The organism is Streptomyces sp. NPDC004111, assembly GCF_042874215.1.
In the GTDB taxonomy this organism is placed as follows: Bacteria; Actinomycetota; Actinomycetes; order Streptomycetales; family Streptomycetaceae; genus Streptomyces.
On the sequence record NZ_JBIAMU010000013.1, the window covers coordinates 114,394 to 170,445 of the forward strand.

At 73.1% G+C, this 56,052-nt stretch carries 51 protein-coding genes and 6 tRNA genes (2 of these 57 cut by a window edge); 39 read left to right on the forward strand and 18 right to left on the reverse strand.

The features are described from left to right. The 5 genes from ACFYVL_RS25035 to ACFYVL_RS25055 form a co-directional block, all read left to right on the forward strand. Positions 1 to 698: the 3' portion of a GNAT family N-acetyltransferase gene (locus ACFYVL_RS25035; RefSeq protein ID WP_389248420.1), read on the forward strand. It extends 1,486 nt beyond the left edge of the window; 698 of the gene's 2,184 nt are visible here — the last part of the coding sequence; its start codon lies beyond the left edge, outside the window; its stop codon occupies positions 696 to 698. 192 nt (positions 699 to 890) lie between these two features. Beyond that, positions 891 to 1,268 carry a nuclear transport factor 2 family protein gene (locus ACFYVL_RS25040; RefSeq protein ID WP_389248422.1) on the forward strand — a complete coding sequence of 126 codons (378 nt, stop codon included), beginning with the start codon at positions 891 to 893 and terminating at the stop codon, positions 1,266 to 1,268. 59 nt (positions 1,269 to 1,327) lie between these two features. Further along, entirely contained in the window at positions 1,328 to 2,326 is a 999-nt protein-coding gene (locus ACFYVL_RS25045) for a hypothetical protein (RefSeq protein WP_389248424.1), read from the forward strand. Positions 2,327 to 2,535: 209 nt separating this feature from the next. Continuing rightward, entirely contained in the window at positions 2,536 to 3,411 is an 876-nt protein-coding gene (locus ACFYVL_RS25050; protein WP_389248743.1) for a sigma-70 family RNA polymerase sigma factor, read from the forward strand. Between the two features lie 145 nt (positions 3,412 to 3,556). Further along, on the forward strand, positions 3,557 to 5,779 hold the full coding sequence (locus ACFYVL_RS25055) for an NADP-dependent isocitrate dehydrogenase (protein ID WP_389248426.1): 2,223 nt from the start codon (positions 3,557 to 3,559) through the stop codon (positions 5,777 to 5,779). A 130-nt stretch (positions 5,780 to 5,909) separates the two neighbouring features. Here the strand turns inward: ACFYVL_RS25055 and ACFYVL_RS25060 are convergent, their stop codons facing one another. Both ACFYVL_RS25060 and ACFYVL_RS25065 read right to left on the reverse strand, forming a co-directional pair. Next, the gene (locus ACFYVL_RS25060; RefSeq protein WP_389248428.1) at positions 5,910 to 6,677 is read right to left on the reverse strand and encodes a hypothetical protein; all 768 of its coding nucleotides are present in this window, start codon (positions 6,675 to 6,677) and stop codon (positions 5,910 to 5,912) included. Between the two features lie 143 nt (positions 6,678 to 6,820). Continuing rightward, positions 6,821 to 7,465 (reverse strand): MauE/DoxX family redox-associated membrane protein, encoded by a 645-nt coding sequence (locus ACFYVL_RS25065; RefSeq protein WP_389248430.1) that lies wholly within the window; start codon positions 7,463 to 7,465, stop codon positions 6,821 to 6,823. Positions 7,466 to 7,638: 173 nt separating this feature from the next. On the opposite strand from ACFYVL_RS25065, the gene ACFYVL_RS25070 reads away from it, so the two are divergent. The 6 genes from ACFYVL_RS25070 (at position 7,639) to ACFYVL_RS25095 (ending at position 13,505) form a co-directional block, all read left to right on the forward strand. Further along, positions 7,639 to 8,448 (forward strand): siderophore-interacting protein, encoded by an 810-nt coding sequence (locus ACFYVL_RS25070; RefSeq protein ID WP_389248432.1) that lies wholly within the window; start codon positions 7,639 to 7,641, stop codon positions 8,446 to 8,448. A 132-nt stretch (positions 8,449 to 8,580) separates the two neighbouring features. Continuing rightward, the gene (gene argC / locus ACFYVL_RS25075; RefSeq protein WP_389248434.1) at positions 8,581 to 9,609 is read left to right on the forward strand and encodes an N-acetyl-gamma-glutamyl-phosphate reductase; all 1,029 of its coding nucleotides are present in this window, start codon (positions 8,581 to 8,583) and stop codon (positions 9,607 to 9,609) included. Next, positions 9,606 to 10,757: a bifunctional glutamate N-acetyltransferase/amino-acid acetyltransferase ArgJ gene (argJ, locus tag ACFYVL_RS25080; protein WP_389248436.1), complete on the forward strand. Its 1,152-nt coding sequence runs from the start codon at positions 9,606 to 9,608 to the stop codon at positions 10,755 to 10,757. The genes argC and argJ overlap by 4 nt, the downstream gene beginning before the upstream one ends. Next, the gene (gene argB / locus ACFYVL_RS25085) at positions 10,754 to 11,746 is read left to right on the forward strand and encodes an acetylglutamate kinase (protein ID WP_389248438.1); all 993 of its coding nucleotides are present in this window, start codon (positions 10,754 to 10,756) and stop codon (positions 11,744 to 11,746) included. Before argJ ends, argB begins: the two co-directional genes overlap by 4 nt. Next, complete coding sequence (locus ACFYVL_RS25090; RefSeq protein ID WP_389248440.1) at positions 11,743 to 12,951, forward strand: acetylornithine transaminase; 1,209 nt, start codon at positions 11,743 to 11,745, stop codon at positions 12,949 to 12,951. The genes argB and ACFYVL_RS25090 overlap by 4 nt, the downstream gene beginning before the upstream one ends. Positions 12,952 to 12,956: 5 nt before the next feature. After that, the gene (locus ACFYVL_RS25095) at positions 12,957 to 13,505 is read left to right on the forward strand and encodes an arginine repressor (protein ID WP_389248745.1); all 549 of its coding nucleotides are present in this window, start codon (positions 12,957 to 12,959) and stop codon (positions 13,503 to 13,505) included. Between the two features lie 70 nt (positions 13,506 to 13,575). On the opposite strand, the gene ACFYVL_RS25100 is transcribed toward ACFYVL_RS25095, so the two are convergent. The 3 genes from ACFYVL_RS25100 to ACFYVL_RS25110 all read right to left on the reverse strand — a co-directional run bounded on the left by ACFYVL_RS25100 (position 13,576) and on the right by ACFYVL_RS25110 (position 16,930). After that, complete coding sequence (locus tag ACFYVL_RS25100; protein ID WP_389248442.1) at positions 13,576 to 14,637, reverse strand: bile acid:sodium symporter family protein; 1,062 nt, start codon at positions 14,635 to 14,637, stop codon at positions 13,576 to 13,578. Positions 14,638 to 14,730: 93 nt separating this feature from the next. Next, positions 14,731 to 15,441: a L,D-transpeptidase gene (locus ACFYVL_RS25105; protein ID WP_389248444.1), complete on the reverse strand. Its 711-nt coding sequence runs from the start codon at positions 15,439 to 15,441 to the stop codon at positions 14,731 to 14,733. Positions 15,442 to 15,568: 127 nt separating this feature from the next. Then, positions 15,569 to 16,930, reverse strand: a complete 1,362-nt coding sequence (locus ACFYVL_RS25110; RefSeq protein ID WP_389248446.1) for an NAD(P)/FAD-dependent oxidoreductase — start codon at positions 16,928 to 16,930, stop codon at positions 15,569 to 15,571. Positions 16,931 to 17,466: 536 nt separating this feature from the next. On the opposite strand from ACFYVL_RS25110, the gene argH reads away from it, so the two are divergent. From argH to ACFYVL_RS25125, 3 genes are all read left to right on the forward strand, one after another. Continuing rightward, positions 17,467 to 18,894 (forward strand): argininosuccinate lyase, encoded by a 1,428-nt coding sequence (gene argH / locus ACFYVL_RS25115; RefSeq protein ID WP_389248448.1) that lies wholly within the window; start codon positions 17,467 to 17,469, stop codon positions 18,892 to 18,894. 239 nt (positions 18,895 to 19,133) lie between these two features. Then, the gene (locus ACFYVL_RS25120) at positions 19,134 to 19,682 is read left to right on the forward strand and encodes a TetR/AcrR family transcriptional regulator (RefSeq protein ID WP_389248450.1); all 549 of its coding nucleotides are present in this window, start codon (positions 19,134 to 19,136) and stop codon (positions 19,680 to 19,682) included. Beyond that, positions 19,679 to 21,232, forward strand: a complete 1,554-nt coding sequence (locus ACFYVL_RS25125) for an MFS transporter (protein WP_389248452.1) — start codon at positions 19,679 to 19,681, stop codon at positions 21,230 to 21,232. The genes ACFYVL_RS25120 and ACFYVL_RS25125 overlap by 4 nt, the downstream gene beginning before the upstream one ends. 84 nt (positions 21,233 to 21,316) lie before the next feature. On the opposite strand, the gene ACFYVL_RS25130 is transcribed toward ACFYVL_RS25125, so the two are convergent. Further along, the gene (locus ACFYVL_RS25130) at positions 21,317 to 21,988 is read right to left on the reverse strand and encodes a lysophospholipid acyltransferase family protein (RefSeq protein WP_389248454.1); all 672 of its coding nucleotides are present in this window, start codon (positions 21,986 to 21,988) and stop codon (positions 21,317 to 21,319) included. Between the two features lie 202 nt (positions 21,989 to 22,190). Between ACFYVL_RS25130 and ACFYVL_RS25135 the strand changes: the two genes are divergently transcribed. From ACFYVL_RS25135 to ACFYVL_RS25145, 3 genes are all read left to right on the forward strand, one after another. Further along, positions 22,191 to 23,366: a glycerophosphodiester phosphodiesterase gene (locus ACFYVL_RS25135; protein ID WP_389248456.1), complete on the forward strand. Its 1,176-nt coding sequence runs from the start codon at positions 22,191 to 22,193 to the stop codon at positions 23,364 to 23,366. Positions 23,367 to 23,491: 125 nt separating this feature from the next. Next, complete coding sequence (locus tag ACFYVL_RS25140) at positions 23,492 to 24,007, forward strand: sigma-70 family RNA polymerase sigma factor (protein ID WP_389248458.1); 516 nt, start codon at positions 23,492 to 23,494, stop codon at positions 24,005 to 24,007. Between the two features lie 37 nt (positions 24,008 to 24,044). After that, entirely contained in the window at positions 24,045 to 24,545 is a 501-nt protein-coding gene (locus tag ACFYVL_RS25145; protein ID WP_389248460.1) for a GNAT family N-acetyltransferase, read from the forward strand. 513 nt (positions 24,546 to 25,058) lie between these two features. On the opposite strand, the gene ACFYVL_RS25150 is transcribed toward ACFYVL_RS25145, so the two are convergent. Continuing rightward, a complete protein-coding gene (locus ACFYVL_RS25150; protein WP_389248462.1) occupies positions 25,059 to 25,472 on the reverse strand; it encodes a hypothetical protein in 414 nt (137 codons plus the stop codon). Position 25,473: 1 nt separating this feature from the next. Further along, complete coding sequence (locus tag ACFYVL_RS25155; RefSeq protein ID WP_389248464.1) at positions 25,474 to 25,833, reverse strand: hypothetical protein; 360 nt, start codon at positions 25,831 to 25,833, stop codon at positions 25,474 to 25,476. Positions 25,834 to 26,437: 604 nt separating this feature from the next. Here ACFYVL_RS25155 and ACFYVL_RS25160 point away from each other — a divergent pair. From ACFYVL_RS25160 to ACFYVL_RS25195, 8 genes are all read left to right on the forward strand, one after another. Beyond that, on the forward strand, positions 26,438 to 27,520 hold the full coding sequence (locus ACFYVL_RS25160; protein WP_389248466.1) for a methionine ABC transporter ATP-binding protein: 1,083 nt from the start codon (positions 26,438 to 26,440) through the stop codon (positions 27,518 to 27,520). After that, positions 27,517 to 28,185 (forward strand): methionine ABC transporter permease, encoded by a 669-nt coding sequence (locus tag ACFYVL_RS25165; protein WP_389248468.1) that lies wholly within the window; start codon positions 27,517 to 27,519, stop codon positions 28,183 to 28,185. Before ACFYVL_RS25160 ends, ACFYVL_RS25165 begins: the two co-directional genes overlap by 4 nt. A gap of 72 nt (positions 28,186 to 28,257) precedes the next feature. Then, a complete protein-coding gene (locus ACFYVL_RS25170) occupies positions 28,258 to 29,115 on the forward strand; it encodes a MetQ/NlpA family ABC transporter substrate-binding protein (RefSeq protein ID WP_389248470.1) in 858 nt (285 codons plus the stop codon). Between the two features lie 226 nt (positions 29,116 to 29,341). Continuing rightward, on the forward strand, positions 29,342 to 29,992 hold the full coding sequence (locus ACFYVL_RS25175) for a GNAT family N-acetyltransferase (protein WP_389248472.1): 651 nt from the start codon (positions 29,342 to 29,344) through the stop codon (positions 29,990 to 29,992). Positions 29,993 to 30,120: 128 nt separating this feature from the next. Further along, positions 30,121 to 31,359, forward strand: a complete 1,239-nt coding sequence (cbiE, locus tag ACFYVL_RS25180) for a precorrin-6y C5,15-methyltransferase (decarboxylating) subunit CbiE (protein ID WP_389248474.1) — start codon at positions 30,121 to 30,123, stop codon at positions 31,357 to 31,359. Between the two features lie 531 nt (positions 31,360 to 31,890). After that, entirely contained in the window at positions 31,891 to 36,192 is a 4,302-nt protein-coding gene (cobT, locus tag ACFYVL_RS25185) for a nicotinate-nucleotide--dimethylbenzimidazole phosphoribosyltransferase (protein WP_389248476.1), read from the forward strand. An 871-nt stretch (positions 36,193 to 37,063) separates the two neighbouring features. Further along, a complete protein-coding gene (cobA, locus tag ACFYVL_RS25190) occupies positions 37,064 to 38,452 on the forward strand; it encodes a uroporphyrinogen-III C-methyltransferase (protein WP_389248478.1) in 1,389 nt (462 codons plus the stop codon). A 179-nt stretch (positions 38,453 to 38,631) separates the two neighbouring features. After that, entirely contained in the window at positions 38,632 to 39,477 is an 846-nt protein-coding gene (locus ACFYVL_RS25195; RefSeq protein ID WP_389248480.1) for a TrmH family RNA methyltransferase, read from the forward strand. A 319-nt stretch (positions 39,478 to 39,796) separates the two neighbouring features. On the opposite strand, the gene ACFYVL_RS25200 is transcribed toward ACFYVL_RS25195, so the two are convergent. Continuing rightward, a complete protein-coding gene (locus tag ACFYVL_RS25200; protein WP_389248482.1) occupies positions 39,797 to 41,122 on the reverse strand; it encodes a serine/threonine-protein kinase in 1,326 nt (441 codons plus the stop codon). Between the two features lie 231 nt (positions 41,123 to 41,353). Between ACFYVL_RS25200 and ACFYVL_RS25205 the strand changes: the two genes are divergently transcribed. The 6 genes from ACFYVL_RS25205 (at position 41,354) to ACFYVL_RS25230 (ending at position 45,926) form a co-directional block, all read left to right on the forward strand. Then, on the forward strand, positions 41,354 to 41,602 hold the full coding sequence (locus tag ACFYVL_RS25205) for a hypothetical protein (RefSeq protein WP_389248484.1): 249 nt from the start codon (positions 41,354 to 41,356) through the stop codon (positions 41,600 to 41,602). Positions 41,603 to 41,861: 259 nt separating this feature from the next. Then, entirely contained in the window at positions 41,862 to 42,083 is a 222-nt protein-coding gene (locus ACFYVL_RS25210) for a hypothetical protein (protein WP_389248486.1), read from the forward strand. A 673-nt stretch (positions 42,084 to 42,756) separates the two neighbouring features. After that, positions 42,757 to 43,800: a phosphotransferase family protein gene (locus ACFYVL_RS25215; protein ID WP_389248488.1), complete on the forward strand. Its 1,044-nt coding sequence runs from the start codon at positions 42,757 to 42,759 to the stop codon at positions 43,798 to 43,800. Positions 43,801 to 43,876: 76 nt separating this feature from the next. Next, complete coding sequence (locus ACFYVL_RS25220; RefSeq protein WP_389248490.1) at positions 43,877 to 44,173, forward strand: zf-TFIIB domain-containing protein; 297 nt, start codon at positions 43,877 to 43,879, stop codon at positions 44,171 to 44,173. Between the two features lie 270 nt (positions 44,174 to 44,443). Then, positions 44,444 to 45,823 (forward strand): OFA family MFS transporter, encoded by a 1,380-nt coding sequence (locus tag ACFYVL_RS25225; RefSeq protein WP_389248492.1) that lies wholly within the window; start codon positions 44,444 to 44,446, stop codon positions 45,821 to 45,823. After that, on the forward strand, positions 45,786 to 45,926 hold the full coding sequence (locus tag ACFYVL_RS25230; protein WP_389248494.1) for a hypothetical protein: 141 nt from the start codon (positions 45,786 to 45,788) through the stop codon (positions 45,924 to 45,926). Before ACFYVL_RS25225 ends, ACFYVL_RS25230 begins: the two co-directional genes overlap by 38 nt. Before the next feature lie 77 nt (positions 45,927 to 46,003). Here ACFYVL_RS25230 and ACFYVL_RS25235 read toward each other — a convergent pair. From ACFYVL_RS25235 to ACFYVL_RS25255, 5 genes are all read right to left on the reverse strand, one after another. Then, positions 46,004 to 46,075 (reverse strand) — tRNA-Val (locus tag ACFYVL_RS25235). 41 nt (positions 46,076 to 46,116) lie between these two features. After that, a tRNA-Val gene (locus ACFYVL_RS25240) sits at positions 46,117 to 46,188 on the reverse strand. A 47-nt stretch (positions 46,189 to 46,235) separates the two neighbouring features. After that, positions 46,236 to 46,307: transfer RNA gene (locus tag ACFYVL_RS25245), tRNA-Val, on the reverse strand. Position 46,308: 1 nt separating this feature from the next. Beyond that, a tRNA-Cys gene (locus ACFYVL_RS25250) sits at positions 46,309 to 46,382 on the reverse strand. A gap of 40 nt (positions 46,383 to 46,422) precedes the next feature. Continuing rightward, positions 46,423 to 46,495 (reverse strand) — tRNA-Gly (locus ACFYVL_RS25255). A gap of 203 nt (positions 46,496 to 46,698) precedes the next feature. Between ACFYVL_RS25255 and ACFYVL_RS25260 the strand changes: the two genes are divergently transcribed. The 3 genes from ACFYVL_RS25260 to ACFYVL_RS25270 are packed head-to-tail and all read left to right on the forward strand — an operon-like array spanning position 46,699 to position 49,463. Next, the gene (locus ACFYVL_RS25260; protein ID WP_389248496.1) at positions 46,699 to 47,763 is read left to right on the forward strand and encodes a chorismate-binding protein; all 1,065 of its coding nucleotides are present in this window, start codon (positions 46,699 to 46,701) and stop codon (positions 47,761 to 47,763) included. Then, positions 47,760 to 48,581, forward strand: a complete 822-nt coding sequence (locus ACFYVL_RS25265; protein WP_389248498.1) for an aminotransferase class IV — start codon at positions 47,760 to 47,762, stop codon at positions 48,579 to 48,581. The genes ACFYVL_RS25260 and ACFYVL_RS25265 overlap by 4 nt, the downstream gene beginning before the upstream one ends. Before the next feature lie 42 nt (positions 48,582 to 48,623). Next, complete coding sequence (locus ACFYVL_RS25270; RefSeq protein ID WP_389248500.1) at positions 48,624 to 49,463, forward strand: GNAT family N-acetyltransferase; 840 nt, start codon at positions 48,624 to 48,626, stop codon at positions 49,461 to 49,463. Here ACFYVL_RS25270 and ACFYVL_RS25275 read toward each other — a convergent pair. Beyond that, a complete protein-coding gene (locus tag ACFYVL_RS25275; RefSeq protein ID WP_389248502.1) occupies positions 49,460 to 49,993 on the reverse strand; it encodes a DsbA family protein in 534 nt (177 codons plus the stop codon). The genes ACFYVL_RS25270 and ACFYVL_RS25275 overlap by 4 nt on opposite strands. 158 nt (positions 49,994 to 50,151) lie before the next feature. Here ACFYVL_RS25275 and ACFYVL_RS25280 point away from each other — a divergent pair, with 158 nt between their 5' ends. After that, on the forward strand, positions 50,152 to 50,604 hold the full coding sequence (locus ACFYVL_RS25280; RefSeq protein WP_389248747.1) for a hypothetical protein: 453 nt from the start codon (positions 50,152 to 50,154) through the stop codon (positions 50,602 to 50,604). Between the two features lie 170 nt (positions 50,605 to 50,774). After that, positions 50,775 to 50,933 (forward strand): hypothetical protein, encoded by a 159-nt coding sequence (locus ACFYVL_RS25285; RefSeq protein ID WP_389248504.1) that lies wholly within the window; start codon positions 50,775 to 50,777, stop codon positions 50,931 to 50,933. A gap of 48 nt (positions 50,934 to 50,981) precedes the next feature. On the opposite strand, the gene ACFYVL_RS25290 is transcribed toward ACFYVL_RS25285, so the two are convergent. Continuing rightward, positions 50,982 to 51,539: a CGNR zinc finger domain-containing protein gene (locus ACFYVL_RS25290; RefSeq protein WP_389248506.1), complete on the reverse strand. Its 558-nt coding sequence runs from the start codon at positions 51,537 to 51,539 to the stop codon at positions 50,982 to 50,984. 204 nt (positions 51,540 to 51,743) lie between these two features. Continuing rightward, complete coding sequence (locus ACFYVL_RS25295) at positions 51,744 to 52,157, reverse strand: SsgA family sporulation/cell division regulator (protein WP_003959770.1); 414 nt, start codon at positions 52,155 to 52,157, stop codon at positions 51,744 to 51,746. 190 nt (positions 52,158 to 52,347) lie between these two features. Between ACFYVL_RS25295 and ACFYVL_RS25300 the strand changes: the two genes are divergently transcribed. After that, entirely contained in the window at positions 52,348 to 52,803 is a 456-nt protein-coding gene (locus tag ACFYVL_RS25300; protein ID WP_389248508.1) for a TIGR02611 family protein, read from the forward strand. 69 nt (positions 52,804 to 52,872) lie between these two features. Beyond that, positions 52,873 to 52,944, forward strand: a tRNA-Val gene (locus ACFYVL_RS25305). Positions 52,945 to 53,089: 145 nt separating this feature from the next. Here the strand turns inward: ACFYVL_RS25305 and ACFYVL_RS25310 are convergent. Next, positions 53,090 to 55,645: an SCO7613 C-terminal domain-containing membrane protein gene (locus ACFYVL_RS25310; RefSeq protein ID WP_389248510.1), complete on the reverse strand. Its 2,556-nt coding sequence runs from the start codon at positions 55,643 to 55,645 to the stop codon at positions 53,090 to 53,092. Positions 55,646 to 55,772: 127 nt separating this feature from the next. On the opposite strand from ACFYVL_RS25310, the gene ACFYVL_RS25315 reads away from it, so the two are divergent. Then, on the forward strand, positions 55,773 to 56,052 hold the 5' portion of the coding sequence (locus ACFYVL_RS25315; protein ID WP_389248512.1) for an SRPBCC family protein. The gene runs 176 nt beyond the window's last position; 280 of the gene's 456 nt are visible here — the first part of the coding sequence; it begins with the start codon at positions 55,773 to 55,775; its stop codon lies off the right edge, out of view.

A 56,052-nucleotide genomic window follows, 5' to 3' on the forward strand; every position in this document is an offset into this window, starting at 1 on the left:
GCTTCGGCGCCCGCCACCACGACGAGGTCCTCTACGGGCCGGTCGCCGACGGCACGACCCTGCCCGCCGACCCGCTCGCCGCGCACGCGTCCGCCCCCGTCGCCGGCATCGACCTGCTGGTCTGCCACACCACCGAGGAGTACTGGCTGATGGACGCCGTCGGCCAGAGCGTGAAGATCACCGACGAGGAGCAACTGGACTCCTTCCGGGCCGACTTCGGCCTGCCCCGGGCGCTCGTCGAGCGCTACCGCGAACGGCTGCCGGACGCTCCCCTCCAGGACCTCTACCTCGCCCTCATCGGCGACCTGTACTTCGCCGAGTACAGCAACCGCGTCGCCGACGCCCACGTCCGGGCCGGGGGCCGCACCTTCCACTCCCGCTTCGCCCGCCGCCGCACCGACGCCGACGGCCGGGTGACGGCACGCGCCTGGCACTGCGCGGACATCCCCTTCGCCTTCGGCAACCACCACGACCCCCGCCTCGCCTTCCTGATCGGCGGCCCGCCCGCCCCCGGGGACGACGGTCTTTCGGCCCAACTGGTGGGCGCCTGGGCGGCCTTCGCGGCCACCGGCGACCCGGGCTGGTCGCCGTACGACCCGGCCGACGAGGCGACGGTACGGATCTGGGGCGCACCGGCGGCGAGCGGGCCGCCGCGCGAGCTGTGGCGCGCGGTGGACTACGACCCGGAGGCGCGCTGACCGGCCGGAGGAGGAGGCGGGACGCGGCCGGGGGAGGAGCCGGGGCGCGGCCTGAGGCGCAGCAGGTGGCACGGGCGGAGCCGGGACGTGCGGCGTTACCCCTGAGGTAATCGACCCCGTGCCGCGGCTGGGAGACCGTAGGGGCGTGGACAGGGACCGCGCGGTGCGGGACCGCAGACGAGAGGGCAACCGATGACCACGCACGCGTACGAGACCGCCGTCCAGCGCTACTTCGCCGCCTGGAACACCACCACCGGCCCCGACGACCTGGCGAAGGCCGTCGCCGACGCCTTCACCGAGGACGCCACCTACACCGACCCGCTCGCCGACGTGCGGGGGCACGCGGGGCTGGTCGCGGCGATAGCCGGGGCACAGGCCCAGTTCCCCGGCTTCGAGTTCGCCCTCACCGGCACCCCGGACGGCCACCACGACCTGGTCCGCTTCACCTGGGACCTGGTCTCCCGGGCGGACGGCTCGGCGCCCGCGGCGGGCTTCGACGTGGTCACACTCGCCGAGGACGGCAGGATCGCCTCGGTCAAGGGCTTCCTGGACCGCCTGCCGGGAGCCTGAGAACGGCGAACCCATGGGGCCGGTGGGGCAGTCGGGGCCGGTGTCTATGGTTGCTACCCATGTGGCAAGGACAGCAGCCGTCGGGGGCCGGAGAGTACCCGCAGCACCAGCCGAACAATCCGTATCTGCAACCGTCACACCCGGGCCTGCCGAACCAGCCCACCCAGCAGGGCCCGTACGCCGCGCCGCCGGGCGGCAGCGGCGGCGGTGGCGCCAACGGCGGAAGCAACGGCGGCGGAAGCAACGGCGGTGGCGGCGGGCGGAGGACCACCACCGTCGTCGTCGCTGCCGCGGCCGTCGTGGTCGTCGCCTGCGCCGTCACCGTGGTCCTGGTGCACGGCGGCAAGGACGACGCCGCCAAGGACGACAAGGCGCTGTCCACACCGGCCGCCACCGGTGCGCGGTCCGCGCAGCCGGACGCCGCGCCCAGCACCGTACGGGAGAAGTCGGGCGACCCGAAGCCGCTGGTTCCGGGCTGGAAGACGGTGGTGAACCCCAAACTGGGCGTCGCCTTCGACGTACCGCCGCAGTGGGAACGCCGGTCGACGGACTGGGTCAGCTGGGCCGCCGAGAAGGACGACCCGGAGGACAAGCCCATCGTCGCCTTCGCCGCGCCCGGCGTGCTCAAGGAGAAGTGGTGCGTCCCCGCCGACGCCCCGGCGGACGGCAGCGGGGGAGCCCACGCGCTCGCCTCGGCGGGCTCGCGCGGCGAACGCACCGCGTCCAGCACCGACGAGGCGGCCCGCAACAACGCGAGCCAGTGGCTCTACGGCCTGTACACCCAGCCCGACCGGAGCAGGGCCAAGGCCGGTCCCGCCCAGCCGTTCACGACCAGCTCGGGGCTCAGGGGCAGCCTGGTGACGGCCGCTTCGGCCGGCGTGCCCAAGCGGGCCAAGTGCGACACCGACGGCAAGGTCACCGCCTTCGCCTTCCCGCGCCCCGACGGCGCCCTGGCGTCCTGGACCTTCGTCGGCGCGAAGGGGGTGCCGGACGAGGTGCCGGACGCGACCGTACGCAAGATCGCCGGGACGGTGCGGCTGGTGGGCACGGCCCCGTAGCCGCTCCCCGCCGCAGGGGTCCCGCGCGGTCCCGGCGGGCGCCGGGCACGGGCACGGGAGCCGCGCCGTCACATTCCGCGTCCGGGGATCGTCGTACGAGCGAGACCCACGACGAGGAGAGCGAGCCTGTGGTGCCGGAGCCAGTGCGAGACGAGCGGAGAAGCGACGTGGCGGGGGAGAACACGGCCGGGCCGAGCGCGGCGGACTTCATGGCGGCGCGGTTCGAGGAGAACCGGGACCGGTTGCGCGGGGTCGCCTACCGGATGCTGGGTTCCGCCAGCGAGGCGGAGGACGCGGTGCAGGAGGCCTGGCTGCGGCTCGGCCGCCAGGACGCCGGTTCCATCGACAACCTGCCCGGCTGGCTGACCACCGTCGTCGCCCGGGTCTGCCTCGACCAGCTGCGGTCGCGCACGTCGCGCCGAGAGGATCCGCTCGACCCGCTCGCCGACACGCACGTGCCCGACCCGGTCGTACGGCGCGAGGAGACCGACCCCGAGCAGCAGGCCGTGCTCGCGGACTCGGTGGGGCTGGCGCTGCTGGTGGTGCTGGAGACGCTGGGGCCCGCGGAACGGCTGGCGTTCGTCCTGCACGACATGTTCGCGGTGCCGTTCGAGGAGATCGCCCCGCTGGTGGACCGTACGCCCGCGGCGACGAGGCAGCTGGCGAGCCGGGCCCGCCGCCGGGTCCAGGGCACCGCGCCCGCGCCCGACACGGACGCGAACCGGCAGCGGAAGGTGGTCGGGGCGTTCCTGGCAGCGTCCCGGGGCGGCGACTTCGACGGGCTGCTGGCGCTGCTGGCCCCGGAGTGCGTGCTGCGCGCCGACGCGGGCCCGGGGATGCCGAAGGCGTCGCGGTTCGTGCGGGGGGCCCGGGAGGTGGTCTCCAACGCGCTCATGTTCGCGCAGTTCGCCCAGTACGCGCAGACGGCACAGGTCAACGGGGCACCGGGGCTGGTCACGGTCGTGGCGGGCCGGGCGCTGTCGGTCATGGACTTCACGGTGGTGGAGGGACGGATCGTGGAGATCAACATCCTGGCGGACCGGGAGAGGCTGGCGGGGCTGGATCTGGTGGGGACGGTGGACTGAGAGTGCGCGCAGTTCCCCTCCCCGGCCCCGGGAGGGGACAACCCGGCTGTCCGCACCCCCGCAAACCGCCCCCGTCACCACCCCACCCACCCGCACGAGATATCTTGACGTCAAGCAATGTTGCAGACGTGGAGCGGAGTACCCGGTGACTGACTCGACCATCATCTATACGCACACCGACGAGGCCCCGGCCCTCGCGACGTATTCGTTCCTGCCCGTCGTCGAGGCCTACGCCTCCACGGCCGGTGTCTCGGTCGAAAGCCGCGACATCTCGCTGGCCGGCCGCATCATCGCGAGCTTCCCCGAGCGCCTGAAGGAGGAGCAGCGTATCGATGACGCACTCGCCGAGCTCGGCGAGCTGGCCAAGACGCCCGGCGCCAACATCATCAAGCTGCCCAACATCTCGGCCTCGATCCCGCAGCTGAAGGCCGCGATCGCCGAGCTCCAGGGCCAGGGCTACGCCCTCCCGGACTACCCGGACGACCCGCAGACCGACGAGGACAAGGACGTCCGCGCCCGGTACGACAAGGTCAAGGGCAGCGCCGTCAACCCGGTCCTGCGCGAGGGCAACTCCGACCGCCGCGCCCCCGCCTCGGTCAAGAACTACGCCAAGGCCCACCCGCACCGCATGGGCAAGTGGACCCCGGAGTCCCGGACGAACGTCGCCACCATGGGCGCCGACGACTTCCGCTCCACCGAGAAGTCCGTCACCATCGCCGAGGCGGGCTCGCTCCGCATCGAGCTGGCCGGTGACGACGGCACCACCACCGTGCTGCGCGAGTCGGTCCCGGTCCTCGCCGGTGAGGTCGTCGACGCCTCCGTGATGCGCGTCGCCGCCCTGCGCGAGTTCTTCACCGCGCAGCTCGCCCGCGCCAAGTCCGAGGGCGTGCTCTTCTCCGTGCACCTCAAGGCCACCATGATGAAGGTCTCCGACCCGATCATCTTCGGCCACGTGGTCCGCGCCTTCTTCCCGAAGACCTTCGCCAAGTACGGCGAGGTGCTCATCGGCGCCGGTCTGACCCCGAACGACGGTCTCGGCGGCATCTACAAGGGCCTGGAGTCCCTCCCGCACTTCGGCGAGGAGATCAAGGCCTCCTTCGACGCCGAGCTCGCCGAGGGCCCGGCCCTCGCGATGGTCGACTCCGACAAGGGCATCTCCAACCTGCACGTGCCGTCCGACGTCATCGTCGACGCCTCGATGCCGGCCATGATCCGCACCTCCGGCCACATGTGGGGCCCGGACGGCAACGAGGCCGACACCCTCGCCGTCATCCCGGACTCCTCGTACGCCGGCATCTACCAGGTCGTCATCGACGACTGCCGCGCCCACGGTGCCTACGACCCGTCGACCATGGGCTCCGTGCCCAACGTCGGTCTGATGGCGCAGAAGGCCGAGGAGTACGGCAGCCACGACAAGACGTTCGAGATCGCCACCACCGGCACCGTCCGCGTCGTGGACGCCTCCGGCACCGCGCTCATCGAGCAGGCCGTCGGCGCCGGCGACATCTTCCGGATGTGCCAGACCAAGGACCTGCCGATCCAGGACTGGGTCAAGCTGGCCGTCACCCGCGCCCGCGCCACCGGCGTCCCGGCCGTGTTCTGGCTGGACGAGGAGCGCGCCCACGACGCGCAGCTCATCACCAAGGTCAAGAAGTACCTGGGCGACCACGACACCGACGGTCTGACCATCGAGATCATGGCCCCGGTCAAGGCCATCGCCTACTCCCTGGAGCGCATCCGCCGCGGCGAGGACACCATCTCCGTCACCGGCAACGTGCTGCGCGACTACCTCACGGACCTCTTCCCGATCCTGGAGCTGGGCACCAGCGCCAAGATGCTGTCCGTCGTCCCGCTGATGAACGGCGGCGGCCTCTTCGAGACCGGCGCCGGCGGCTCCGCCCCGAAGCACGTCCAGCAGCTCGTCAAGGAGAACTACCTCCGCTGGGACTCGCTCGGCGAGTTCCTCGCGCTGGCCGTCTCCTTCGAGCACCTCGCCACCTCCACGGGCAACGCGCGCGCCAAGGTGCTCGCCGACACCCTGGACCGCGCCACGGGCACCTTCCTCAACGAGGACAAGTCCCCGAGCCGCAAGCTCGGCGGCATCGACAACCGCGGCAGCCACTTCTACCTCGCCCTGTACTGGGCCCAGGAGCTGGCCGGGCAGAGCGACGACGCCAAGCTCGCCGAGGCCTTCGGCCCGGTCGCCGCGCGCCTCGCCGAGCAGGAGGAGACCATCGTCGCCGAGCTCATCGCGGTGCAGGGCTCCCCGGCCGAGATCGGTGGCTACTACCAGCCCGACCCGGCCAAGGCGTCCGCCGTCATGCGCCCGTCGAAGACGCTGAACGAGACGCTGTCGCTGCTCGGCTGAGCAACGCCCCCGCGTCACTGACGCAGCGTCACCAGCACTGCCCCGGCCGGTACTTCACCGGCCGGGGCAGTGCCGTTCCCGGGTGCGGGGGCACACGGACGCACGGACGTGGGGGCGCGTGTCCGGGCGGCTACGCGAGCAGCCCCCAGGCCGCCGCTCCCAGTACCGCCGCGCCGTACGCCCACACGCCGGCCGCCACCACCCGCTCCCGTACCTCCGCGCTCCACGCCGTGCCCTCGGCCATCAGCCACGCCAGCGCGGGCAGCACCAGGACCGCGTGCAGGCTCACCCCGTGCAGCGGCTTCAGCGGGGCCGTGGAGGCGTACGCGTCCAGCTGGTGCCCGGTCCTGGTCAGGATCACTCCGCGGGCGATCATCGCCGCCCCGGACGCCAGCCCCACCAGCAGGATCGCGAACCCCGCCCGCAGCGCGAGCGCCATCCCGGCGGGTCCGGCCGGCCGGTGCCGGAAGGCGGCCACCGCGAGCACCGTCAGCAGCACCACCAGCAGTCCGCCGCCCACGGCCAGCGACATCGACACCACGGAGTCGAAGGCGGACTCCATGTTGAGGTGCGAGGGCACGTGCCGCCACGCCTGGAGGGTGATCCCGCCGACCTCCAGCACGCAGTCCGCCGCGAACAGCCCGAGCACCACCGTCCGGGTCCGCCCGCCGATCCGCAGGTACGACGCCACCCATGCCACCGCGAGCAGCGTCACCCCGAAGGACAGCCCGAACGTCACCGGCTTGCGCCAGGACACCGGACCGGTCCAGGGCCCGCCGTCCACGGCGAAGACCGCCAGGTGCAGCAGGCCGGACGCGATCAGGAGCAGGCCGGTCACGAGGCAGTCGCGCTCGACGGGGCGCAGGGTGCGGGAGCCGGGGGCACGGGTCGTGGTCATGACGTACAGCCTCGGCGGAATCCGCCCGCGGGTCGTCGTACCCGAGGAGGCCGGTGCGCTGCTCCACGGGCAGTACGCGCTACGACCCGCCGGCGGGGCAGTGGCGCCGGGGCCCCGGCAGGCGGGCCGGCCGGCCGTGTCCGTCAGCGGCGGTCGGTGGCCCCGGCGGTCCGGCCGTCGTCGGGCACGGGCCGCTGCCCGGCGGTTCCGGGTTCGGCGGTCCCGGTCGCCCCGGTGTTCTCCGTGGCCCCGGCCGTCTCCGTCGTCCCGGTCCCCTTGGTGAAGAGCTCGGCCAGGTTGTCGGTGGACAGCACCAGCACCGCCCCGATCAGCCCGACGGCGACGGCCGCCAGCACGCCCGCCACGTGCGTCTGGCCCGGTCCGGCGGTCCGGCTCAGGAGCCCGGCCGCGACCACGGCCAGCAGTGCCGCGTTGCGCACCACGTGGCGGGGGCCGATCGGCGCCGTGGTGGAACCGAAGCAGTTGCAGGACTGGTCCTTGCCCCGCAGGAGCACGCCCGCGATCCCGGCGGTGAACCCCACCAGCAGCACTCCCGCCACGATCAGGCCTGCCACCCCGCCGGGCCACAGCACCAGCAGCAGCACCGAGGCGCACTCGCCCGCCACCACGCCCACCGCCACGGCGGGAGCGAGCGCGGCGGGAACCGCCATGTCACGGGTCGCGGTCACGAACGACCGGAACGACGCGGCCGACAGCAGCTTGCTCGCCGCGGAAGCCACGAACACGCATCCGATCAGTACGCGGCACGCCAGCATCACGTGTTCCACGGGCCCGCCTCATTTCCCCCGGGGTGTCCGGGCCGCCGCACTGTAACCTCGTGCGCCCCACGGGCAACAGGCGCAATTCCGTCAACAAGGCTTTCCGGGCGCTCCGTCGGGTACCTGCCGAGCTGGAGTGCTGTTAGGTTTGCCTAACCTAAGTTCGCGGGAGGGTGGGCGGGATGGCCAAGGACGGAAAGTACTGCAAGCCCGAGCGGCGGGAGTTCCTCGTCCCGAGCGTGGTCGCCCGCAAGCGGATCAGCCCGAACTTCGTCCGCGTCACCCTCGGCGGCGAGGCGCTGCGCCGCTTCGTGCCGATGGGCTACGACCAGTGGTTCCGCGTCTTCCTGTCCACGGCCGCGGGTGTGCTCCGGCTGCCGAAGCGGACCAATGGGCTCTGGGTCGCCGAGTACATGCTCATGTCCAAGGACACCCGTCCGATCGGCCGCAACTACACCGTGCGCCAGTACCGCGCCGAGGGCGAGTACGGCGAGGGCCCCGAACTCGACGTCGACTTCGTCCTCCACGAGGACGCCGACGGCGAACTCGGCCCCGCCTCCGCATGGGCCCGGGACGCGTCCCCCGGTGACGAGCTCGGCATCTTCGACGAGGGCATCACCTACCGGCCCCCCGCGGACACGCGATGGCGGCTGCTGGTCGGCGACGAGAGCGCGCTGCCCGCCGTCCTCGGGATCCTCGGCTCGCTCACCGACGACCTCCCCACCGAGGTGTTCGTCGAGCTGCCGCACCCCGAGGACGCCCAGCCCGTGCGGTCCCTCCCGGGCGCCACGGTGCGCTGGCTGACCAGGGAGCGGGGCGTCCCCGTCGGGGAGACGGCGCTCGCCGCGCTCCGCGCCGCCGACCTCCCGGCCGGGCCCGGCTACGCGTGGACCGCCGGCGCCCAGAAGCTCGCCACCGGTGTGCGCCGCCACCTGGTCGCCGACCGGGGCTTCGGCAAGGACGCCGTCACCTTCACCGGCTACTGGCGCTGACCCCCGCGCGACAGTGATCCGGCCGCCCCGGCCGCCCCGGCCGCGGCGGTCCGCCGACGCGTCCGCCGCGAAACTCTTTGCATAAAACTGCGTGCATACGTATAGTCATGCCATCGACGAGGAGGCATTTCGATGGTGGTACGGGCAGCAGTGGCCGGGGCGAGCGGATACGCGGGCGGTGAGCTCCTGCGCTTCCTGCTCGTGCACCCCGGCGTGGAGATCGGCGCCCTGACCGCGCACTCGCAGGCCGGACAGCCGCTCGGCAGCGTGCAGCCGCACCTCGCGCCGCTGGCCGGCCGGGTACTGGAGCCGACCACCGCCGAGGTGCTCGCCGGGCACGACGTGGTCTTCCTCGCGCTGCCGCACGGCCAGTCCGCCGCGGTCGCCGAGCAGCTCGGCGACGACGTGCTGGTGGTCGACCTCGGAGCCGACTTCCGGCTGACGGACGCCGCCGACTGGGAGAAGTTCTACGGCTCCCCGCACGCCGGCACCTGGCCCTACGGCCTGCCCGAACTGCCGGGCGCGCGCGCCGCGCTGGCCGGGTCCCGGCGCATCGCGGTGCCCGGCTGCTACCCGACGGCCGTCTCGCTCGGGCTGTTCCCGGCGTACGCGGCGGGCCTGGCGGAGCCGGAGGCGGTGATCGTCGCGGCGTCCGGCACCTCCGGCGCGGGCAAGGCCGCCAAGCCGCACCTGCTCGGTTCCGAGGTGATGGGCAACATGACCCCGTACGGCGTCGGCGGCGGCCACCGGCACACCCCGGAGATGATCCAGAACCTCAGCGCCGTCGCGGGGGAGCGGGTCACCGTCTCCTTCACCCCGACGCTCGCCCCGATGCCCCGCGGCATCCTCGCCACCAGCAGCGCGAAGGCCAGGCCCGGAGTGAGCGGGGACGACGTACGGGCCGCGTACGAGAAGGCGTACGCGGACGAGCCGTTCGTACGCCTCCTCCCCGAGGGGCAGTGGCCCGCCACCGCCGCCGTGTACGGCTCCAACGCCGTGCAGATCCAGGTCGCGTACGACGCCGCAGCCCGGCGCATCGTCGTCGTCAGCGCCATCGACAACCTCGCCAAGGGCACCGCCGGCGGCGCGGTGCAGAGCATGAACATCGCCCTCGGACTGCCAGAGTCCACGGGTCTCAACACGATCGGAGTCGCACCGTGAGCGTCACGGCAGCACAGGGATTCACGGCGGCGGGCATCGCCGCCGGGATCAAGGCGAACGGCAACCCGGATCTGGCCCTCGTGGTCAACACCGGGCCGCGCCGAGCCGCCGCGGGCGTCTTCACCACCAACCGCGTCAAGGCCGCCCCGGTCCGCTGGTCCGAGCAGGTGCTCAGGAGCGGGCAGATCGCCGCGGTCGTCCTCAACTCCGGCGGCGCCAACGCCTGTACCGGCCCCCAGGGCTTCCAGGACACCCACGCCACCGCCGAGAAGGTGGCCGAGGTGCTGGAGATCGGTGCGGGCGAGGTCGCGGTCGCGTCCACCGGCCTCATCGGCGTCACCCTCCCCATGGACAAGCTCCTCCCCGGGATCGACAAGGCCGCGGCCGAGCTGTCCGTGCACGGCGGCGAGAAGGCCGCCATCGCCATCAAGACCACCGACTCCGTGCACAAGACGTCCGTCTTCCAGGGCGAGGGCTGGACCGTCGGCGGCATGGCCAAGGGCGCGGGCATGCTCGCCCCCGGGCTCGCCACCATGCTCGTCGTGCTCACCACCGACGCCGACCTCGAAGCCCCCGTGCTCGACGCGGCGCTGCGCGACGCCACCCGGCAGACCTTCGACCGGGTCGACTCCGACGGCTGCATGTCCACCAACGACACCGTGCTGCTGCTCGCCTCCGGGGCGGCCGGAGTGGTCCCGGAGCACGCGGAGTTCGCGGCGGCCGTACGCACCGTCTGCGACGACCTCGCCCGGCAGCTCATCGGCGACGCCGAGGGCGCCAGCAAGGACATCCGGATCGAGGTGATCAACGCGGCCACCGAGGACGACGCCGTCGAGGTCGGCCGGTCCATCGCCCGCAACAACCTCCTCAAGTGCGCCCTGCACGGCGAGGACCCCAACTGGGGCCGGGTGCTCTCCGCCATCGGCACCACGAAGGCCGCCTTCGACCCCGACGAGCTGAACGTCGCCATCAACGACGTCTGGGTCTGCAAGAAGGGCTCCGTCGGCGACGACCGCGACCTCGTCGACATGCGCTACCGCGAGATCAGGATCACCGCCGACCTCGCCGAAGGCACCGAGTCCGCCGTCATCTGGGCCAACGACCTCACCGCCGACTACGTCCACGAGAACAGCGCGTACTCCTCATGAGCAGCGAACCCAGCCCCGCGCCGGGCACCGGCGGCCCCGGAGCCAAGCCCACCGCCCGCAAGCACACCGCGCTGCCCAAGGCGCAGATCCTCATCGAGGCGCTGCCCTGGCTGATCCGCCACCAGGGCAAGACCGTCGTCATCAAGTTCGGCGGCAACGCCATGGTCGACGAGGAACTGAAGGCCGCCTTCGCGCAGGACGTCGTCTTCCTGCACCACGCCGGGCTGCGCCCCGTCGTGGTGCACGGCGGCGGCCCGCAGATCAGCAGGCAGCTCGACGCGGCGGGCATCGTCAGCGAGTTCAAGGCGGGCCTGCGGGTCACCACACCCGAGGCGATGGACGTCGTACGGATGGTGCTCGCCGGGCAGGTGCAGCGCGAACTGGTCGGGCTGCTCAACCAGCACGGCCCGCTCGCCGTCGGCCTCACCGGCGAGGACGCGCACACCATCACCGCCACCCAGCACTTCCCGCAGATCGACGGCGAGGCCGTCGACATCGGCCGGGTCGGAGAGATCACCGCGATCGACACCGGCGCGATCGAAGCGCTCCTCGCCGACGGCCGCATCCCGGTCGTCTCCTCGATCGCCCGCTCCCAGGACGACGGACATGTCTACAACGTCAATGCTGATACGGCGGCTGCGGCACTCGCTGCGGCGCTGGACGCCGAAACCCTGATGGTCCTCACCGACGTCGAGGGCCTCTACGAGGACTGGCCGCACAGCGACGACGTGATCAGCCGCCTCACCGCCACCGAGCTGGAGAAGCTCCTGCCCGACCTGGCCAGCGGAATGGTCCCCAAGATGCGCGGCTGCCTGCACGCCGTGCGCAACGGGGTGCAGACCGCCCGGGTCATCGACGGCCGGGTGCAGCACTCGATCCTGCTGGAGATCTTCACCGACGAGGGCATCGGCACGATGGTCGTGCCCGACGAGCCCGCCGCACCCGACGCGCACGTACCGGACAGCCTGTCTTCCCAGGGGGAATCATGAGCAACGCCGCACTCATCGGCCGGTGGCAGGGCGCCATGACCGACAACTACGGCACCCCCGGCCTGGCCCTGGTCCGCGGCGAGGGCTCCCGCCTCTGGGACGCCGACGGCAAGGAATACGCCGATTTCGTCGGCGGCATCGCGGTCAACGCCCTCGGCCACGCCCACCCCGCGATCGTCCGGGCCGTCTCCGAGCAGATCGCCTCGCTCGGCCACGTCGCCAACCTCTTCGTCGCCGAACCGCCCGTCGCGCTCGCCGAGCGGCTGATCGAGATCTCCGGCCGGCCGGGCCGCGTCTACTTCTGCAACTCCGGCGCCGAGGCCAACGAGGCCGCCTTCAAGATCGGCCGGCTCACCGGCCGGGGCCACATGGTCGCCACCGTCGGCGGTTTCCACGGCCGCACCATGGGCGCGCTCGCCCTCACCGGCCAGCAGGGCAAGCGGGAGCCGTTCCTGCCGCTGCCCGGCGACGTCACGCACGTACCGTACGGAGACGTGGAAGCGCTCCGGGAAGCGGTCACCGAGGACACGGCACTGCTGGTCATCGAGCCCATCCAGGGCGAACTCGGTGTCGTGGTGCCGCCGCCCGGCTATCTGCGGGCCGCCCGGGAGATCACCCGCGCCACCGGCACCCTGCTGGTCCTCGACGAGGTGCAGACCGGCATCGGCCGGACCGGGCACTGGCTCGCCCACCAGGCCGAGGAAGGCATCGACCCGGACATCGTCACCCTCGCCAAGGGCCTGGGCGGCGGCCTCCCGCTCGGCGCGACGATCGTGCACGGACCGGCCGCCGACCTCCTCAAGCCCGGCCACCACGGCTCCACCTTCGGCGGCAACCCCGTCTCCTGCGCCGCCGGACTCGCCGTCCTGGACACGATCACGGCCGACGGACTGCTGGACGCGACCAAGCGGACCGGCGGCCGGCTGCGCGACGCGATCCAGTCACTCGGCCACCCGCTGGTCTCCCATGTCCGGGGCGAGGGCCTGCTCCTGGGTATCGTCTTGACCGAGTCCCTCGCTCCCCAGGTGCAGCAGGCGGCTCAGGACGCCGGTTTCCTGGTGAACGCGCCCGCCCCCGATGTCGTCCGGCTGATGCCGGCCCTGACCATCGGTGACGAAGTGGTGGACGCGTTCCTCGGGGCCCTGCCCGGCATCCTCGACGAGGCGAACGCCGCAGCACACGGGGACCAACGATCCGGAGAATGACGACGATGACCGAGGCGCAGGCGCGGGACAACGAGCACGGCAACGGCGGGCCCGCGGTACCGCAGACCCGGACCGCACGCCACCGCCGGATCGTGGACATCCTGAACCGGCAGCCGGTGCGCTCGCAGAGCCAGCTGGCCAAGCTGCTCAGCGACGACGGGCTGAGCGTCACCCAGGCGACGCTCAGCCGCGACCTCGACGAGCTCGGCGCGGTGAAGATCCGCAACACCGGCGGCGAACTGATCTACGCGGTGCCCAGTGAGGGCGGCTTCCGCACCCCGCAGGCACCGCTGGGGGAGTCCGCCAAGGAGGAGCGGATGCGGCGCCTCTCCGCGGAACTGCTGATCTCCGCGGAGGCCTCCGCCAACCTGGTGGTGCTGCGCACTCCGCCGGGCGCCGCCCAGTTCCTGGCCTCGGCCATCGACCAGGCGGAGCTGCGGGCGATCCTCGGCACCATCGCGGGCGACGACACCCTGATGCTGATCAGCCGCGACCCGGCGGGCGGCCAGGCACTGGCGGACCACCTGCTGCGACTGGCCCAGAAGGAACGCTAGACACCCCGGAGGGAACGGCCGGACCGGCCGAAGGACGGTGCCGGGTCCGGCCGGGGGACCTGTCGGTCTGTCAGGCCCCGGCGTCCGCCGTGCCCTCCGCGCCCGTGCCCTCCGCGCCCGTGTCCTCCGCGCCCGTCCGCTCCGGCCGCTCCGCGCCCGCCCGTTCCTCCTGCTTCCTGCTGCGGTACGACATCCAGGCGGCGACCAGCGCACCCGAGACGTTGTGCCACACCGAGAACACCGCCGACGGCAGTGCGGCCAGCGGGCTGAAGTGGGCGGTGGCCAGCGAGGCGGCGAGCCCGGAGTTCTGCATGCCGACCTCGAAGGCCATCGCCCGGCTGGCGGGCCGGCCGAGCCTGGCCAGCCGTCCGGCGCCGTACCCCAGCGCGAGGCCGAGGCCGTTGTGCAGGACGACCGCGACCAGCACGACCAGTGCGGCCGACTTGATCGCGGCGGCGCTGCCCGCCACCACGACCGCCACGATCACGGCGATGGTCGCCGCCGACAGCCAGGGCAGCGCGCCCAGCACCCGGTCCACGTACCGCCCGGCCACCAGCCGTACCAGCAGTCCCGCGATCACCGGCAGCAGCACGGTCTTGAGGATGTCCTCGACCATGGACCCCGCGTCCACCGGCAGGTACTCGCCCGCGAGCAGCAGCGTCAGCGGCGGGGTGACCAGCGGGGCCAGCACGGTGGAGACCGTCGCCACGGACACCGAGAGCGCCACGTCGCCGCGCGCCAGGTAGGTCACGACGTTGGACGCGGTGCCGCTCGGCGCGCAGCCGACCAGGATGACGCCGGCCGCGAGCTGCGGCGACAGGTCCAGCGCGTGGGCGATCAGCCAGCCGAGCCCCGGCATGATCACGTAGTGCGCCACGAGTCCGAGCGCCACCGCCCACGGCCGCCTGGCGACGCCCTTGAAGTCGAGCGGGGTCATCGTCAGGCCCATGCAGAACATCACGACGCCCAGCAGATAGGGCACCGAGGTCTTCCACCCGGCGAAGGTGTCCGGGAGGAGCAGGCCCAGCGCGCCCGCCACGAGGACGAGCACGGGGAAGACGGTGACGGCGCGGCGGGCGGCCCGGTCGGTGCCGTTGTCGCTGGTGGGGGCGGTGCGGGTTTCGGTACTCACGGCGTGATGCAACGCCCCGCCGGGCGGCCCGCGCAACACCGTCTCGATATGTGGTCCCTACAACAAATCCCGGACCAACGGGGCTAAAGGCGGTCAATAGCGGGTGATGGCGGTGTCTCCGGCGGCGGTCCCGACGGCGAGGTGCGGGGCCCGCGCCGGATCGGCCCAGGAGAGGATGCGCCGCATGGCACCGGCCGGCACCGACACACAGCCTGCCGTCGCCGCACGCCCGTTGACGTGCAGGAAGATGCCCGCGCCCCGGCCGCGCACCGGCCGGTGGTAGTTGAAGTCCACGAGCAGCGCGTGCGCGTACTGCGTGCGGTACGAGTCCAGCTTCTCCGCCTCGCCCGCCCGGCAGTCGCGGGGCAGCCCCTCCACCCACCGGTTGTACGCGCGCGAGGCGTTGTCCTGGCACCACCACGACCGCGGGCCGATCCTGCGGTACGCGACCCGGGTGCCGGGCGGCGGGGGCTGGGTCCCGAACGCGTACGGCAGCCCGTACAGGCCGGTCGGGGTGGTGGCGGTGTTCTGCCGCCTGCTCGCGCCCTCGGCCAGCCCGCCCGCCCCGAACCGCGCCGCCGCCGACCCCGCGGCCACCCACTTCCCGCCCGGCCGCCGGTCCCACCAGGTCACGGTGCCGGTGGTGGCGGCCGGGTCCGCGGCGACGGCGGTGATCAGCTGCCGGCCTCCGCCGGTGTCGGCCATCCGCGCGGGCAGCGGCCGTTCGAAGGAGGCGGAGGCGGGGGAGACGACGGCGAGGGCGAGCGAGGCGAGGGCCACAGCGGCGGTGCGCGGCAGGATCATCCTCGGACGTTACGGGGCGGCAGCGGCAACGGCGGTCCCGGCAGGCCGTCGACGCCGGTCGAGATGTGCTCCTTGGGCCGGACGGGCGGCGGGCGCCGGGCGGCGGTCCCGCACCCGCTCCGGGGGCCTACGACCGGGTGTTCAGCATCGCGCTGTGTTCCCGTACCTCCTCCGGGGAGAGGTAGGCCTTGGTGCGCTCGAACTCCTGGAGCGTCTTCGGGCGGGCGCTGTCCTGGAAGTCGGTGCGGACGAAGTCGTCGCCGGCGACCGCGTTCAGGCCCCAGTTGACCAGGACGCGGGTGCGGGCGGTGAAGGTCGGGAGGGCCATGACGTGGTAGCCGCGGGCCACCACCTGGGCCGGGAGGCCGTGGAGTTCGATGCCCAGCGGCTTGGAGACCGCGTCGGCGCCGCCGAGGTCCACGACCAGGCCCAGGTCCTTGTGGTGGTAGGGCCGCAGCGGGGTGCCGCGCAGGTTCGCCATGATGTTGTCCGCCAGGACCTTGCCCTGGCGCTGGGCGTGCTGTGCCGTCGGCGGGCAGATCGCGTCGCCGCCCTTGGCGTCGTCCGGGACCGCGGCCACGTCGCCCGCCGCGTACAGGCCGTCGAAGCCGGGGACGGTCAGCTGGTTGGTGGCGGTGATCCGGCCGCGCTGGGTCTCCGCGCCGATCGTGGTGACCAGCGGGCTGGCGGCGACGCCCGCGGTCCAGATCAGCGTGCGCGAGGGGAGGGTGCGGCCGTCGGTGAGCTTGACGCTCGTCTCCTCGACCGCGGCCACCGACGTGCCCAGCGAGAACTCGATCCCGCGCTCGCGCAGCATCGCCATCGCCTTGACGCCCAGGCGTTCGCCCAGTTCGGGCAGCAGGCGCGGGGCCACGTCCACCAGGTGCCAGCGGACCAGGGTCGGGTCCAGCCGCGGATAGCGCTTGAGGGCGTTGGTGGTGAGGCGTTGCAGACAGGCGGCCGTCTCCACGCCCGCGTACCCGCCGCCGACGACCACGAACTGCAGGCGCGCGGCCCGCTCCTCCTGGTCCGTGGTGGCCGCCGCCAGGTCCAGCTGGGCGATCACGTGGTCACGGATGTACGCGGCCTGGGCGAGCGTCTTCACGCCCAGCGCGTGGTCGGTGAGGCCGGGGATGTCGAAGGTGCGGGTGGTGGAACCGGCGGCGATGACCAGGTGGTCGTACGGCTTGACGGTCACCTCGCCCGTCGCCCTGCGCACGATGCACGCCTTGGCCTTCGCGTCGATGCCGATGGCCACCCCGGGCACGATCTTCGTACGGCGCAGCCTGCGGCGCAGCGAGACGGCCACCGACTGCGGGGTGAGGACGCCTGCCGCCACATGGGGGAGGAGGGGGAGGTAGAGCTGGTAGTCGTGGGGGGAGATCAGGATCAGTTCGGCGTCGCGCGGGGCGAGCTTGCGCTCCAGCCTGTGCAGGCACTCGATGCCGACGAAGCCTGCGCCGACCACCACAATCCTCGGTCGCGTCATGGTGTCCACCGCTCCTTCGCCTCTGTACGACGTCCGCAGGTCCGTGTGTCCGTAGAGCTGTCCGTTGATCGCTGCTACCGAGCCTGCCCGGGATCTTCCCCAGCATTACGGCTCGGTCGCCGACTCGCCTCCCGAGGCGCCCGCCGACGGAGCACCGGAGGTACGGGGACGGGGGCTTTGACAATCCATACGGCGGACTGCATAGTTATGCCTAACACCGTATGAACCCTCACCACCCGGACCGTACGGTCCGCGTCCCCCTCCGTGCCGAGCAGCCGAAAGCCGTAAGGAGAGAGCAGTGACCGAGCGCGTCGCACCAGTCCGCCCGGACGGATCGGACACCGCCGCCGCCCCCGGCCGGACCCCTGCCCGGCGCGACCTCGGCTGAGGCCGCTCGTTGAACCTGCCGCCTCCCCGTTCCTCCGCGCGGGGAGGCGGCGTCGCACCCGGCCCTTCGGCACCACCTTTCCGCACCGCCCACGGGGCACGCCCCCTCCGGCACCACACCTTTCGCGATCTTCCGAGGAGCAACAGCTGTGAGCAGCAACACCGGTGATGTACGGCTCTGGGGCGCCCGGTTCGCCGACGGCCCGGCCGAGGCCCTGGCCAAGCTGTCCGCGTCCGTCCACTTCGACTGGCGGCTCGCCCCCTACGACATCGCCGGCTCCCGCGCCCACGCCCGTGTCCTGCACAAGGCCGGGCTGCTCACGGCCGACGAGCTGACCCGGATGCTCGCCGGGCTCGACCAGCTCGCGGCGGACGTCGCCGACGGCTCGTTCGTCGGCACCGTCGCCGACGAGGACGTGCACACCGCCCTGGAGCGCGGCCTCCTGGAGCGCCTCGGCCCCGACCTCGGCGGCAAGCTGCGGGCGGGCCGCTCCCGCAACGACCAGGTCGCCACCCTCTTCCGGATGTACCTCCGCGACCACGCCCGGATCATCGGCGGACTGATCGCCGAACTCCAGGAGGCCCTGATCGGTCTCGCCGAGGCGCACCCGGACGTGGCGATGCCCGGCCGCACCCACCTCCAGCACGCCCAGCCGGTGCTGTTCGCGCACCACGTCCTGGCCCATGTGCAGCCGCTCTCCCGGGACGCCGAACGGCTGCGGCAGTGGGACGAGCGCACCGCGGTGTCGCCCTACGGCTCCGGCGCGCTCGCCGGCTCCTCGCTCGGCCTGGACCCGGAGGCGGTCGCCGCCGACCTCGGCTTCGAGCACGGCTCGGCCGGCAACTCCATCGACGGCACGGCGTCCCGCGACTTCGTCGCCGAGTTCGCCTTCATCACCGCGATGATCGGGATCAACCTCTCCCGGATCGCCGAGGAGGTCATCATCTGGAACACGAAGGAGTTCTCCTTCGTCACCCTCCACGACGCCTTCTCGACCGGCTCCTCGATCATGCCGCAGAAGAAGAACCCGGACATCGCGGAGCTGGCGCGGGGCAAGTCGGGCCGCCTCATCGGCAACCTCACCGGCCTGCTGGCCACGCTGAAGGCGCTGCCGCTGGCGTACAACCGCGACCTCCAGGAGGACAAGGAGCCGGTCTTCGACTCCTGCGACACCCTGGAGGTCCTGCTGCCCGCCTTCACCGGCATGATGGCCACCCTCACCGTCCACCGCGAGCGCATGGAGGAGCTGGCTCCGGCGGGCTTCTCGCTCGCCACGGACGTCGCGGAGTGGCTGGTCAAGCAGGGGGTCCCGTTCCGGGTCGCGCACGAGGTGGCGGGGGAGTGCGTCAAGGAGTGCGAGAAGGCGGGCATCGAGCTGGACGAGCTGACGGACGAGCAGTTCGCCAAGATCTCCGCGCACCTGACGCCGGAGGTCCGCACCGTCCTGAACGTCCCCGGCGCCCTCGCCTCCCGCAACGGCCGCGGCGGCACGGCCCCCTCGGCGGTCGCCGCCCAACTGGCCGAACTCAAGACGGACCTGGCCACCCAGCAGGCCTGGTCCACCGCCAAGCAGTAACCCCCCTCCCAGGGGCGCGGGGAACTGCGCGAGCAACCACAACGCTCCCGCGGAACCCCCCCCGGCCCCGCGGCAAGCGGTCCAGGGAAGGGGCGGGGCGGGGTGAAGGCCCGCCGCAGGCGCGACACCGTCCGACGGGCGCCCCGCGGCGGCACCCCGCGCGGGCACCCCCGCCCCGCAGCGGCACCTCCACCCGCCCCCATGAGACATCAACGTCTCATTCGGTATACCCTCGTCTCATGACAGTCGACCGCGAACACGTCCTGCGTTCCGCCGCCGCCCTCCTCACCCGCAAAGCCACCTCCACCATGGACGAGGTCGCCCGCGCCGCCGGCATCGGGCGGGCGACCCTGCACCGGCACTTCGCCGGCCGGGACGCGCTCATCAAGGCGCTGGAGGAGTTCTGCCTCCGGGAGATGCACGCCGCCCTGGACGCCGCGCGGCTCGACGAGGGGACGGCCACCGACGCCGTCCGCCGGCTGGTCGCCGCCGTCGAACCCAGCGCCGGCCTGATGGCCTTCCTCATCACCGAGAACCAGCTCTTCGAGGGCGACCAGAACGAGGGCTGGGACCGGATCGACCTCCGACTCGCCGCCCTCTTCCGGCGCGGCCAGCAGGACGGCGAGTTCCGCATCGACCTCAGCCCCGCCTGGCTCACCGACGCGCTGTACGGACTCGTCTCGTCCGCCTCGTGGTCCGTCCTGGACGGCCGCAGCGCCAAGAAGGACTTCTCGTACATGATCGTCGAGTTGCTGCTCGGCGGCGCACGGCGGAGCGTGGAGAAATGACAAGCACCGATCGGCGCGAGCGGGCCGCGGACCAGGGGCCCGAGCCGATATCCAGCTTCGGCCGCTGGCTGGCCCTCGCCGTACTCGTACTCGCCGTGCTCCTGGTCGCCGTCGACGCGACCGTGCTCGGCCTCGCGACCCCGTTCCTGAGCGAGGACCTCAAGCCGTCCGGCACCCAGCTGCTGTGGATCGGTGACGTCTACTCGTTCGTCATCGCGGGCCTGCTGGTCTCCATGGGCAGCCTCGGCGACCGGATCGGCCGCAAGAAGCTCCTGCTGACGGGTGCCGTCGCGTTCGGCGCGGTGTCCGTGCTCAACGCGTACGCCACCAGCCCCGAGATGATGATCGTGGCCCGCGCGCTGCTCGGTGTCGCCGGTGCGACCCTGATGCCCTCCACGCTCGCCCTGATCCGCAACATCTTCCACGACCCCAAGGAACGCAGCCTCGCCGTCGGCATCTGGGGCGCCGCCGCCTCCGCCGGTGCGGCCGTCGGACCGGTCGTCGGCGGGTTCCTCCTCGAAAACTTCTGGTGGGGTTCGGTCTTCCTCATCAACCTCCCCGTCATGGCCGTCCTCGTCGTCGTCGGCATCAAGCTGCTGCCCGAGTCCAAGGACCCGGCGCCCGGCCCGTGGGACCTGCTCAGCGTGCTGCTCTCGCTGGTCGGCATGGTCTCCGTCGTGTACGCGATCAAGGAGGCCGCCGTGCACGGCTTCCGCTGGGACATCGCCGTCGCGGCCGTCGTCGGAGTGGGCGCGCTGTACTGGTTCGTACGGCGCCAACGCACCCTGCCCTCCCCGCTGCTGGACATGCGGCTCTTCCAGCACCGCGGCTTCTCCGGTGCCGTCCTGGCCGACCTGCTGACCATCCTCGGCCTGTCCGGGCTGGTCTTCTTCCTCTCCCAGTTCCTCCAACTGGTCCAGGAGCGCTCGCCGCTGCAGGCGGGACTCATCGAACTCCCGGCGGCCGTCGGCGCGGTGGGCGCGGGCCTGTCCGCGGGCATCCTGGCCCGCCGCACCTCGGTACGGCTCGCGGTGTCGGGCGGACTGACCGCCGTCGGCCTCTCCCTGGCCGCGTGCACCCTGCTGACCTCCGACACCGGGGTCGTGGCACTGGGCTGTGCCCTCTTCCTGGGCGGACTGGGCGCGGGCCTGGCCTTCACGGTCACCGCCGACGTCATCCTCTCCAGCGTCCCGAAGGAGCAGGCGGGCGCCGCGTCCGCGGTGTCCGAGACGGCGTACGAACTCGGCGCGGCCCTCGGCATCGCCCTGCTCGGCTCCATCGTCACCGGCATCTACCGGGGCTTCCCGGTCCCCGACGGCGTCCCCGCCCACGTCTCCACGGCCGCCCACGACTCGCTCGGCGGCGCCGTCGAGTCCGCCGCCGAACTGCCCCGCGACCTGGCGGGACCCCTGCTCGAATCCGCCCGGGACTCCTTCACCGACGGCTTCCAGACGGCGGCCCTGGTCGGCGCGCTGGTGCTGTTCGCGACGGCCACCGCGGCCTGGTTCATGCTGCGCGGACAGAAGCTCGAAGAGGGCATCGAGCACTGACCGGGAGGCCGCGCACGGACGCGGAAGGGCCCGCCGGATCTCTCCGGCGGGCCCTCGTCGCGTATCGCGTGCTTGCCCGGTGCGTCAGGCCGCCTTCGCCTTGGTCGCGTACATGTCCACGTACTCCTGGCCCGACAGCTGCATGACCTCGGACATCACCGAGTCGGTCACCGCCCGCAGCACGTAGCGGTCGCGGTCCATGCCCTCGTAGCGGGAGAACTCCATCGGCTTGCCGAACCGGACCGTCACCTTGCCGGGGCGCGGCAGGCCCGCGCCGCCCGGCTGGATCTTGTCGGTGCCGATCATCGCGAACGGCACCACCGGCGCACCCGTCATCAGGGTCAGACGGGCGATACCGGTACGGCCCCGGTAGAGGCGGCCGTCGGGGGAGCGGGTGCCCTCCGGGTAAATGGAGAACATTTTGCCTTCCTCCAGCACCCGGCGGCCCGTCATGAGCGCCGCGACGCCGCCGCGACCGCCGTCCCGGTCGACCGGGATCATGCCGCAGCTGGTGAAGAACCAGGCCATCAGACGGCCCTTGACGCCCTTGCCGGTGACGTACTCGTCCTTGCCGATGTAGTGCACCGGGCGGTCCAGGCAGATCGGCATGATCATGGAGTCGATGAACGTCAGGTGGTTCCCGGCCAGGATGACCGGGCCCGTCCCCGGAATGTTCTCGGCGCCTTCCACCCGGGGGCGGAACATCAGACGCAGGATCGGTCCGAGCACTGCCTTGATGAGCGCGAGACGGGACAACGGTTCCTCCGAAGTCGTGATGCTTGAGTGGTCCGACGAGGTTTACGCGGGTCGGTGCAGGTGAGGACGATACTCGCGGGTCGCCTTTGATCGCACATCGGGTTCACCAACTGGATACGCACTGTTGACCTGCGTTTCCGGTGCGTACCGTCCAGGCCCCCCAGTCTTTACGTCGTAGACCTCTCACAGCCAAGGAGATTCCATGACACACGGTGCGCAGTCCGGACCCGGCCGCCGGACGCTGCTGGGCGCGGCGGTACTCGGCGCGGGCGGAGCGGCCCTGGGCCTGTCCGGCACCGCGAACGCGGCCGGCCACGGCAATCCCGGGCGCGGCGGGTCCGGCCACGGCGGCCCCGGCTACCGGGGGCTGCCCGTACCGACCGTCGTCGGGCACCGGGGCGCCAGCGGGTACCGGCCCGAGCACACCCTCGGCTCCTACCAGCTCGCCCTCGACATGGGCGCCCACGTCGTCGAGCAGGACGTCGTCCCGACCAAGGACGGCCACCTCGTCTGCCGGCACGAGAACGACATCACGGGCACCACGGACGTCGCCGCGCACCCCGAGTTCGCCTCCCGCAAGGCGACCAAGAGAGTCGACGGCGTCGAGATAACCGGCTGGTTCACCGAGGACTTCACGCTCGCCGAACTCCGGACGCTGCGCGCCAAGGAGCGCATCCCGGCGATCCGCCCGCGCAACACCCTCTACGACGGCCGCTGGCAGATCCCCACCATGGAGGAGGTGCTGCGCTGGGCCGACCGGGAGGGCCGCAGGCGGGGCCGCCCGGTCTGGCTGCACATCGAGACCAAGCACCCCACCTACTTCCGGAGCCTGGGCCTGGGCACCGAGGAGCCGCTCGCCCGCCTCCTGCGCAAGTACGGCCGGCACAAGAAGCACTCCCCGAACTTCCTCCAGTCCTTCGAGCCGACCAGCCTCCAGCGGCTCGCCAAGCTGGTGGACGCGCCGCGCGTCGTCCTGCTGGAGGGCGGCCTCACCTCCCGCCCGTACGACTTCGTCACCTCCGGCGACCCGCGCACCGTCGCCGACCTGATCAAGCCCGAGGGCCTGAAGTGGATCGCGGGCTTCGCGCAGGGCCTGGGCCCCTCGCTCGACCTGGTCATCCCCAAGGACGCCGCGGGCAAGCTGGGCAGGCCCACCACCCTGGTCCGGGACGCGCACGCCAAGGGCCTGATCCTGCACCCGTACACCTCGCGCAACGAGAACAGCTTCCTGCCCGCCGACTTCCGCCGCGGCACCGACCCGGCCGCCTACGGGGACGTCTTCGGCGCCCTCAAGGCGTACCTCGCGACCGGAATCGACGGCATCTTCTCCGACAACCCGGACACCGCGCTGCTGGCGGCGGCCGACTTCACCGCGTAGGCCGCGCCGACGCCTCGCCCGCGCCCACGAGGTCCGCGCCGCGTCCGCTTTTCGTACGTGTGTCGTACGGGTGAGACGCGGCCGGACCGGCAACCGCGCCCGGCGCCGGCCGCGTCCCGTGCGGCATGGATCTTCTGCTGCAAGAGGTGCAGGCCCTCACCCCGCTGCTCGCCGCCGAGGCCGAGGCGGAGGCGCCGGGCGCGGGAGTGGAGGCGGCCGACCTCGAACAGGCCGTCTGGGTGCGGCTGCTGGAGCACCCCGGCACGGTGCCGGAGTCCCCGGCCGGCTGGCTGCGCAGCGCGGTACGGGCCGAGGCGCGGCTCGCCCGGCGGCGCGCGCAGCACGAACTGCCGTACGCGGCCGAGCCGCCCGAGGAGTACGAGGCGGGCCCCGAACCGGCCGTGCTCGCCGCCGAACGCCGCCGGGCACTGCGGGCGGCCGTCCGCCGCCTCCCGGCGCGCTGCCGTCCGCTGCTCACCCTGCTGCTCTCGCCCGCCGACCCCACCTACCGGGAAATCGCAGGGGAGTTGGGAATGTCACAAGGGAGTTTGGGGCCCATGCGTTCCCGTTGCCTGGGATGCCTGCGCAGAATGCTCGCGGCGGAGGTTGCGCCCCCCGAACGCAGGGGAATGGAGCCGTAGACCGGCCGGTGGAGCGGGCGAGCAGGAGGCAGCACACATGGGCACGAGCGTGATCATCTCTGCGGCGGACGAACGGGACGCCGAGCAGATCCTCAAACTCCAGTACCTCTGCTACCAGAGCGAGGCGGAGCTCTACGACGACTACGGCATCGAGCCGCTCACCCAGACGCTGGCGGAGCTGCGGGCCGAACTGGAGCTGGGCCACGGGCTGGTGGCCCGGCTCGGCGACGAGATCGTCGCGTCCGTCCGGGCGACCACGGATCCGGACGGGACCGCGCGGATCGCCAAGCTGATCGTGCACCCGAGGATGCGCAGGCACGGCCTCGGGGGGCGGCTGCTCGCCGAGATCGAGACGCGGGTGGCGGCGGCGACGGAGGCCAAGCGGTTCCGGCTGACGACGGGGCACCGCAGTGAGGCGAACCTCCGGCTCTACCGGAGCAGGGGGTATGCGCAGACGGCGGCGGACCGGTCGAACTCGCGGCTGACGCTGATCACGCTGGAGAAGGACTCCCCCGACGCCTACACCACCAGCGCCTAACCCTCCCCACCCCCTTATGCGGCGGGGGCCGCACATCTCGCCCCCGCCCCTTGCCCGGCGGGGCCGCACCCCCCGTGCCCCCGCCCCCTTGGACGACGGGCCCGCCCGCTCGCCACCCCGCCCCCTCGGGCGGCGGGGCCGCCCTTTCCCACCCCCGCCCCCTTGGGCGGCGGGGCCGCCCCCCGGGGGGGGCGGAACGGGCGGGCAAGGGGGCGGCCCCCGGCGGAGCCGAACCCTCCGGCCCCGCCCGGCCCCGGCCCGCAGCTCCGCACCGGAGTGGCCCGCTGCGCGGAGCCTCACCCCACCCCGCCCCTTCCCGAAACCGGGGCTCCGCCCCGGACCCCGGGTGGCGGGCCCGCCAAGGGGAGAGTGCGTGCGCGCGGGTGAGTGGAGGCTTGCTCGCGCAGTTCCCCGCGCCCCTGAAGGGGCACTCCTGCACCGGACGGGGGAGGTTGATCGCGCCCGCGCCCGCCCGCAGCCGGACCGCTAGACCCGTCCCAGGGCGGTCGAAGGCTAGCGGCGGCGCCGCAGCCAGAGGAGGCCCGTCACCGGGAGGATCACGGGGATGAGCAAGTAGCCCGCCCCGTACTTCGACCACACCGTCGCGTCGGGGAACGACCCCGGCGACACCAGCGTCCAGGTGCCCACCACCAGCACCCCCGCCAGCTCCACCGCACAGCACACCAGCGCCACCCTGCGCGCCGTCTCCCCGCCCCGTACCAGCGTGTACGTGATGAAGGCGTAGACCACCGCCGCCACCGCCGACAGCGTGTACGCCAGCGGAGCCCGGTCGAACTCCGTCGCGATCTGGTACGCCGAGCGCGACACCGCGCCGACCGACATGACCCCGTACAGCCACACCAGCAGCATCCCGGGGCCCTTCACGAGGCGCTTGCGGCCCTCGGCGGGGGCGTTCTCCGGTGTCATCTCAGCCGCTCCAGATGTCGTGCAGGCGCACTTCCAGCACGGCGAGGACCACCGCGCCCGCCGCCACCGTGATCGAACCCCACTTGGTCCGCTCCGCGAGGGACATGAAACCGGCCGCGGGCACCGCCGCGAACGAGCCGATCAGGTACGACACGAAGATGACGTTGCCCTCGGCGGGCTTCTCGCCGCGGGCCAGCTGCACGATGCCGATGACCAGCTGGGCGAGCGCGAGGACCGTCACCACGGCCATGCCGATGAAGTGCCAGTCCTTGGTGGGCTGGTCGCGGAAGGCGGCGTATCCGCACCAGGCGGCGAGGGCGAGCGCGGCCACGGAGATCGCGACCGTCAGGGCGTCAAGCATGGGAAGGAGCGTATCGGGCAGTGGCCGAGGCCCGGGACCGACCCCCGACGCGCGACGGAGGGGACAGTTCCGCCGCGCGCGCGTGGTGGGCGAGCGGGCGCGGACGCCGCCCGCGCGGGCCGTCCGTGCGCGCGGCCCGCGCGTGGCCTTGGCCACACCCGGTCCGGCCGGGACCCCTTCGTTGCAGGGCCCGCACGGGTTCGTATTCGCAGTGCGGACATTCGGTGTCCGCTATTCGGACAGCAGAGATCGGCTCGTACGGGCGTCTGGTTTACTCGTTCCCATGACCACGACGAGCAGCCGCACCCTTGCGACCGAGGCGATCACGACGCCCGGTGCTCGTTGTATGTGTCGAATGTGCGACTTCTGAGGGCCCCTGCCCGAGCCTCGCGCCCCGAAGCGAGGACCCGCGCGGCCGCGTACGTACGAAGGAAGCCTCCACGCCGTTCCGGTACGTTCCGCGCCCGCCCCGCGCGCCCCCGGCTCCGCAGTCACCACAAGCCCCACGAGCCGGGCTGTGCCGCGCCCCCTCCCGGACGACCTGCCCCGTGCCGACGGAAAGACCCCGTGCCGTCGCGCACTCGACAACAGTGATGGAAACCCTGTGATCACCACTACTGGCCTGACCAAGGTCTACCAGTCGCGCGGCCGTGAGGTCACCGCCCTCGACGGCGTCGACCTGCACGTCCGCGAGGGCGAGGTGTACGGCGTCATCGGGCAGAGCGGCGCCGGCAAGTCCTCGCTCATCCGCTGCGTCAATCTGCTGGAACGCCCCACCTCGGGCACCGTGACCGTCGACGGCGTCGACCTCACCGCGCTCGCCGGACGCTCCTCCCGTGCCGGGAAGGGACTGCGCGAGGCGCGCAGCCGGATCGGCATGGTCTTCCAGCACTTCAACCTGCTGTCCTCGCGCACCGTGCAGGGCAACGTCGAGCTGCCGCTGGAGATCCTCGGCATCTCCGGCAAGGAGCGCACCCGCAAGGCGCTGGAGCTGCTGGACCTGGTCGGACTCGCCGACAAGGCGAAGGCGTACCCCGGACAGCTCTCCGGCGGCCAGAAGCAGCGCGTCGGCATCGCCCGCGCCCTGGCCGGCGACCCCAAGGTGCTGCTCTCCGACGAGGCGACCAGCGCGCTCGACCCCGAGACCACCCGTTCGATCCTCCAGCTGCTGCGCGACCTCAACCAGCAGCTCGGCCTCACCGTCCTGCTCATCACGCACGAGATGGACGTCGTCAAGACCGTCTGCGACTCGGCGGCCCTGATGAAGCGCGGACGCGTCGTCGAGTCGGGCACGGTGAGCGAACTGCTCGCCACGCCCGGCTCCGAACTCGCACAGGAGCTGTTCCCGGTGACCGGACACGCGACGGGCCCCGGCCGCACCGTCATCGACGTGACCTTCCACGGCGAGGCGGCGACCCAGCCCGTCATCTCGCAGCTGTCGCGCACGTACAACATCGACATCTCGATCCTGGGCGCCGCGATGGACACCGTCGCCGGCAAGCAGATCGGCCGGATGCGCATCGAGCTGCCCGGCCGCTACGAGGAGAACGTCGTGCCCGTCGGCTTCCTGCGCGAGCAGGGCCTCCAGGTCGACGTGGTCGACGACGCGGACGAGCCGGCCGAGGCGCCCGTACAGGTGCCCGCCCTGGCCAAGGAGCCCCTGCTGGTCAAGGAGAGTGGCAAGTGACCTGGTCGGAAATGGAGCCGCTGCTCTCGCAGGGCATCATCGACACGCTCTACATGGTGCTGTGGTCCACGCTCGCCTCGGTGGCCGTCGGCCTGCCGCTCGGTGTCTTCCTGGTCCTCACCGACAAGGGCGGCCTGCTGCAGAACAGGGTCGTCAACAAGGTCGTCGGCGTCATCGTGAACATCGGCCGCTCGCTGCCGTTCATCGTGCTGCTGATCGCGCTGATCCCCTTCACCACCTTCATCATGGACACCTTCATCGGGCCCAGCGCGATGGTCGTGCCGCTCGCCATCGGCGCGATCCCGTTCTTCGCGCGGCTCGTCGAGACCGCGGTCCGCGAGGTGGACCACGGACTGGTCGAGGCGGCCCAGGCGATGGGCGGCGGAGTGCCGACGATCGTCTTCAAGGTGCTGCTGCCGCAGGCCCTGCCTGCCCTGATCTCCTCCGTCACCACCACGTTCATCGTGCTCATCGGGTACTCCGCGATGGCCGGCGCGGTCGGCGGCGGCGGACTGGGCAGTGTGGCCGTCACCTACGGCTACCAGCGCTTCGAGACCCAGTTCATGATCATCACCGTGGTCGTCCTGGTGGTCCTGGTGACCGTCGCCCAGCTGATCGGCGACGGCGCGGTGCGCCTGCTCGCCCGCCGGGGCCGCACCTCCTGAACTTCTCTCCCCCCGAGCCCGCACTCCTTGTCCGGGCGCACCACCCGCAAGATCAAGAAAGAGGCACTTTTCGTGCGCAAGAACATCAAGATCTCCGCCGCAGCCGCCGCCGTCACCGCGCTCGCCCTGGGCGTCACCGCCTGCGGCACGGCCTCCGACCCGGCCAAGAAGACCGAGGGCGGCAAGACCGACGAGTCCAAGGCGCTCGTCGTCGCCGCCTCCCCGACGCCGCACGGCGACATCCTCAACTACGTCAAGAAGGAGCTGGCGGACAAGGCCGGACTCAAGCTGGAGGTGAAGGAGTTCTCGGACTACGTCCTGCCGAACACCGCCACCCAGTCCGGCGAGGTCGACGCCAACTTCTTCCAGCACAAGCCCTACCTCGACGACTTCAACAAGAAGCAGAAGACCGACATCGTCCCGGTCGTCAACGTCGAGCTGGAGCCGCTCGCCCTCTACTCCAAGAAGGTCAAGGACCTCAAGGAGCTGAAGGCCGGTCAGACCGTCGCCGTCCCCAACGACACGACCAACGAGGGCCGCGCGCTGCGCCTGCTCGCCGACAACGGCGTGATCGTCCTCAAGGACGGCGTGGGCACCGACGCCAAGCTCTCCGACATCAAGGACAAGAAGGGCCTGGAGTTCAAGGAGCTGGAGGCGGCCACGCTGCCCCGCGCCCTGAACGACGTCGACGCCGCCGTCATCAACGGCAACTTCGCCATCCAGGCCAAGCTCAAGCCCGCCGAGGACTCGCTGGCGATCGAGAAGGCCGACGGCAACCCCTATGCCAACTTCCTCGCCGTCAAGAAGGGCAACGAGAAGGACCCCCGCGTCGAGAAGCTCGCCAAGCTGCTCAACTCCGACGAGGTCAAGAAGTTCATCGAGGACAAGTACGACGGTGCGGTCGTTCCGTCCTTCGGCCCGGTCAAGTAACCTCCGGGTCGACACCGCACGGCCCAAGTAGCCGATTTCGTACGATACTTGGCACTCCGGCCCCGTACTCCCGCGCGGAGTACGGGGCTTCGGGCCGTCCGGCGGTTACCGGCCGCGCCGCGGACCCGGTCATGCGTCACGGGCGCACCATGCTGCATGCTGTGCGTTCACGCCCCGCACGACGGACTAGGGCGACGGCCTTCGGTATTTCGGTATGGAGCTGCGCATGACCACCACCTTCCCGGACGTCTCCATCAGCACGGACCGGCTGGTGCTGCGCCCCTATGAGGAGTCGGACGCACCCGCGCACATCGAGATGATGAACGACGAGGCCGTCACCGCCTGGACGGACTCCCCGCACCCCTACACCACGCGCGACGCCGAACGCTGGGTGCGCCGCATCGCCCCCACCGAGCGCACCCAGGGGCGAGGAATCGTCTTTGCCGTCACCGAGTTCCTCACCCAGCGCCTCGTCGGCCTCGTGCGCCTCTCCCGTACCGACTGGCGGATCCAGTCCGCGGAGATCCACTACATCACCGCCCCGTGGGCCCGCGGCGAGGGATACGCCACCGAAGCCGTGCTGGCGGTCGCCCAGTGGCTCTTCCGCGACCAGCGCTTCGAGCGCATCGAACTGCGCACCCCGGCCGACAACACCGCCGCCCAGCAGGTCGCGCAGAAGATCGGCTGCATCAGCGAGGGCGTCCTGCGCAACGCGTGGATAGCGCGTACCCGCACCGAGAACGGCACCGACGGCGGCTGGACCGAGATCCGCACCGACCTCATCGTCTGGAGCCTGCTCCCGGAGGACCTGGAGGGCGTCGCCGACCAGATGGCGGACGCGGGCGGCTACGCCTCCGCGTACACCGACTGGAACTGAGTCCCCGGCCGCCCGGCCCCGCGCTCCGCAGCGCCGCCCCCAGTGGTCTGGACCAGGTACGCTCGGCCTGCCCCTTCACCCCGCTCACTCCCACCACCAGCTCTGTTCCCCTCAGGAGACACCACACGATGGCCGACCGCGTCACGGTGATCGGCTGGGACGGCTCGCCCCTCACCGAGGCGGCCGGATCGGCCCTCGCGGCCGCGACCCTGGTGGCCGGCGCGGCCCACCACCTGGAGCTCGCCGCGGTGCCGCCCGGCGCCGAACGCATCCGGCTGGGCAGCATCGACCTCGCCGCCCGCCGGATCGCCGGACACCGCGGCACCGCGGTCGTCATGGCCGACGGGGACCCCGGCTTCTTCGGCGTCGTGCGCACCCTGCGCGCACCGGAGCACGGCCTGGAGGTCGAGGTGGTGCCCGCGGTCTCCGCCGTCGCCGCCGCCTTCGCACGGGCCGGGATGCCCTGGGACGACTCCCAGGTGGTCGTCGCCCAGCGCCGTACGCTGCGCCGCGCCGTCAACGTCGTCCGGGCGCACACCAAGGTCGCCGTCCTCACCTCGCCCGGCGCCGGCCCCGCCGAACTCGCCCTGCTCCTCGAAGGCGTGCACCGCACCTTCGTCATCTGCGAGGAACTCGGCACCGACCGCGAACGCATCACCGTCCTCACCTCCGACAAGGTCGCCGACCACAGCTGGCGCGACCCCAACGTCGTCATCGCCATCGGCGGCACCCAGGCCCCCGCCCAGGGCGGTGGCTGGCTGGCCGGACGCGAACCCGGCTACCCGCAGGAGCCGCGCGGCTGGGCGCTCACGGCGGCGGAGTACGGCGAGGACCTGATCATGGGCGACGCCCCCGGGCTGCGCGCCGCCCAGCTCGCCAGGACCGGGCCGCGCACCGGGGACCTGGTGTGGGACATCGGCACCGGGCCCGGCGCGTTCGCCGTGGAGGCCGCCCGGTTCGGCGCGGCGGTCATCGCCGTCGACGCGAGCGCGGACGCCTGCGTACGGACCGCCGCCGCCGCGCGCCGCTTCGGCGTACAGCTCCAGGTGGTCCGCGGCGAGGCGCCGCACGTCCTGGAGGACCTGCCCGAGCCCGACGTCGTACGGATCGGGGGCGGCGGGGCGCCCGTCGTCGAGGCCTGCGTCGACCGGCGGCCCGAGCGGATCGTCACGCACGCCCACACCCGCGACGAGGCCGAGGCCGTCGGCCGGGTGCTCGCCGAGGGCGGGTACGCCGTCGAGTGCGCGCTCTTCCAGACGGTCGACCTGGACACGGCGGGGGACTGGGCGGAGCGGACCCGCTCGGTGGTCTTCCTGGTGACGGGGCGCCGCAGGGCGGAGCGGGCGACCCGGGACGCCCGGGGCTGATCCGGCGGCCGGATTCGGACCGTCGTGTTCCGTTCCGGCGGGCCGTGCGGCCGGCCCCCGTAGCCGATCCCGCCCTGCGTACAGGGCGTTTCGGGACCCTGGTACCCGATCCGGCGGGACCATCTCCCCTTCTTCGCGCGGATGTTCTACTGATCGCTCCCCAGGGCGAGCGCTGTCGGTGGCGCGGGGTAGGCTGGCCGATCGTTGTACCGCAGATGGGCGGTTGGCGGAACGTTCGCCAATGTCCTGAAAAGGGGCTCCCTTTGGGCCTCCGCGTGGTACTGCGGACCCGGGACGTGCGCGACGTGGCGCAGCCCACAGAGGGTCGTGGCAGATCTCCCTGCCCCGGCCCCGAAGGGCCGCGACAATGCTTGGTGTCCGCGGAACCTTTCGTGCCGCGCGGCACCCCCGCTCGTTCAAACAGTGACGGGCGCGGTCGTGTCGTGGGGTCGTTCCGGGCGACGGGGTCCAGCCGGCGAGCGGCGGCCGGGCCGAGGAAGCGCTGGCGCTACAGATGGGCGAGGGGTACGCATGACTGACACCGGCCAGGTCCCGGGCGAGGGTCTGCCGGAGGGCGCAGGCATGGTGGAGCAGCCGGGCGTCCCCGCCCCAGGCGTCTACACCTTCCACGACCCCTCCGATCCTTCGGGGCACTCGGTGGAGCCGGGGGAGACCGGCATGGAGGACGACGACCTCCTGCTGATGCCCGCCGCGCAGGGTTCGTGGAGCGACCCGCAGGTGGTGCCCGCACAGGCCCCGCTCGCACCCGCCCCGCAGTTCCACGACTCCGGCGCGTACGCCGTCCAGCCCGCCCCGCACTTCGCGGAGCCCGCGGCGCACGGCGCCGAGCCCGGCGAGACCGGTGCGCACGAGGCCGGTGGCCGCGACTCCGGTTCCGTCGACCTGACGGCCGTACGGATGCCCTCGCCGTCCGCGCAGATGCCCGCGGCCCCCGCCGCCCCTACGCCGCCGCCGGCCCGCCGGCCGCTGCACCTGGGCCCGCCCGTGCCGGACACCTCCGGCGGGGTCGTACGGTCCCTAGCGGACCGGGGCCCGGCGGCGCAGAGCCCCGCCCCGATGTCCGGCCAGGGTGCGCAGGGCGTGGCGCCGGGGTCGATGCCCGGTGCCGCGCAGGGAGCCGTTCCGGGGTCGGCTCCCGGGCAGTTCGCGACGCCGGCGGCGGCGCCGATGCGCCACTCGGGACCGCCGACGACGGGCCCCGAGTACCTCGACATTCCCCGCGACGACGCCGCGGTGCTGCCGGGTCCGCAGCTGGGCGAGATCCCCTCGCAGGGGTCGACGCCGTGGACGCCGCAGCCCGCGCCGGTGTACGCGGCGGCGCCGGTGTACGCGGCGGCGCCGGCCGCCGCCCCCGTACAGCAGGAGCAGGCGTCGCAGCTGTCGGCGCAGCAGGTGCAGGCCGTGCAGCCGCAGGCCGCACCGGAGCAGGCGCCGCAGGTGCAGGTCGCCGAGGTGTCGGTGCAGGTGCCGGTGCCCGCGCCGGGGCAGCCGCAGGGCGAGGAGCAGGTACGGGCCGACGGGCCGGAGCAGGCCGACGGGCAGGTGCCGGCGGACCTGGCCGTTCAGGACGAGCCGCAGGTCCGGGCGGACGCGCAGGCCCAGGTCGCCGCCGAGGCCCTGCCGGAGTCCCCGGGTGCCGTACCGGCGCAGGACCAGGTGGAGACGCATGTGCAGGTCCAGGCTGTCGCCGGGACCGTGCCCGCGCAGCCGCAGCCGCAGCCGCAGCCGCAGCAGGAGCCCCGGGACGCCGCAGCAGAAACGGTCGTTCCGGAATCCGCAGCTCCGGAAGGTGTCGCTGCTGAGGCCGTGACCCCGGAGAGCGCCGCAGCGGACGCCGTTCCGCAGCCGGACGCCGCGCCGGACGCCGCCGTCGTGGCAGCCGTTGCCACGGAGCCTGATTCCGCGGAGCCTGTTGCCACGGAGCCCGTTGCTCCGGGCGCCGTGGGTCCGGCGGCGGCCGGGCCCGAGGCCGCCGTCGCGGCGGGTGCGGTTCCGGCGGACGCCGGCCGGCCGGTCGCCGATCCGCAGGGAGTTGTGCCGGAAGAGGTTCTTCCGGAGGGGGAAACCCCGCAGGAGGGTGCTCCGGCGGACGTCGAGTCCGACGGTGCCGCACCCGGGAAAGTCGTTCAAGAAGGTGCAGTTGTGACCGTCCCCGTCCCCGAGAACGCTGCCAGCGCCGTCCCGGGCCCCGTGCCCCCGGCTGCCGAAGCGGCCGAGTCCGCCGTTCCGCAGCCGGTGCTCCAGCAGGGCCCCGTACAGGCCGCGCCGATGGCGCAGGCCCCGGCCCCGGCCCAGTCCGTGACGTCGCCGCAGGGGCAGTTCGTACCGGTGGAAGGCTCGATTCCGGACGGTTCGCAGCTGGCTCCGACGCCGGTTCGGCCCATGACGGGCATGCCCACCCCGGCGCAGCCGACGCCCGCCCCGGTCGTCCCCGAGCAGGCCACGGCCCCCGAGGCGGTCGTCGTCCCCGCCCCCGAGCAGCCGGCCGAGCAGGCCGCCGCCCAGCCCGAGCCGCAGGCACAGACCGCCCCCGGCGCCGCGGCGGGTCCGGAGCAGGAGCCTGTCGCCGTACAGCCGGAGCCGGTCGCGGTCGCGCAGCCGGTACAGGTCCAGGCGCCCGTGCCCGCGGCGGCCGGGGCCGCCCCGCAGGCTGCCGCACCCGTCGCCGTACCGCAGGAGGCCACGCCGCAGGCGTCGCCCGCCGAGGCCGTCGCGGCAGGTGCCGAGGAGGCCGCCGGGCAGGCCGGTGCCGTCGCCGCCGAGCAGTCGGCCACGGTGCCCGCACCGCGTGACGGCGGCCCGACCGGACAGCAGGCCGCGCAGCCGGAGTCGGAGCAGGCAGCCGAGGACGCGGCGGCCGGGCAGCCCGAGCCGGTGCAGGACGCTGAGGCGGCCGAGGTCATCGAGACCGCGGAGGTCATCGAGACGGCAGAGGCCGTCGGGACGCAGCAGCAGGACGCACAGTCCGGGCAGCCGGGGCAGCCCGTGCAGCCGGAGACCGTGGCGGCCCAGGACGCCGCCGCCGACGCAGAGCCCGAGGCCGCAGCGGCCACCGGCGCCGAAGCCGAGAGCCCGGCGGGCCCCGCCGCCCCCGGCTACGACGACGCCGAGCGCGAGGCGGTGCTGCGCGTGATGCGCGAGCGCCGCGACATCCGCAACGGCTTCCGCAGCGACCCGATCCCGCACGAGGTCCTGCTCCGGGTCCTCGAAGCGGCGCACACCGCGCCCAGCGTCGGCCACTCCCAGCCCTGGGACTTCGTGGTCATCCGCTCGGCCGAGACCCGCCGCGCCATGCACGAACTCGCCGCCCGCCAGCGCGACGCGTACGCCAAGTCGCTGCCCAAGGCCCGCGCCAAGCAGTTCAAGGAACTGAAGATCGAGGCCATCCTCGACACCCCGGTCAACATCGTCGTGACCGCCGACCCCACCCGGGGCGGCCGGCACACCCTCGGCCGCCACACGCAGCCGCAGATGGCCCCCTACTCCTCGGCGCTCGCCGTCGAGAACCTGTGGCTCGCGGCCCGCGCCGAGGGCCTGGGCGTCGGCTGGGTCAGCTTCTTCGACGAGCGCGAGATGGTCCGCGCGCTGGGGCTGCCCGAGCACCTCGAAGTCGTCGCGTACCTCTGTGTCGGTTACGTCGACGAGTTCCCGGAGGAGCCGGAGCTGCTCCAGGCCGGCTGGTCCAAGCGCCGCCCGCTCTCCTGGGTCGTCCACGAGGAGACGTACGGCCGCCGCGCCCTGCCCGGCGAGGAGCCGCACGACCTCCTCCAGGAGACCGTCGCCAACATCCGCCCGCTGGACGCCAAGGCGCTCGGCGAGGCGTGGGAGCGGCAGAAGCGGATGACCAAGCCCGCGGGCGCGCTCGGCATGCTGGAGATCATCTCCGCGCAGCTCAGCGGCCTGTCCCGGGCCTGCCCGCCGCCCATCCCGGAGCCCGCGGCCGTCGCGATCTTCGCGGGCGACCACGGGGTGCACGCCCAGGGCGTCACCGCCTGGCCCCAGGAGGTCACCTCGCAGATGGTGGCCAACTTCCTCGGCGGGGGAGCGGTCTGCAACGCGTTCGCCAACCAGGTCGGTGCCGAGGTCTGCGTGATCGACGTCGGCGTCGCCGGCGAACTCCCGCCCACGCCGGGCCTGCTGCCGCGCAAGGTGCGGGCGGGCACGGCCGACTTCACGACCGGCCCCGCGCTCACCCGTGAAGAGGTCCTGGCGGCGATCGAGGTGGGCATCGAGACCGCCCGCGACCTCGTCGCGGCCGGCAACAAGGCCCTGCTCACCGGTGAGATGGGCATCGCCAACACCACCGTCTCCGCCGCCCTGATCTGCGTGTACACGGGTCAGGACCCGGCGGAGGTGACGGGCCGCGGCACCGGCATCAACGACGAGATGCACGCCCGGAAGGTCGACGTCGTCCGCCGCGCCCTCGACCTGCACAAGCCGGACCCGGCCGACCCGATCGGCGTGCTGTGCGCGGTCGGCGGACTGGAGCACGCGGCGCTGGTCGGCTTCCTGCTCGGCGGAGCGTCGCTGCGTACGCCGGTGATTCTCGACGGGGTCAGCGCGGGAGCGGCGGCGCTGGTGGCCAGGGCGGTGGCGCCCGAGGCCCTCGCGGCCTGCATCGCGGGCCACCGCAGCGCGGAACCGGGCCACGTGGCGGCGCTCAACAAGCTGGGCCTGCGCCCGCTGGTCGACCTGGACCTGCGCCTGGGCGAGGGAACGGGTGCGTTGTTGGCGCTGCCGGTGGTGCAGAGTGCGGCGAGGGCGATGCACGAGGTGGCGACCTTCGACTCGGCGGGCGTCACAGAAAAGTAGCCCCCTCCGCCTTCCACTCCTCCCCGCCCCCTTGGGCGGCGGGGCCGCACGCTCGCTCCCCCGCGCCTCCTTGGGCGGCGGGGCCGCACGCTCGCTCCCCCGCCCCCTTGGGCGGCGGGGCCGCCCCCCGGGGGCGGAACGGGCGGGCAAGGGGGCGGCCCCCGGCGAAGCCGCACCCTCCGGCCCCGCCCGGCCCCGGCCCGCCGCTCCGCACCGGATTGGCCCGCTGCGCGGGGCCTCACCCCACCCCGCCCCTTCCCGAAACCGGAGCTCCGCCCCGGACCCCGAGTGGCGAACCCGCCAGGGGTGGGTGGGGGTATGCGGGTGGACTGTGGTTGCTCGCGCAGTTCCCCGCGCCCCTGACGGGGCACTCCTGCACCGGGAGTGCGGGGGTGTTCGTGCCCGCGCGGCGGTAGCCGCATGTCGATACGGGCCCGCGCCCCTGGGCCGCGCGGCGGTAGCCGCACAGTGACACAGCCCCGCGCCCCTGACGGAGCACTCCTGCACCGGAGCAAGGGGCCCGCGCCCCCGACAAAACGCCCCGCGCGGACGCACCCGCCGCCGCACAGCGAAGCAGCCCCCCGTCCCCGTCCCCGCAGATCGATACCGCCCCGTGCCCCCCCGCCCGACACCCCCACCCCAGCCCCGCCCGTAAGGTAGACAACCAAGGGCCGGGGCCCGGAAACCCCGTCCGACCAGCACGATCCCCGATCAACGCCCCAACGCCACACCCGCTCCACCGCTCCACCACCTCACCGTTCCACCCGCTCCACCGCCTCACCGCTCCACCCCACACAGCGCCGCTCCACCGCCGAAGCGGTCGCCCTCCCGTCCGGGACCTCCCGATCGTCCTTCCGAGGAGCCGCACGCCATGACCGCGCACGCCGCCGCAGGCGACCCGCACCCCGCAGGCGCCCAGCCGACCCCCGAAGCCCCCGGCACGGGCCCGGCCGAAGGGACCACGACGGGTGCCCCGACCCGGGCCGGCACCGGACGGGCCGGTACAGGGTCCGACGCCGAGACCCCCGCCTACCCCGTCGGCCTCCGCCTCTCCGGCCGCCGCACCGTGGTCATCGGCGGCGGACAGGTCGCCCAGCGCCGCCTCCCCGCCCTCATCGCCGCCGGCGCGGACATCACGCTGATCTCCCCCTCCGCCACTCCCTCCGTGGAAGCCATGGCCGAGGCCGGCGAGATCGCCTGGGAGCGCCGCCGCTACCAGGACGGCGACCTCGCCGACACCTGGTACGTCCTCGTCGCCTCCAGCGACCGCACGGCCAACGCCGCCGTCTCCGCCGAGGCCGAGCGCACCCGCACCTGGTGCGTCCGCTCCGACGACGCGGAGGCCGCGACCGCCTGGACTCCCGCCACCGGCCGCTCCGACGGCGTCACCGTCGCGGTCCTCACCGGCCACGACCCCCGCCGCTCCGCCGCCGTGCGCGACGCCGTCGTCGAAGGGCTGCGCGACGGCAGCCTCGCCGCCCCGCACCACCGCGCCCGCAGCGCCGACGCCAGCACTCCGCGCGTCGCCCTCGTCGGCGGCGGGCCCGGCGACCCCGACCTGATCACGGTGCGCGGCCGTCGTCTCCTCGCCGAGGCCGACGTCGTCATCGCCGACCGGCTCGGCCCGCGCGACCTCCTCGACGAGCTGCCGCCGCACGTGGAGGTCATAGACGCGGCCAAGATCCCGTACGGCCGCTTCATGGCCCAGGAGGCCATCAACCAGGCACTCATCGACCACGCCAAGCAGGGCAAGACGGTCGTACGGCTGAAGGGCGGCGACCCGTTCGTCTTCGGCCGCGGCATGGAGGAGGCCCAGGCCCTCGCCGCCGAGGGCATCGCCTGCACGGTCGTGCCCGGCATCTCCAGCACCATCAGCGTTCCCGGCGCGGCCGGCATCCCGGTCACCCACCGGGGCGTCGCCCACGAGTTCACCGTGGTCAGCGGCCACGTCGCCCCCGACGACCCGCGCTCCCTGGTCGACTGGGCGGCTCTCGCCAAGCTGCGCGGCACCCTCGTCCTGCTGATGGCGGTCGAGCGCATCGCCCCCATCGCCGAGGCCCTGGTCGCGCACGGCCGTGCGCCCGGCACCCCGGTGGCGATCATCCAGGAGGGCACGATGGCGACCCAGCGCCGGGTCGACGCGACCCTGGCGACGGTGGGGGAGCGGGCCAGGGCCGAGAACGTACGACCGCCCGCCGTCATCGTCATCGGCGACGTAGTCTCGGTGAACACCGACCAGAGCGCCCACCCGCACCCCTGAGGCGCCGGTGCCGCCCCTCGCCCCGGAGCCCCGGGGGTCCCGCGACCCGGGGACAGGGGCGGCGCACCACCCGCCCCTCGCCCGGACCGGGGAGCCCGGGGCCCAACCACCCGTAACCCGGGGTAATGGGCGCCCCCGCCCCCGTTGGCACCGCATCCACGACAAGGCAGTATCACCCTGTGGCCGATCTCCTCACCATCGACGACCCCGACGACCCGCGCCTGAGCGACTACACGAACCTGACCGACGTCGAGCTGCGGCGCCGCCGCGAGCCCGCCGAGGGCCTGTTCATCGCGGAGGGCGAGAAGGTCATCCGCCGGGCCCGCCGGGCCGGGTACGAGATGCGGTCGATGCTGCTGTCCGCGAAGTGGATCGACGTCATGCGCGACGTCATCGACGAGGTCCCGGCCCCGGTGTACGCCGTCAGCCCGAACCTCGCCGAACGGGTCACCGGCTACCACGTGCACCGAGGCGCCCTCGCCTCCATGCAGCGCCGGCCGCTCCCGGCCGCCGCCGACCTCCTCGCCGCCGCACCCGGGCCGCAGGAGTCGCAGGACCGTACGGTGCGGCGGGTCGCGGTCTTCGAGGACATCGTCGACCACGCCAACCTGGGCGCCGCCTTCCGCAACGCGGCGGCCCTGGGCGTGGACGCGGTCCTGCTCAGCCCCCGCTGCGCCGACCCGCTCTACCGGCGCGCGGTGAAGGTCTCCATGGGGGCGGTCTTCCAGGTGCCGTGGACGCGGCTGAACTCCTGGCCGCAGGACCTCGGCCTGCTGCGCGCGGCCGGTTTCACCACCGCCGCGCTGTGCCTGAGCGACCAGGCGATCACGCTCGACGAACTCGCCGCCCGCGACGACGAGAGACTGGCCCTGATCTTCGGCACCGAGGGCGACGGCCTCACCGCCGAGGCCCTGATGGGCGCGGACGAACACGTGCGCATCCCGATGGACGCGGGTGTCGACTCCCTGAACGTGGCAGCCGCCTCCGCCGTCGCCTTCTACGCGACCCGCGCCCGACGCCCCTGACCCGCCCGACCGGACGAGCAGGACGACCACGGGCCCGTACGACCAGGCCCGGCGCGCGTCGCCCCGTGGCCCCGCGCCCGAAACCCGGCGGCCCCGCCCGCACGTGACACCACGTACGGACGGGGCCACCGCCACCACCACGCGCAGCACCGGACTCACCCACGGATCGAAGCCCGCACCGACATCCGCCGGGCCCGCCCTCGCACAGCACCCAACGGGCACACCCTCGAATCGGCGCCCGCAACCAAGCCCCCGGCGACGCCCACCGGGCCAGCTCACACCCCGTTCCGGCGCCGTGCCGAAGCCTCCGCCGGAGGCGTTACCGCTGCCGGTCGTCCGGCGCCCATGCCTGCTGCCACTCCTGCGCCGACATCGCGGCTATGACCTCGCGCGGTGCCTCCGGGCCCAGTCCTCGGGACGGCCCCTGGCACCCCTGCGCCGCCGCGATGCCGAGTGCGACCAGCAGCGTCACCACCACGAACACCACGAGCCGCTGCCGCAGCAACCGCGGGTTCGCGGGCCGCAGCCTGCCCCCCGAGGTCGGGCGTGCCCCGGGCCGGGTGCCCTTGCGCGTGGCGCCGGAGCGGGTGGTGTTACGGCCGCCGGACGGTGCTCCGGTACGGCCGGAGGGCGTTCCGTTACGGGGCTGGGAGCCGCGCGGCGGCTGCGCGGAGTGGCCCCGCGACTCGGGCTGCTGCCCGCCGCCCTCCGTCCGCTGGTCCGCCGTACGACGCGGCTGGGTGGTCCGCTGGGTGCGCTGGTCGGCGTACGCGTCCGAGCCCGCGGAGCGCGGCGCCGGGGCCCGCTTCTCCGAACCGCCGCCCTGAGCCTCCCGCGCGGCGATCTCCTTCAGCCGCATCGACAGCTGGAGCGTGCTGGGACGTTCCTCCTGCTCCTTCGCCAAACAGGCCCTGACCAGCGGAGCCAGCGCGTCCGGCACCCCGTCCAGCAACGGCTCCTCGTGCACCACCCGGTAGAGCATCACCTCGGAGCTGCCCTGCCCGAACGGCGAGTCGGCGGTCGCCGCGTACGCCAGCGTCGCCCCGAGCGCGAACACGTCCGTCGCGGGGGTGACGGCGGCCCCGCGCACCTGTTCCGGCGCGAGGAAGCCGGGGGAGCCCACCGCGGTCCCCACATGGGTCAGGGTGCTCGCCCCGGTCGCCCAGGCGATGCCGAAGTCGATGATCCGGGGGCCCTTGGGGGAGAGCAGGATGTTGGACGGCTTCAGGTCCCGGTGGACGACGCCGGCCTCGTGCACGGCGACCAGGCCCTCGGCGAGCGCGGCCCCGATGGCCGCGACCTCGGCGGCGACCAGCGAGCCCTCCTCGGCCACCCGGTCGTGCAGCGAGGGGCCGGGGACGTACTGCGTGGCGAACCACGGCCGCTCCGCGTCCAGGTCCGCCGCCACCAGCCGGGCCGTACAGCCGCCCCGGATCCGCCGGGCCGCCGAGACCTCGCGCGCGAACCGCGAGCGGAACTCCTGGTCCTCGGCCAGATCGGGCCGGATCACCTTGAGCGCGACCCGCTGGCCGCGCCGGTCCGATCCCAGGTAGACGACGCCCATGCCGCCCGCGCCCAGCCTCCGGTGAATCCGGAACGAGCCGACGACACGCGGGTCCTCGCGCCGGAGCCGCATCATCGCCATGTCCGTCCCCTACCTCCGGTGGAGCCTCCCCCACCCCACTGCTGACCGGTCCGTTCGACGTGGCACAGCTTACGTACCCGTGGCGCGGTGTGCTCATAGGCCACACCCTCACGGATCGATCGGATGTCAGTGCCGGGTGAGAAACTTGAAGCACGGTCAGGGAACGTGTGTTCCCACGTCCCTGACTCCTGCTCACTCTCAACGGGCCGCAGCAGAAGGGGGATTGGATCAGTGAAGGGCGATCGAGTCGAGATAGTGGTGGACGCCGGGGACACCACACGGACGTACGAAATGGTGGCCAGCAGGGCGGGCCGCAGGGTCGAGACAGCGGTCCGCAGAGGGGTGGTGGAAGTGAGTGAAGTCACCCGCAGCGGAAGTGTCGTCCGCACCGCCCGCTTCATGGCCACCCGCGTTCTCGCCCTGGTCGAACAGCCGGTACCCAGGGAAGACGCTTCGGAACGGCGCGACGGCGAAGGGTAGCTGCGGGGGTGCTCCGGGGCCGTCCTGCGGGCATCCCCAGGGCGACCCTTCGGGGAAGTCCCCGAGACCTCCACCCCCCTCTCCACCCAGGGGAGTACATCGTCACCCGGTAGGTCATCCTCCGGGAGGCCAGGCAATCGGTACGAGGGCATGACGACCGGGTGCGCACCCGCCCCTAATCTTGAAATCAAGCGGTGGGTGCAGCACTCGTCCCCCGAGGTCAGACACCCGCCGCTTCCTACACGACAGGAGAGGGACCATGGCGGACACGGCATCGAGGACGATCAGCCGCAACGCTGCGATCCGCGTCCACGGACGCCGCGCCTTCGCGGTGTTCGGCGGGCGCAACTCGGGCCCGCGCCACCCCCTGGTGGCAACGGCCATGGTCCTTCCCCTGGCTGCCCTGCTCCTCTTCCTCTTCGGAGGCTGGGAAGCAGTGGTCGCACAAGCGTCGTCCGTGGGCATGTTGCTGGGGCGCTGAGCGGCGCCACGACCCGGGAGAGCGGCCCGGATCGACCACAACACCAGGCCCATCAGCCCCGTGGGGACGGGGGTGCGGCGGACGGCTGAGTTTGCCCGGACAGCTGGGGAGCTGTCCGGGCAAACGTGTTTCCACGCCCCGGCGCATCGATGCGCCGATGCCTCGATGCCTCGTTGCGCCGATTCCCCGGGCACCCGGCCCCCCTGTGCCCCCTATGCCGTCTCCTGCGGCTCCTGGTCCCAGCCTTCCCCGGCGCCGGCCTCCGCCACCTGCGGCCCGCACGCTCGCGCCCTTCTCGCTCAAGCTCTGTGGCTCTTGGTCCTGCCCGTTCGTCGGTAGTGCCACCATGGAGCAACTGCGGTCCACATACCCGCGCCCCGCGCTCGGCCCCCTGTGGCTCTTGGTCCTGCCCGTCGGTGGTGCCGGCTTCCGGCGCCGGCGACCCGCACGCTCGCGCCCTCCTCGTCCGTCCCCTGCGGCTCCTGGTCCCAGCCAGCCGTGGTGCCACGATCCGGCGGCTGCGCCCCGCACGCTCGCGCCCTCCTCGCCCACCCCCTGCCGCTCCCGGCCCCCGCCACCTGCGGCACCACCCCCCTTGGCCTGCGGCCCGCGCACCCGCACATCCCCGCCCCCGTAAGCTCCCCCTCGCCGTACCTCACCCCCGGGGAGCCCCGTGACCACGAACTTCGCTGCGACACTGGCGGCTCTGGCTGCCGAGGTCGCTCACCCTCGGGCCGGCGGAGCCCAACTGCCCGCCGGGCAGTCCCCGGCCGTCGGCGCCGCGTGCTCGCACGCTCCGGAGACCGTGCGTCCGCTTGCTGACCGGGACGACGGCACCGTCGTACGGCACGGCGCGTTCGTCGCCAAGGGACACGCTCCGGACACCGATTCCGCGGCCCTGGACGTACGGATCGCCGTCGCCGCGCATCCCCTCCTCAGCGGCGTCCTCCTCGCCCCGCTGCCACTGCCGACCCCGCTGCCCCGGCCGCCGTCCGGCCAGGCGCCGCCCGCGCCGTCGTCCGGGCGGGCGGCGCGGGACCGTGCCCGGCCGCTCTCCCTGTGGCCGTACGGCACGCCCGTCGACCCGGCGGAACCGGACGCCGCACCCTGGGAGGAGACCGCCGTCCTTCTCGCCCGGCTGCACCGCACCGACACCTCCGCCCTGCCCGGCCCGCTCCCGCCCATGCGAGGGCCCGCCAAGGCCGCCCGCGCCGTGGCCCGGATGCTCGCCGCCCGGCCCCACCCGGCCGTGCTCGCCGCCTGGCGCGGACTTCCGGCACGGGCCAGGAACGAGGCCCCGGACCCCGGCCGCACCCTCTGCCACGGCGACCTGCACCTCGGCCAACTCGTCCGCCACCCGGCCCCCGACGGCCCCTGGCACCTCATCGACGTCGACGATCTCGGCCTCGGCGACCCCGCCTGGGACCTGGCGCGCCCCGCCGCCTGGTACGCCGCGGGCCTGCTCGCGCCCGACGTCTGGCAGCGCTTCCTCGCCGCCTACCGCGCCGCGGGCGGACCCGCCGTACGCCCCGAGGGGGACCCCTGGCCCGAACTGGACGTGGCCGCCCGCGCCCTGACGGTCCAGACCGCGGCCCTCGCCCTCGCCAAGTCCACCGCCGAGGACCGGCCCCTCGACGAGGTCGAACAGCTGATGATCGACGCCTGCGCCCGGATTGCCCAGCTCCGCCCCGGGAACGGCGGGGCGCTCCCGGCATAGGGTGAATCCCCGTCCACCGGGCATGCATCCCGGCGACGCACCGGCACCGGAAACCGACGACCCGAGGAGCGAGTCCATGCACTGTCCCAAGTGCCACGCCCCCATGCACACCTACAACCGCAACGGCGTCCAGATCGAGCAGTGCAGCAACTGCCGCGGCATATTCCTGGACTACGGCGAACTGGAGTCGCTGACCCGCATGGAGGCCCAGTGGTCCCAGCAGGCCCCGCCGCCCGCACCCCCGCAGGCGTACCCCGCGGCCCCCGCCTGGGGCGCCCCGCAGCACGGCGGCCACGGTGGTCACGGAGGGCACGGCGGCCACTACGGCCACCACCGTCAGAAGGGCTTCGGCCGCATGCTCTTCTCCTCCTGAGCCCGCCACTCCGGGCCGGCGGCCCCGCTCCCGGCCCGCTCCCACCGCACCCCGGGCCGGCGGCCCCGCTCCCGGCCCGCTCCCACCGCACCCCGGGCCGGCGGCCCCGCTCCCGGCCCGCTCCCACCGCACCCCGGGCCGACGGCCCCGACCGGCCCCTCCCGAACCGCTCCGCGGAGCCGGTCCGGCGGACCGTGCCGGGACGGTGGTGAAGAGCCGGCCCCCTCCCGTCCTGCATGATCCGCCGGACAGGCCCTAATGTTCGGCCCCATGACCTTCCTCGACAGGTCCCGGACCGTCGCCCCACCGGGCTGGAGCCGCTGGCTGGTTCCGCCCGCCGCCCTCGCCGTCCACCTCTCCATCGGCCAGGCCTACGCCTGGAGCGTCTTCAAACCCCCGCTCGAAGCGTCGCTCGGCCTCTCCGGCACGGCCAGCGCGCTGCCCTTCCAGCTCGGCATCGTCATGCTCGGCCTGTCCGCCGCGTTCGGCGGCACCCTCGTCGAACGCAACGGCCCCCGCTGGGCCATGTGCGTCTCGCTGATCTGCTTCTCCTCCGGCTTCCTGATCTCCGCGCTGGGCGCCGCCACCCACCAGTACTGGCTGATCGTCCTCGGCTACGGATTCGTCGGAGGCATCGGCCTCGGCATCGGCTACATCTCCCCGGTCTCCACCCTGATGAAGTGGTTCCCCGACAGGCCCGGCATGGCCACCGGCATCGCCATCATGGGCTTCGGCGGCGGCGCGCTCATCGCCTCGCCCTGGTCCTCCCAGATGCTGGAGTCCTTCGGCGCCGACGACGCGGGCATCGCCACCACCTTCCTGGTGATGGGCCTGTCGTACGCCGTCTTCATGTCGCTCGGCGTCCTCCTCGTCAGGGTGCCGCCCCCGGTGTACGCCCCGGCGGGCTGGCAGCCGGCCGCCCAGCCCCGCGCCCTGGTCACCACCGCCGACGTCTCGGCCAGGAACGCCCTGCGGACCCCGCAGTTCTGGTGCCTGTGGGTGGTCCTGTGCCTCAACGTCACCGCGGGCATCGGCATCCTGGAAAAGGCCGCGCCCATGATCAAGGACTACTTCGCGAGCACCCCCACCCCCGTCTCGGCCTCCGCCGCCGCGGGCTTCGTCGCCCTGCTCTCCCTCGCGAACATGACCGGCCGCATCCTGTGGGCCTCCACCTCCGACCTCATCGGCCGCAAGTCCATGTACCGGATCTACCTCGGTGCCGGTGCCCTGATGTACTTCGCGATCATCCACCTGGGCAACGACTCCAAGCCCCTGTTCATCGTCTGCGCCCTGGTGATCCTGTCGTTCTACGGCGGCGGCTTCGCCACGATCCCCGCCTACCTCAAGGACCTCTTCGGCACCTACCAGGTCGGCGCGATCCACGGCCGCCTGCTCACCGCCTGGTCCACCGCCGGCGTCCTCGGCCCCCTGATCGTCAACCGGGTCGCCGACAGCCAGGAACAGGCGGGCCACAGCGGACCCAGCCTCTACACGACCTCGCTGTACATCATGATCGGCCTGCTCCTGGTGGGCTTCGTCGCCAACGAGCTCGTACGCCCCGTCAACCCGCGCTTCCACGAACCGCGCGCACCCCAGGAAGGAACCCCCGCCGATGAGCAGCAGCAGTCCCGGCAGTCCCAGCGGTCGTAACACCAAGGCACTCGCGGTCGCCGTCTGGCTGTGGGTCCTGCTGCCCTTCGGCTACGGCTGCTACGAACTGATCCGCAAGGCCACCCAGCTCTTCACCGGCTGACCCCGGGGAACGGGGAAGCGGGGGAGCGGACACGAAGAAGCCCCCGGCCGGAATCCGGCCGGGGGCTTCAACTGCGGTGCGCGATACTGGGATTGAACCAGTGACCTCTTCCGTGTCAGGGAAGCGCTCTCCCGCTGAGCTAATCGCGCGGGGGTACTGCGTGATCGTACAGGTACTGCTCGTTACTGCGTGCGCGATACTGGGATTGAACCAGTGACCTCTTCCGTGTCAGGGAAGCGCTCTCCCGCTGAGCTAATCGCGCGGGACGATCCATGTGGACCGAGTACTACGGGTGGTGCGAGTTCTGCGTGCGCGATACTGGGATTGAACCAGTGACCTCTTCCGTGTCAGGGAAGCGCTCTCCCGCTGAGCTAATCGCGCTTGGAGGTGGAGACGGGATTTGAACCCGTGTAGACGGCTTTGCAGGCCGTTGCCTCGCCTCTCGGCCACTCCACCAGGAGTGCAGTAAGGGTATCGGGAAGAACCCCCACTATCGAGCGGACGACGAGACTCGAACTCGCGACATCCACCTTGGCAAGGTGGTGCTCTACCAACTGAGCTACGTCCGCTTGTCTGTTCCGTTTCACTTGCGTGTCCCGGCGACGTGTTGAACTCTAGCGGATTCCTGGGCCAGTACAAAAACGCGTTTGTGCAGCGTGCTGCGGTGTCCCCGGCACCGAGTCCGGCCGTCGGGTCACGCGCCCGACCAGCCGGGTCGCCGCCGGCGCTCGCGCCCAGGTGAGGCGCCCGCCACCGCCCTAGACTCGGTGCCGTGCACGACCTCCCCTCTCTGGCCCGCTTCGGCGGCCTTGTCGCCTTTGACCTGCGCGACGTGACCAGCGACCCGGCGGCCCTCGACTCCTCCGGCTTCTGGGCCGTGGCCGCCGACTTCGAAGGCCGGCTGATCTGCGCCCGCTTCGGCGACGTGCGGAAGGAACCGGTGCCGACCGCCCCTCCCGGCGCCTGGCGCGGCCCCGCCACCGACAGCTGGACCTCCTCCCTCGACCGCGCTTCCTATACCGCGGGCGTACGCCGCATCCGCGAGCACATCGCGCGGGGCGAGGTCTACCAGGCCAACCTCTGCCGGGTACTGAGCGCACCCGTCGACCCGGGAGCCGACATCGACGCGCTCACCGCCCAGCTCGCCCGGGGCAACCCCGCCCCGTACGCCGGGACCGTCCGGCTGCCCGCGTACGGCGTGGAGATAGCCACCGCGTCCCCCGAGCTCTACCTCCGGCGGGAGGGGGACGTGGTGGAGTCCGGGCCCATCAAGGGGACCGGGCGGACCGCCGAGGACCTGCTGGAGAAGGACCACGCCGAGAACGTGATGATCGTCGACCTGGTCCGCAACGACCTCGGCCGCGTCGCCGTCACCGGCAGCGTCACCGTTCCCCGGCTCTGCGAGGTCGAGCCGCACCCCGGTCTCGTCCACCTCGTCTCCACCGTCCGCGCCGAACTGCGCCCCGACGCCGGCTGGGCCGAGCTGCTCGCGGCGACCTTCCCGCCCGGCTCCGTCACCGGCGCCCCCAAGTCCAGCGCCCTGCGGATCATCGAAGCCCTGGAGACCTCGCCGCGCGGCCCCTACTGCGGCGGCATCGGCTGGGTCGACGCCGACCGCGGCACCGGCGAGCTCGCCGTCGGCATCCGCACCTTCTGGATCGACCGCACGGCGCCCGGCGGACCCGCGCTGAAGTTCGGCACCGGCGCCGGCATCACCTGGGGCTCGGACCCCGAGCGGGAATGGGCGGAGACCGAGCTGAAGGCGGCCCGGCTGCTCGCGGTAGCGTCGGGCGAGTACAGAACCACAGCAGGTGCAAGCGGAAGGGCCGGGTCATGAAGATTTGGGTCAACGGGGGACTGTCCGACGCCGACGCGGCGCGGGTCTCCGTCCTGGACCACGGGATGACCGTCGGCGACGGCGTCTTCGAAACCCTGAAGGCGGTCCACGGCCGCCCCTTCGCCCTCACCCGGCACCTGGACCGGCTCACCGCCTCCGCCCGCGGCCTCGGTCTGCCCGACCCGGACCTCGACGAGGTCCGCCGCGCCTGCGCCGCCGTCCTCGACGCCAACCCGATGCTGCTCGGCCGGCTGCGGATCACCTACACCGGCGGCACCTCCCCGCTCGGCTCCGACCGCGGCGACGCCGCCCCGACGCTGGTCGTCGCGCTCGGCGAGTCCGTCCGCCGCCCCGACAGCACCGCCGTCATCACGGTCCCCTGGACCCGCAACGAGCGCAGCGCCCTCACCGGGCTCAAGACCACCTCGTACGCCGAGAACGTCGTCGCGCTCGCCCGCGCGCGCGAGCACGGCGCCTCCGAGGCACTGTTCGCGAACACCGTCGGACAGCTCTGCGAGGGCACCGGGTCCAACGTCTTCGTCGTGCTCGACGGCGAACTGCTCACCCCGCCCGTCTCCTCCGGCTGTCTGGCCGGCATCACCCGCGCCCTCGCCGTCGCGTGGACCGGCGCGCAGGAGAGGGACCTTCCGCAGGACGTGCTGGAGCGGGCCGAGGAGGTCTTCCTCACCTCCACCCTGCGCGACGTGCAGGCCGTCCACCGGATCGACGGCCGTGACCTGCCCGGCGTGCCCGGACCGGTCACCGCGAAGGCGGTACGGGTCTTCGCCGAGCGGGCCGCGGACGACCTCGACCCGTAAACCGTGATGACGGGGCGGCCCGGGGCGGGTACAACTCCCTTGATGACGACGACCCTACGGCCGACCGGGCCGCTCCAGATCAGTGCCGAGGGCGCGCGCTCGCGCACCTACGACGTCTGCGTGAACAGCCGCCCCGTCGGCGTCGCGGAGATCTCCACCGTGCCCGACTTCGGTCCCTCGGTCGGGAGGATCGACTCGCTGCGGATCGACGAGCCGGACCGCCGCCGCGGCCGCGGCACCGTCGCGGCACTCGCCGCCGAGGAGGTGCTGCGCGGCTGGCGCTGCGACCAGGTCGTCGTGAGCGTGCCCGCCGACGCGGAGCCCGCCGTGCGGATGGTCACCGCCCTCGGATACGTCGAGCGCAGCCGCAACATGCTCAAGGAACTGCCTTCCGAGCCCCCCGCCCTCCCCGCGGGCCTCACCGCCCGGCCCATGACGCAGCCCGAGTACGAGTCGTGGCGGCGGACCTCCCGGGAGGGCTTCGCCCGCAGCTGGACCGAGCGCGGCCTGAGCGCCGAACAGGCCGCGGCCAAGGCGGAGGCCGCCGACCGGCAGTACCTCCCGGACGGCCTCGCCACCCCGCACACCACGGTCTGCCACCTGCTGCACGACGGCGGGAAGGTCGGCTTCCTGTGGGTCGGACGGCACGAGATCGAGCCCGGCGAACGGGCCCACTTCGTGTACGACGTCGAGGTGGACGAGCGGCACCGGGGCAGGGGGTACGGGCGGGCGCTGATGACACAGGCCGAGCGGATCGCCCTGGAGGGCGGCGACACCCGGCTCGGCCTGCACGTCTTCGCCGGGAACACCCCGGCCCTGCGCCTGTACGAGTCGCTCGGCTACCGCACGACGCACCTCAACTGCTTCAAGAACCTGCTCTAGGCGGCCGGGGGCGTGTCCCGGCCCGCCAGCAGCCGGTCCGCGATCTCCTCGACGCGCTCGCGCAGCCCGGTCTGGTCCTTGCTGCCGTCGAGGAGTTCCCCGCCGATCTCGTACGTCGGTGTGCCCGTCACCTTGACCGCCCGGCCCTCCGCCTGGTCGGCGTCGACGATCAGCAGGTGCCGGCCGTCGATCAGCGCGGTGTCGAACTCCTCGGCGTCCAGGCCCAGTTCGCGCGCCACGTCGAGCAGCAGCGGCTGCCCCCGCTCGGCCAGCTCGGCGGTGCGGCCGAGGACCGCCTCCACGTAGGGCCAGCCCTTGCCCTGTGCGAAGGCCTCCTCGGCCGCCTGCGCGGCGTCGTAGGCGTGCTTGTGCTTCTCCAGCGGGAAGTGCCGCAGCCGGATGTCGATCCGGTCCCCGTAGCGGGCGCGCAGCGCGGCCAGGTCGGCGAGGGCGGTGTCGCAGTCGGGGCACTGGAGCTCGCACCACACGTCGAGGACGACGGGGGAGGAGGAGGGAGAGGGGTTGTTCATGGGGTCAGTCTCCCAGTCGTACGACCGGGACCCCAACCGGGACCTGGGGAGGAGCCGCACCCCGAGATCTCCCTGAGACGGGCTTTCGGGATGGCCTCGCGCACCCCGGGCGGTGCAGGATGGGAGGGAATGCACTTCCCACCGCTGGAGGACCGATGCTGCTGGTAGAGACCATCTGTTCGGCGGTGTCCGCGGCCGGCCTGGGCATCGCCGCGATCACCGCGTACCGGAAGCGGTTCCTCACCGCGACCAGGCTGGCCGCCTACTCGCTGGTGCCGGTCGGTCTGGTCATGACCGGGGCGGTCGGCTGGATATCCGGCATGGTCTTCAAGCCCGTGGTGTGGGCGGGCTTCGGCGTGCTCGCGCTGGCCTGGCTGCTCTTCATGACCACCCGCGCCGTGGAGCGGCGCGGCGGCGGCACCCGCAAGGAGCGCAAGGCCGCGCGGGCGGCACAGCGCGAGGCGGTGGCGCCGGCGGCGTCGGCCCCCTCGCTGGGCGCGGGCGCCGGCGCGGCACCCGCCGCGGCCCCGGCCCCCTCGGCGAAGCCCAAGAAGGCCGCCGACGAGGACTTCAGCGACATCGAGGCGATCCTCAAGAAGCACGGCATCTGAACCGGGTGCGAGGCGGGCAGAGGCGGGGCGGCGGCGGGTCCGCCGCCCCGAAAGCCTGGTCGTTCGGACAGCGGATCGATTGTGGAATTGCACGGAATTCCATGAACTGCCGCCAATAGTGGGCGTGTTGGTCATTCCGTACCACCGGGCTGCGTCATCATCGGCCGGAGATGCTCCAGACCTCACCGGACGAAGTTCCGGCGCCCGCCCCCGACGAGGAGGCGCGTGGTTGCCTCTTCGCCCTCTCCCAGCCGCCCCTGATGATCTTCCTCGGGCTGATCGGCACCCTGCTCATGATGGGGGCGGTCCATGACCTCTTCCTGGACTGAGGCGGCCCGCCCCGCCGCGGCGGGGGCCCGCCCGGTCCCTGCCGGTGGTCAGCCGGAGGCCTCCTTGCGCCGCGCCCGGTACGCCGCCACGTGCAGCCGGTTGCCGCAGGTCCGGCTGTCGCAGTAGCGCCGCGACCGGTTGCGCGAGAGGTCGACGAAGGCGTGCCGGCAGTCGGGTGCCTCGCAGCGCCGCAGCCGCTCCTGTTCCCCGGAGACCACGATGAAGGCCAGTGCCATCCCGCAGTCCGCCGCCAGGTGGTCCGCCATGGAGGCGCCCGGCGCGAAGTAGTGCACGTGCCAGTCGAAGCCGTCGTGGTCGGTCAGCCGGGGCGTCGTACCGGCCGCGGCCACCAGCTGGTTGATCAGCTCCGCGGCGGCCCGGGGGTCGGGTGCCTCGAACACCTCCGCGAAGCGCGCCCGGACGTCCTGTACGGCCCGCAGATCGGCCTCGCCGAGCCTGCCCACGTCGCTCACGTCGTGGAGCCGCACGAAGGCGTTCAGCGCCTCCACGTCCGCGAGGCGGTCGGTGGGCTCGCTCTCCGGGGCGGTGTTCACCAGATCGACGACGACGTCGAGGGCTTTCCGGGTGTCGTGGGGGATCAGCACGGTTCGCTCCCTGGCCTGCTGCGGGCCGGTGCCCGCCGATGCTGGCCGACTCTAGCCGTTCGACGGATTCGCACAGCGGCGCCGTCGCCGCGGTGGATTCCGCGACGACGGCGCCGATGGCCGGCCTATGAAGTTGTCCCTAGGGGTAGTCCGCCCCGCGCCGTCGCCCCGAGTCGGACGGCGAGGAGCGACTCTCGACCTGGCTCAGCTCTCGGCCAGGATGTGAGAGAGCTCCGTGTCGAGGTCGAAGTGCCGGTGTTCAGTGCCTGGCGGCACTGCGGCATCCGTCCTCTTCAGGAACGACTCAAGCGCCCGCGCCGGGGCTTCGAGCAGGGCCTCGCCCTCCGGTGAGCTCAGGGCGATGCAGACAACGCCCTGACCGTGGCTCCGGGACGGCCAGACTCGGACGTCTCCGGTTCCGGTGGGCCGGTGCAGGCCCTCGGCGAGGAGATCGCGGGCGAACACCCATTCGACCGTTTCCTCGGCTCCGGTGTGGAAGGTGGCATGCACGGCATAGGGATCGGCCGTGTCGTACCGCAGGCCCGCGGGTACAGGCAGTGATGACTCGCTCGACACAACGAGGCGCAGGTGCAGCTCGCAGCTGACCGTGGTGTTCATAAGCGCCAGGGCCTTTCGCTCAGTGTGCGCTCGGGGATTCGCACGTCGGCGAAATCGACATGCCACCTCTGGTGCTGTTGTAAACCCTTGTGAGTGTTTTAGGTCGCTTGAGGTAGCTCGTACGGCCCAGTGTTGGTTTGACTCGTACGGCTATTCCAGTGAAGGGGACCGCTCCGGTAGGTTGGCCCCCATGAACGCGGAGAGTGACGGACGGGACGGGGTCGTCGCAGCGACGACGGCCGCTCCCGCCACGGGGGACGTGAACGGCGAGGAGCGCGAGCTCGGCTCGCGGGCGCCGCAGTACATCCAGGCACGCAGGACGCTGCACCTCAGCTGGCAGGTGGGCGTCTTCGTCGTCGGCCTCGCGGTGGTGATCGCGGGCATCATCATGCTGCCGCTGCCCGGACCCGGCTGGCTGGTGATCTTCGGCGGCATGGCGATCTGGGCGACCGAGTTCGTCTGGGCGCAGCTCGTGCTGCGCTGGACGAAGCGCAAGGTCACCGAGGCGGCACAGCGGGCGCTCGATCCCAAGGTGCGCAGGCGCAACATCATCCTCACCACGATCGGCCTGGTCATCGTGGCCGTGCTGGTCGGGATCTACGTCTGGAAGTTCGGCATCGTGATGCCCTGGAAGATCGACGAGTGACCTTCGCGAGCCGGCCGGAAAAGTGGTCGGGGGCACGCGCTGACATGCGGTAATGTTCTGTCTGTGCCCGGGCGATTAGCTCAGTGGGAGAGCACTTCGTTCACACCGAAGGGGTCACTGGTTCGAACCCAGTATCGCCCACCCGGGAACAGGGGCCCGAGAGACGCAAAGTCTCTCGGGCCTCTGTCGTTCCCGCGCACGGAGCGATCGCGAGGGAGGGCGGAGCGCCCACGGATGAGGGCGGGGCGCCGTGCGCCCCGCCCTCCCGTGTTCCGCCCCCGGGCCCTCAGCCCAGCCTGCCCAGCCGTGCGCGCAGGCGGCGGGCGTCGCGCAGCCGCTGCTCGTACGTGGCGCCCACGGCCAGCAGGAGCAGACCGGCCAGGGCGGGCGGCAGCCAGCGGGGCAGCGCGCCGACCACCTGGACCACGTACGGCGCCAGCTCGTGCACGGCCACCAGGGCGAGCGTGACCCCGCCCAGCAGCAGCGGGGCCCCCAGCCGGTGCCGGGCGCCCAGCAGGGTCACCACCAGCGCGGCACAGCCCAGCAGCAGCGGTCGCAGCCAGTGCGGGTCCGCCCAGGTGGCGACGAGGCTCGGCAGGAACGTCGCGGACAGCCCCGGGCCGTACGCCGCCCAGGACGAGGCCGCCGGGTTGCCGCGGCGGCGCAGGAAGCCCACGGCGAGCGCCAGGACGGTCACCGGCAGCGTGTACGCCTCCGGGGTGTCGACCCCGGACGCCGCCAGCCGGACCCAGGTCGCCGCCAGGAACAGGGCGCCCGCCACCCAGCGGGCCTCCGCGCGGCCCGGCCGCAGCGCGGTCCCCGCGGCGATCACCGCGCACAGGGCCAGCACCAGGGCGAGCGTCGGCAGCCGGGCCGTGGACAGGGCGACCGCCGCGAGCGCGACCACGGCGGCGGCACACTCCGCCGGCGCGCACCGCACCCGCACGGCGAGCACGGCGACCGCGGCCGGAACGGCGAGCAGCAGCAGCCCCGCGAGGTGCGGCGGCAGCTCCAGCGCGGCGGCCGAGGCGAGGGCGAGCCCGGCCGCGTATCCGACGGCAGCGACCTCGCCCGCCGCACCGGCCACCGTGCCGGGCGCACGGGCCGCCTGCACCGCGCACACCACCAGCAGCGCACCCAGGACGCTGAACGTCGCTCCTCGCGAGGCGAGCGCCAGGCAGGTCACGGAGAACGCGGCGAGCGCGCCGGCCGCCAGGGCCGTGTACCGGACGGCGGTCGCCGTCGCTGCCGCCCGCCGGCCGGGCGCCGCCGTGCGGACCACCAGGACAGGCGCGGCGGCGGCCAGAGCCACGTACAGGCAGAGCGACGCGACGTACGGGAGGTTCAGCGCGGTCGGCAGCAGGAGCACGCCGACGGCGGCCAGGCCCGGCGCCCCGCACGCGGTCGCGGGGTGCGGCGTCCGGCGGTGGACGGCGGCCAACGCCGCGGCGACGGCGAACACGACCAGCGGGCCGGTGGCCGTCTCCGCCCACGGGAAGTCGAGGTCCACGGCGTCGCGGACCGTGGCGGGCATGCCCTGCCACGGCGCGGTGGCGACGGCCGCCGGGCCCGAGAGGGCGGTCAGAGCCAGCGCGGGCAGCACCGTCAGGACCGACACGGCACCGACCGCGCCGGCTGCCGCCGCCAGCCCCAGCCGGACCGGGCGACGGCCGCGCAGCACACCGGGCGCGGCCACGACGGCCAGCACGGCGCCCGCGCACAGGAGATACCCGGGCACCGCCCAGGCGAGTGGCAGCGCGGCCCGCACCGCGCCGCCCGCCGACGCCACCGCGGCCAGCCCGGCCACCAGGGCGGGCGCGACGGACGGACGGGCCAGCGCGGTGCCGAGGGCGAGCGCCGCACCGGCGAGGAGCAGCGCGGAGGCGGGCAGTGCCGCGGGGGCCGAAGCGGCACCGAAGGACCGCACCAGCGCGATCAGCAGCGCGATGCCGCCGGTGGCCCAGGCGCAGGTCTCGGCGAACGGACGCACCGAACCGAGCACACGGGAGCGGGGCGAGCGGGGGTCGGACGGCGGGGGAGCGGCGGCCGACGTGCCGGCCGGGGGAGCGGACGGGGGTGCGGTGTGGGCGGTCGCCGTACCGGTCGGGGACGGGGGTGCGGGGGCGGCCGGGGGAGCCGCCGGGAGGCGGTGGCGGTACGTGCCGACCGCCAGGGCGGTGTCGAGGACGGCGGTGCCCAGTAGCGCCCAGGCCACGGTGAGCGGACCGGCCGAGGCGGACACCGCCCAGAAGTACAGCGGGAGTTGGAGCGCGAGGGCGGCGGCGGGCAGCGGGGTGCGCAGCCGGGGAACGGCCAGGCCGTAGGCGGCCCACAGCGCGGTGAGCACGGTCGCGGAGGCGGCCGTGGCGACCGCCGCACCCGTGTCCGCGAAGGCCACCTCGTGCAGCGCGTAGGCGTCCAGCACCGTCAGCAGCAGGGCCAGCACGCCCACCGCCTCGGCGGTGGCGACGAGCCCCCGGCGGATCAGCAGGGCCGGAGCGGCGAGGGCGGCGAGCGTGACCAGTGACAGCACCGCCGAGCGGCCCGCGATGCCCAGCTGACCCCAGCCGACCAGGGTGAAGGCCAGCGCGGCCACCGCCAGGAGGATCCCACCGAGCGTCAGCAGCACGTTCTGGGCACTCGGGGAGGATGCCGCCGGCGGTGTCTGCCGGCCGGGATACGGCGCCGGCGGAGCGGCCGGAGCGGCGGCCGGAGTGCTGAGCAGGCGCAGCAGATGGGCGCGGCGGTGCAGCAACTGCGCCCGGCGCGCGTCGAGCCCGGCCAGCTCGCGGTCGAGGAGCCTCAGCTCGTCGGCGGGCGCGAGCGGTGGAACGTCTGTCATGGGGGGAGTGTGCGCGCACGGACGGGGGCGGGGCATGGGGGCGCGTACTCAGACGCGTACTCAGGTACGGGACGGGCGCGCCCGCGAGGAGGGGCGGAATCGGCGCCGACGGGCGCAGACTTGGGGGATGGACTGGTGCCACTACCGATTTCGCAGCATCTGGGAACTGCGGGCCGACCCGGCCGTCGTCTACGCGACGCTGGAGCGCGCCGAGGACTATCCGAGCTGGTGGCCGCAGGTGCGTGAGGTCACCCCCGTCGACGGGACCAGCGGGACGGCGCGCTTCCGGTCCTTCCTGCCGTACGACCTGGTGGTCACCGCGCGCGAACGGCGCCGCGACCCGGACGCCGGGATCCTGGAGATCGGCATGACCGGCGACATGGACGGCTGGGTGCGCTGGACGGTCC

Bases quoted from the DNA above. Each gene is read 5' to 3' on its own strand.
- ACFYVL_RS25040 (WP_389248422.1), top strand. From the start codon at position 891: ATGACCACGCACGCGTACGAGACCGCCGTCCAGCGCTACTTCGCCGCC.
- ACFYVL_RS25045 (WP_389248424.1), top strand. From the start codon at position 1,328: ATGTGGCAAGGACAGCAGCCGTCGGGGGCCGGAGAGTACCCGCAGCAC.
- ACFYVL_RS25050 (WP_389248743.1), top strand. From the start codon at position 2,536: ATGGCGGCGCGGTTCGAGGAGAACCGGGACCGGTTGCGCGGGGTCGCC.
- ACFYVL_RS25060 (WP_389248428.1), bottom strand. From the start codon at position 6,677: ATGACCACGACCCGTGCCCCCGGCTCCCGCACCCTGCGCCCCGTCGAG.
- ACFYVL_RS25070 (WP_389248432.1), top strand. From the start codon at position 7,639: ATGGCCAAGGACGGAAAGTACTGCAAGCCCGAGCGGCGGGAGTTCCTC.
- argC (WP_389248434.1), top strand. From the start codon at position 8,581: ATGGTGGTACGGGCAGCAGTGGCCGGGGCGAGCGGATACGCGGGCGGT.
- argB (WP_389248438.1), top strand. From the start codon at position 10,754: ATGAGCAGCGAACCCAGCCCCGCGCCGGGCACCGGCGGCCCCGGAGCC.
- ACFYVL_RS25090 (WP_389248440.1), top strand. From the start codon at position 11,743: ATGAGCAACGCCGCACTCATCGGCCGGTGGCAGGGCGCCATGACCGAC.
- ACFYVL_RS25095 (WP_389248745.1), top strand. From the start codon at position 12,957: ATGACCGAGGCGCAGGCGCGGGACAACGAGCACGGCAACGGCGGGCCC.
- ACFYVL_RS25105 (WP_389248444.1), bottom strand. From the start codon at position 15,441: ATGATCCTGCCGCGCACCGCCGCTGTGGCCCTCGCCTCGCTCGCCCTC.
- ACFYVL_RS25110 (WP_389248446.1), bottom strand. From the start codon at position 16,930: ATGACGCGACCGAGGATTGTGGTGGTCGGCGCAGGCTTCGTCGGCATC.
- ACFYVL_RS25120 (WP_389248450.1), top strand. From the start codon at position 19,134: ATGACAGTCGACCGCGAACACGTCCTGCGTTCCGCCGCCGCCCTCCTC.
- ACFYVL_RS25125 (WP_389248452.1), top strand. From the start codon at position 19,679: ATGACAAGCACCGATCGGCGCGAGCGGGCCGCGGACCAGGGGCCCGAG.
- ACFYVL_RS25135 (WP_389248456.1), top strand. From the start codon at position 22,191: ATGACACACGGTGCGCAGTCCGGACCCGGCCGCCGGACGCTGCTGGGC.
- ACFYVL_RS25140 (WP_389248458.1), top strand. From the start codon at position 23,492: ATGGATCTTCTGCTGCAAGAGGTGCAGGCCCTCACCCCGCTGCTCGCC.
- ACFYVL_RS25145 (WP_389248460.1), top strand. From the start codon at position 24,045: ATGGGCACGAGCGTGATCATCTCTGCGGCGGACGAACGGGACGCCGAG.
- ACFYVL_RS25150 (WP_389248462.1), bottom strand. From the start codon at position 25,472: ATGACACCGGAGAACGCCCCCGCCGAGGGCCGCAAGCGCCTCGTGAAG.
- ACFYVL_RS25155 (WP_389248464.1), bottom strand. From the start codon at position 25,833: ATGCTTGACGCCCTGACGGTCGCGATCTCCGTGGCCGCGCTCGCCCTC.
- ACFYVL_RS25175 (WP_389248472.1), top strand. From the start codon at position 29,342: ATGACCACCACCTTCCCGGACGTCTCCATCAGCACGGACCGGCTGGTG.
- cbiE (WP_389248474.1), top strand. From the start codon at position 30,121: ATGGCCGACCGCGTCACGGTGATCGGCTGGGACGGCTCGCCCCTCACC.
- cobT (WP_389248476.1), top strand. From the start codon at position 31,891: ATGACTGACACCGGCCAGGTCCCGGGCGAGGGTCTGCCGGAGGGCGCA.
- cobA (WP_389248478.1), top strand. From the start codon at position 37,064: ATGACCGCGCACGCCGCCGCAGGCGACCCGCACCCCGCAGGCGCCCAG.
- ACFYVL_RS25200 (WP_389248482.1), bottom strand. From the start codon at position 41,122: ATGGCGATGATGCGGCTCCGGCGCGAGGACCCGCGTGTCGTCGGCTCG.
- ACFYVL_RS25210 (WP_389248486.1), top strand. From the start codon at position 41,862: ATGGCGGACACGGCATCGAGGACGATCAGCCGCAACGCTGCGATCCGC.
- ACFYVL_RS25220 (WP_389248490.1), top strand. From the start codon at position 43,877: ATGCACTGTCCCAAGTGCCACGCCCCCATGCACACCTACAACCGCAAC.
- ACFYVL_RS25225 (WP_389248492.1), top strand. From the start codon at position 44,444: ATGACCTTCCTCGACAGGTCCCGGACCGTCGCCCCACCGGGCTGGAGC.
- ACFYVL_RS25230 (WP_389248494.1), top strand. From the start codon at position 45,786: ATGAGCAGCAGCAGTCCCGGCAGTCCCAGCGGTCGTAACACCAAGGCA.
- ACFYVL_RS25265 (WP_389248498.1), top strand. From the start codon at position 47,760: ATGAAGATTTGGGTCAACGGGGGACTGTCCGACGCCGACGCGGCGCGG.
- ACFYVL_RS25270 (WP_389248500.1), top strand. From the start codon at position 48,624: ATGACGACGACCCTACGGCCGACCGGGCCGCTCCAGATCAGTGCCGAG.
- ACFYVL_RS25275 (WP_389248502.1), bottom strand. From the start codon at position 49,993: ATGAACAACCCCTCTCCCTCCTCCTCCCCCGTCGTCCTCGACGTGTGG.
- ACFYVL_RS25285 (WP_389248504.1), top strand. From the start codon at position 50,775: ATGCTCCAGACCTCACCGGACGAAGTTCCGGCGCCCGCCCCCGACGAG.
- ACFYVL_RS25295 (WP_003959770.1), bottom strand. From the start codon at position 52,157: ATGAACACCACGGTCAGCTGCGAGCTGCACCTGCGCCTCGTTGTGTCG.
- ACFYVL_RS25300 (WP_389248508.1), top strand. From the start codon at position 52,348: ATGAACGCGGAGAGTGACGGACGGGACGGGGTCGTCGCAGCGACGACG.
- ACFYVL_RS25310 (WP_389248510.1), bottom strand. From the start codon at position 55,645: ATGACAGACGTTCCACCGCTCGCGCCCGCCGACGAGCTGAGGCTCCTC.